The sequence below is a fragment of the Methylolobus aquaticus genome (assembly GCF_054172105.1).
Window position 1 is genome coordinate 1 of the sequence record NZ_JBSYXP010000023.1, and the last position, 57,671, is coordinate 57,671.

Sequence of the window (57,671 nt, forward strand, 5' to 3'; positions counted from 1 at the left end):
GACCTCCGCTTGCCGCTACCTCCCTGGAACGGCCAGACGCTGCCGAATGTCGCTTAAAGGAATTTTGCAGGGCCGACGATGTACCGAGGGTTCCGTCTGGCAGTGTTGGGGACCTGGCAGCCGCCACACCGGCCCGTAACGACACCGCATTTCGAAGCCGGTCGCCCCCGCCCACCAAACTCCCGCTCCAGCTGCCTCCACGCAACCTACTGGTTTTTCGAGAAACCGATGCGTTGACAGTCAAGGCATCGACAGAGAACAGAGAGGCGAAATGGCTAAATTTCACCCAGAAATCGGGGGTTGGGCAGAGCGGCAGTCAAGAGACGAAATGCGGAAACCGCGCCAGCCGTGCGGCTCAGGGCGAGTCGGAAAAAGCAGAGAAGGATTTGGCGGTGGGTTGTTGGTAGACGGCAAGTACCGATACAAGGTGTTTGCCAACACTCCAGAGGGCTTTGCCTCCTTCCTTATGGGGTAGCCGTTCCCCCCTTTTTGGGGAGCGGACAGAGCGGGACAAAAGCCACGCGACCGTCAGAGGAAGGAAACCCGCCGCCGTGCTTACAAGGGCACCCACGGCGTGTCGCGGCCGCCCAGCTTGCTACTGAGACGACTACGGCAGGAACGGGTGCCCGGAAGCAGTTGTCTTATAAAGTTTTGCCGTTATGCTTGACGCCTTCGTCCGGCGCCGCCGCTACAGGTTACAGGTCGAAGAACGCACCCGCCGACAGCGCCGTCACGCCGGTCAGCACCACTGCGAAGTCGCGCAGCCCGTCGCCGTTTACCTCGCCCTCGAGCACGCCGCCCGCGAAGCGCAGTTGCCCCGCGACACCGACGGCGAACGTGGCCGCGCCCACGAATGCGAAATCCTGGTTGCCCGCGATCAGTGCATTGGCATCTATGCCGCCCACATCGATCCGGTCGCCCTGCGCCGCTCTGAAGTCCGCGATCCGCTCGAGCGTCCCCGCGGCCGCCGCCTCTCCCACCAGGCCCCACACGAACCGATCCGCACCCGCGCCACCCGTGAGCACGTCGGCTCCGTCGCCGCCGACCAGCACGTCGTTGCCCGCGCCGCCCCTCACCACGTCGTTGCCGCCGCGTCCCTCGATCCGATCGTTGCCCTCTGCCCCATCGATCCGGTTGACACCCTCGTCGCCGAACAACTGGTCGTTCCCGAACCCGCCGTTCAGGTTCTCGATGTTTCGCAGCGTGTCGAACCCGCTGCCGTCGACCAGGTCGCCGAGCGATGGGCTTGTGTTCTGTGTCACACCCTGGATCGCGAGGTCGACCCGCACCCCGGTCGTATTCTCGAAGTAGCTGGCCACGTCGATCCCCGCCCCGCCGTCGAGGATGTCGTTGCCCTCGTTGCCAAGCAGCAGGTCGTCGCCCAGACCCCCGTCGATCGTGTCGTCACCCGTCCCGCCGTCGAGGGTGTCGTTGCCCGCGCCACCCGAGATCAGGTCGGCTCCGGCCCCGCCGCGCACCAGATCGGCGCCGTCGCCCCCGTTCACCGTGTCGTTGCCGTTGCCGCCGTCGATCGTGTCGTTGCCCGCTTCGCCCACGAGCAGGTCGTTGCCCTCGCCGCCGTCCAGCACGTCGTCGCCCACGCCGCCGAACAGCTGGTCGTTGCCGCCCCGTCCCGCGATCGTGTCGCGCCCCGCCAGTCCTTCGATCCGGTTGGCACCGCCGTCGCCCGACAGCACGTCGTCGTGTGCCGAGCCGGTCAGGTCCTCGATCGAAAACAGCGTGTCGCGCCCCGTGCCGACCACGTCCAGCACGGTCCGGCTGATCAGGTCGGCCCGCACGCCCTGGCCCGCGGCCGCATAGCTCGCCCGGTCGCGCCCCGCCCCGCCGTCCAGCACGTCGTCGCCTGCCCCGCCCACCAGCACGTCGTCGCCGATGCCGCCGAGCAGCACGTCGTTGTCGGCACCGCCGTCGAGGAAGTCGTTGCCCGAGCCGCCGTCCAGGAAGTCGATGCCCGCCCCGCCGTCCAGCACGTCGTCGCCCTCGCCGCCGAACAACTCGTCGCTGCCCCCGCGTCCCGCCAGCGTGTCGTTGCCGGCCAGCCCTTCCAGCGCGTTGTCGCCGTCATTGCCGCGCAGGACGTCGCCATGCGCCGAGCCGGTCAGCGCCTCGATCGAAATGAGCCGGTCGATGCCGGCGCCGAAGGTCAACTGGAAACCCGTCACGGCGAGATCGACCTGAACGCCCGCGGCCGCATTCCGATAGGTCGCGCGGTCACGGCCGGTTCCGCCGTCCAGCTCGTCGACCCCGTCGCCTCCCTCGAGCACGTCGTCGCCAGCCAGACCCTGGATGATGTTCGCCCCGTTGCCGCCCACCAGCACGTCGTTGCCCTGCGTACCCACGATGAGTGCCATTGGTTCCGTCCTTCCTCAAAGGATTAGAAATTCAATGGGCGCGGTCGCCCGTTTGGGGAGAAAGGATTAGCCCATGGTGGGGTCTTGTCAACTAGCGAGAACGATCTGGAGAGCAATCAGGAACAGTGGTTTCGGTGGTCTGACTGGACCAGCGCATCGCCGAAAGGCGCGTCACCGGGTCTCTGGCTCGGTAAGGAGAGCAGACGGCGCGAACGGACCCGCATCGGACGCGAAAAGTGAGTTGGTGTGCAGGGTGGACCGGTTACCAACGGACGGTCAGGTCGAACTGGAACTATGGCGCCGGTACGCCGTTCCCCGGGTCACCGGACGGGTCTGCTCCCAAGCCGAGGTGTTCCTCAGGCGCGTGGAACGCGCCGGTGAGACCGGCGGCACCAACTCATTTTCACCGGTGAAGGCATCCCACTCTCGGCGTCACGGAGCAGTAAACCGCCCCACCCTCGGGCGAAGGCACCAAATTTGGAACCCAAGTCCCGACCGCCCACCACACTCCCCCGCCAACCCGACCCGCTGAAACCCGCATGTTTCCTGGAGCGAGGCTGTTGACAGTCAACAGCCCAACGGAGAACCGAGAGGCGAGCTGGCTAATTTTTGTCCAAAAAACGGGGACTCCAGCGACGAGCCGTCAACAGACCAATCGCGGAACCCGCGCCAGCCGTGCGGCTGAGGGTTGTTATCTGGGCGCGGCGTGGCACGCCCCAGCCATCAATGCCTGAGGCGCGTTGCTTACGCTTTAAGGCGCCACCGTGAACGCGCCGTTGCCGTGTCGACACTGCACGTCTGTGTGGGTAATGATTCATAGGCGCAACCGGAAGCTGACCGAGGTCCCGCTGCCGTTGTGACCGCACTACCCTTCAATGGGGGGGCGGTCGGGCACCGGCGTCGGACGCTGTGCCGGCCACGCTCACCCGGTTGCGTCCCGCGGCCTTGGCCCGGTAAAGAGCTTCGTCGGCGCGCGCCAGCCAAGCGTCGAAGCTCTCCGCCGCGCGCAACTGCGCGACGCCAAAGCTACAGGTCACACTGCCGACCGCGGGGAAGGGCGAGGCGGAAATCTCTGCGCGCAGCCGCTCGGCGAGTCGTCCGGCCTGCGCCGCTACACAGTGCGGCAGCATGATGGCGAATTCTTCGCCGCCCCAGCGGGCCAGCACGTCGACCCGTCGCAGCTGCGACTGCAGACGGCGGCAAACCTCGATCAGGACCTCGTCGCCGGCCAAGTGCCCATAACGATCGTTGATCGCCTTGAAGCGGTCGATGTCGAGCAGCAGCAGCGATACCGGGTTGCCGTAACGGGCCACGCGGGCGAGTTCGTCCCGCACGGCCCGGTCGAAATGCCAGCGATTCCAGACACGGGTCAGCGTATCGGTCGAGGCCAGGCGCGCGAGCTCGGCATTCGCGCTCTGCAACGCGCGATTGGCGGCTTCCGCCGCATCGCGCGCCTGCTGTAGCTCATGCTCGAAGCGCTTGCGTTGGCTGATGTCACGGGTCACGGCGAGCAGGCATCTTTCGTCCTCGAACTCGATCTGCACCGCGGCCATCAATCCCCAGAACAACTCGCCATTCTTGCGCCGGAACTGGGCCTCGAAATCGTGCAGCCGGCCGTGATGCACGACCTGATCGATGACATGCTGCCGCGCCGCCAGATCGACCCACAGGTTGAGCTGAATGCCGTTGCGGCCGAGCGCTTCGTCACGCGAGAATCCGGTGATGTCGATGAACCCCCGGTTCACGTCGAGATATTCGCCGGTACTCAGGCGGGTGATAACGATCGCGTCAATGGAACCCTGGAACGCGGCCTGGTAGCGCGCGTTGCTGGTGAGCAACGTACGTTGCAAAGCCGTCTGTTCGGTCAGATCGAGCAATGAGATGAGCAGATTGTTCTGCGCTGCCGCCGCACTGACGACGATGTCCCGTTCCGTACCGTCCCGACGGGTGAAGCGAAACGGCCGCGACTCGACCCCGCCGTCACCCTCGGCGACCGTCAGCAGCCAGTCCTCGAGTTCGATTGCGTCGCCGGCCTCGTCCAGGTGACGCGTTTCGACCGCTCGGCGAGGGTCGGGATCGCGGTCTGCGCAACGCCAAAGCTGCGGATCCGAGGCTGGCTCAGTGGATTTGCCCATAAGGATGAGAAATTCCATGGTCGAAGGGACCGCTTGGAGGAGACGATGTACCCATGATGGGGTCGTGTCAACGCGCGAGCACGATCGGAAGGGGAGTAGAAGCAGGCGTCGGACGAGAGAAGGGAGCAGTGGTAAGGCTGGCCCGATTATCCATCCGCCGCAGGCCAGTTTCGAATCCGGGCGCGACCGCGGGTTCCGGCTGCCTACCAAATGCCCACTCAAACCCGATCCGCTGAACCCCGCATGTTTCCTGAATCGGACCTGTTGACAGTCAACAGCTCGACAGAGAACCGAGAGGCGGATTGGCTAAAAATCAGCCAAAAATTGGTGCTTCCGGAGACGAGCCGTCAACAGCCCAATCGTGGAAACCGCGCCAGCCGTGCGGCTCAGCGCGCGCCCGAAAAAGGTGAGTAGGATTCTGCGGTGCGTGATTGGTGGGCCATGTAGGGATCGAACCTACGACAAACGGATTAAGAGTTCTTTCCTTGGCAATTAACCACGATTTACGTAGACGAATAACAGTTGTTAATTCCATGCCTTATGATTAACATTTCTTTACCGTAGCTTCTCCAAATTTACCTGAGCGGTGACCCCGGGGTGACCCCGACCCAAGGAATCCTAATGTCGCACGTGATCAACTTCACCAAACGGGCCCTTGAGGCGCTACCGCTACCTGCTGCTGGCAAGCGCGTCAGCTATCAGGACACCAAGACCCCTGGCCTTGAACTGCGCGTTACCAGCACCGGCACCATGACCTTCTGTGCCCGCCGGAAGGTCAACGGCAAGGCCGAGCGGATCACATTAGGCCGTTACCCCGCGATGACGCCAGAGCAGGCGAGAAAGCGAACGTCGGAGATCAACGGCACCATAGCGGCGGGCAAATCACCCGTTACAGAGCGCAAGCGGGAAAAACTGGCAGGCAAGACACTGGGGCAGACCATTGAAGAGTACGTCAGTAAACGCACGCTGAAACCTAAGACCGTGCACGACATTCGGCAGTGCGGTAGGGAGGTCTACCGCGAGTGGCTCGACAAGCCATTGACCGCAATAACGCCGGACATGATCAGCAAGCGACACAAGCAACACGGAAAAACCCGATCCGAGGCGCGCGCTAATCTGGCCATGCGCTACTTGCGGGCCTTCATCAATTTCGCGATGGATAACCACTTGGACGAGCGCGGGAAACCGATTATCACCGACAACGCGGCGACGCGCGCGATGAAAAAGGCATGGTTCCGCGTGGATCGGCGGCAGACCGTCATCAAGCCGCACGAATTGGAACCCTGGACCGCTGCTGTCATGGCCCTGCCGTCAGAGGATCACCGCGACTACTTCATATTCCTGCTGCTGACCGGACTGCGGCGTCAGGAAGCGCTCGATCTGACGTGGCACACGGTAGATCTGACGGGCCGCACGTTCACGGTGCTGGATCCGAAGAACCACCAAGACCACACCTTGCCGTTGAGTGACTATCTGATGGACATTCTGACCCGGCGCAAAGCAGCGGCAACATCGGCCTATGTTTTCGCGGACACTGCAGGGCGGCGGGTGTCGAACTTCCGTTATGCCCAGGCGGCGATCGAGAAGACCGCAGGCATATGGTTCACCCCGCACGATCTGCGGCGGACCTTCGCGACCGTTGCCGAAAGCCTGGACATTCCCGCGTATGCGCTCAAGCGGCTGCTGAACCACGCGAACGGGGCAGACGTGACGGCGGGGTACATCGTGGCTAACGTCGAGCGGCTGCGTGAACCCATGCAACGGATTACCGACTACGTGCTGAAGGCGAGCGGGCTGAAGCCGTCTGCTGACGTCTTACCCCTGACCCTAGGACACCGCCGCGAGCGCGTCACTGTATGACGAGGACTTTTGAACGAGGTCGACAATGGATCAAAAAGATGCGTCTGCCGACGCCCAAGCGTTGATTGCGTCTACCAGAGCCCAGCCGCGCTGGGCAAAATGGTCGAATGTGCCAAGAGCAGCTGTCGAGGAGTTGGTCTTGCTCTCTCTCGGAATTGATCCCGACGTTTGGCGTGACGATATGACTCCGCGTGAACAACACCTGTTGGCCTACGCCGTCGGATTGAACCAGAGGCTGGATCTGGCGGTGCGCTGCCTATCTTCTGAGGGTCCGCTCCGACCAACTCCGGAAGGTGCCCGGGGCACAAAGGCGAGCGTCGATGCCGCATTCTTCGTGACCTGGGCTCAGACTTTGAACCCGCCCTGGCTGTTACCGCCTGAGTTTCCGACGGGCGGCACGGCCTCCATCGTGCGGGGGATCGAGAGCCTGAATACCCCTCACCATCCCTACTACGCGGAGGAACTCGCCATTGCCTGCAGAGCATGGCTCGCCTTGTATTCGGAGGGGCATGAGAAGGCAGCGCGTATCGATGCGGCTGCGCGGACGAAATTCGCGGCTGAAAGTGGCGCGGGGACCCGTGCTGCTAAGCGTATCGCCATCGTCATCAATCCCTCGGGCCGAAAAGCGGGGGGCGTTTCGAAGACTCCAGTGAAGAATACCAACCACACCTGAAACCCCCGCCAGCGCTGGCAATTCTTGAACCGACTACGCCTGAGGTAGCCGAACTCACCACACCCGCTACACTTTTTCCGCATTTTTTTGCTCTCAATATTCGTGTCGCCCATGGCAATTAACCCGGCGATACCGAGCCAATCAACGGTATCGCCACCACCAAGAGGCGATACTGATGAAGATTCACAACAATCCACACACCGCTACCGCACTCGGCGCAGATCAAGATGCCTGCGGCCTCGATGAGGTGACGCACTCGACCCTCGCCGATGAGGGTCAGTCTGTTGACCGTCCGGACCACCAGGCTCCCGCTACGACTCCGTACGGTGAAAGCGCTCTCGGCAGAGTCCAAGACGCGATCAACTACGATGCACTGCCCGATTCGGTGCTTTTGAAGGAAACACAGGCCGCGGCGTTTCTTGACCTCGCGCCCGGAACAATGTCGGTCTGGCGTTGCACGGGGCGAGAGAGCATTCCCTATCTCAAAGTTGGCCGGAACGTAAGGTACAGGCTGGGCGATCTGCGTCGCTGGCTCAACAAACGTATCCATCGACATTGCGGCGCTTCAGGGCCGGCGCCGGAGGTGGGCGTCGAGGACCACGGGCCACCACCTCGGGTAAAGCGCCAAACGAAGCCGGGCATAGCAGGAGACGGAGCAAACGGCTTGCGGCGCAAGGATCGACACGGTACGAAAGGTCAGGCCGGAGCAGCCGTTGAACCAAAGAGTAATGTCACGAAGCCCGCGGAGAAAGACGCCGCGCCTCCACCTTCCCGAAATGGACGAAAAGGGGGTGATGATCATGGCCGCTGAGCTACTTCTCTCCCGTCTTGAACGGGTTCGCAAGACTGGGTCGGGCCGGTGGGTCGCAAGGTGTCCCGCGCACGCGGATCGGGAACCTTCCCTCTGCGTTCGGGAATGTGACGACGGTACCGTGTTGATCAAGTGCTTTGCCGGGTGCGGTGCCTCCGAGGTTGTCGAAGCGGCAGGTCTTCGGCTTAGCGATCTCTTCCCGCCCCGGCAGGCGGCTTCTCGGGCGATGAAGGCAGCGACTCATCGCCCATCGATACCTTGGGAAGATGTTATTCGGGCAATTCGACATCATTTGCTGGCAATCGGTCTGGCTGCCGACGATCTCGCTGGTGGAACTGGACTGTCACGAGAGGACGCCGCATCGCTCGCACGCGCTGCCAGATTCGTACTCCGCATCATCGAGGAGGTGCGTGATGTACGATGATGACGACACCGAAAAGGTCCATGCCTTCACCGACGAAACACTGCGTCGACATCGTGCCGCCGACGGTGAATCCAGTGATACATGGCCTGATCCGCAGCCACTGACCGCAAAAATCGATCCAGTGCCTTTTCCCATCGAGGTGCTGCCCGACCCTATCCGACGGGCAGTCGAAGAAGTCTGCGGTTACGTCAAGACCCCCGTTTCCATGGCGGTGGCATCTGCCATGTCCGTATTGTCGCTGGCCACACAAGCCCATATCGACGTCCGGCGGGACGAGGTGTTGGTCGGTCCGGTAAGCCTCTCCATGCTGACGATTGCCGAGTCCGGGGAGCGAAAAACTCAAGTGGACAAGCTGTTCATGCAACCGATCGAGGCCTATCAGGAGCGGCAGGCAGAGCTGGCAGCACCGTTGGTCGAAGCTTACAACGCGAAACTGGCGGCCTGGGAGGCTCAGCGTCAGGGGGTTCTACAGGCGATCCGTGTGGCCGGGAAGGCTCGCAAGCCGACGGAAGACCTGCGGCAGCACTTGGTCGAACTGGAAGCACAAAAGCCGGAGGCCCCGAAGGTGCCCAAACTCACCCGAATGGACGCCACCCCTGAAGGGCTTGCGAAAAAGCTGGAGCAAGAATGGCCGTCCGCTGGCATCATTTCCAATGAAGCAGGGATCGTATTTGGGTCCCATGGCATGGGAAAGGACTCTGTTGTTCGCAACATGGGCCTCCTGAATATGTTCTGGGATGGTTCTCGCTTCCAGTCCGATCGTGCCGACGAACAGCGCGCTCGCGATGTCCGTGGCGCACGATTGACCATGGGGTTGATGGTTCAGGAATCAACGCTTCGCGCCTTTTTCGAGCAGTCGCAGGGGCTTGCCCGCGGCACGGGGTTCCTGGCTCGATTCCTGATGAGCTGGCCTGACTCAACGATGGGCACCCGCCTCTACGAAGCGCCGCCCCAAGGCATGCCCGCGCTTGCGGTGTTTAATAAGCGCATCGCGGAGATTCTTGAGCGATCGGTTCCGCGTGACGACAACGGCCGTCTACAGCCGAAGCCCTTGGAGCTTTCACCGCCGGCAAAAGCCTTGTGGATCGCTTATCACGATTCCATCGAGAGAAAACTAGGTGCTGGAGGCGATCTCCATGACGTGAAAGACGTCGCTGCGAAGAGCGCCGACAACGCAGCGCGTATAGCAGCGCTATTTCAGTATTTTGCGTCCGACGACATCGATTCCATTGATTCGGACAGTTTCAGAAGGGCCAGCGAGACCGCTGGGTGGTATCTCCAAGAGGGTCTTAGGTTCTTGGGTGAGTTCGCTCTTCCGTCTGAGCTGGCACACGCTGCACGATTGGATGCCTGGTTGATCGCACACTGCTGCCAGACTGAGAAATGCACGGTTCCGAAGAACAGTGTGCGCCAACGCGTGACCCCTATCTGGCTGCGCGATAAAAAGATGCTGGACCCTGCCCTGGATGAGCTCGTTGCACTCCACCGGATCAAGGTCGAATCGGATGGTCGGCGCATGCAGGTCTACGTCAACCCAAAGCTAAACCATGGTGATGGGGCATGATGCAAAAACCGGCGACTCGAAACTGCGCCTTCCTCAGACCTGCGACAGCTATTCCTGCTATTTCCGCTACGGCACGGGCACCGCCGCACAGGTAAGTAGCAGGAATAGCGCGAATAGCAGTAGCTCCGTCAAAAAGATGCGCCCACCGCAGTTCATGCGCGCGGTGGGCGTGCTCGTCAGGCGCGTCTTCTTGAAAAATCCGAGGTTCGAGGAGGGGGGGGGGGTGAAGGCATAGCGTGGGATCGCTCGTTGTCATGGCTCAGCGTTATCCATAATCTATGCCTTTGGCACACGGGGGGACGTTGCCATGCCGGTGGGTAAGAGCTATCAGCTGCGTATCTTGCATATTTCCGATCTGCACGAACGCGGCTTGCGCGAGACCGAGCGTTGGCGTCGGCGTCGCGTATTAGGTGATGCTTGGCTGCATAATCTCGAAACGTTTCGTGCCGACGGTGCGATCGACATCGTGTGCTTCACGGGTGATGCAGCGGACTGGGGTAAGCCTGAAGAGTACGCTGCGGCGACCGAGTTCTTTCAGGCGATGCTGGAAAAGCTCTGCGTGACGTCGGACCGCTTTTTTCTGGTTCCCGGTAACCATGACATCAATCGAAACCTGCATCCGGACATCTGGCGCTCCACCCGTGACACGTTTTCACAGGGTGATGGCCTAACGCTCTCCCGCTGGCTGTGCGGCACTGGCGGTGCGCCGCGCGGCGCGGATCCAGATGGGCTCGACCGGGTTCTGGAACGCCAAAGCGGCTATTGTGCCTGGCTGGTCGAACTGGGGCGTCAGGCTCTCAACCCCGCATCCCATTCGCACGGACGGGTGGGCTACCGGATAGCTTTAGCCTTGCCGGAGTTCCCGTTCCCTGTGCACGTCATCGGGCTCGATACCGCGTGGTTAGCGGGTGATGATTCCGACAGCCAAAAACTCTGGCTCACCGATGACCAGATCATGCGACATGCGTGCGACGAGCACGGTAGGGCCTTGGAAGGTTTCCGCCTGGCTCTGGCGCATCACCCGCTGTGGGACCTCGCCGACCACGCGCGTGCAGCTAATCTCCTGGCCGAACATACGGATCTTCTACTGCGCGGCCATTTGCACGATCCAGTTATGGAACGGCGATCTGATCCGGATCGGGGCTTGATGGATCTCGCGGCCGGCTGCCTCTACGAAGGCCACCGCGCCGATCGATCTCCTAACGGGGCGCAACTGATCACCGTCAAGCTCGACGCCACCGGCCGACCCTCCAGCGTCGAGACATGGTTCCGCACATGGTCCGAACAAGGGCACTGGTACGATGACGACAGTCGCTACCAGCGAAGCCGCAATGGCCGTGTGCGGTGGGACTTCCCCTCGCGAACGCACCCGAAGTTAGCGGGGGGCAACCCTTACGACTTCGCACACCCTGCGGTTCCCCAAGTTTCGTCGGGCGCGCGAATCTGTTGCGGAACTTGGCCGAAGCGATCGAGCAGGGCGCCAGTGTGTCACTGGTCGGAGACCGAAGGATCGGCAAGAGTTCGGTGTTGCAGACCTTCGCTTCAACGGCACGCGACATGGCGCGGACGGTGACTGTGTTGAGTGGAGAAGGGCCGGAAGCCGCATCCCTACCCGCTTTCGTCACCACCATAACCGGTCGTACCTGCAAGTCCGAAGCGGACGCCGCAGCCGAGGGGCTGTCGGCCTGGCTGGCAGATATCGGCCGGCCCGGTTTGCCACCGGTGATCCTGCTGGATGAAGCGGAGATTTTTTTGCGGCAGTTCGACTACCGCTTCTTCGAACGGCTGCGCGGCATGCTCGGCCGACTTTGCCTCGTAATCGCGACCCATCAACCCATCGACCTGCTCTTTGAGCAGATCGGCCGTGGTTCCCCGTTCGACAACAAACTTCGCATCGAGCGATTGGGGCTGCTGGAGGATGATGCGGCCGAGCGACTGGTGCGGCGCGGGGATGGCCGGCTCGACCCCGAAGATCAACACCTGATGCGAGATTGGGCCGGACGACACCCCTATTACCTGCAGCTGCTTGGCTTTCGCTTAGTTGAGGCGCGCTTGCGCGGGGAGGCGCGCGAGTCCGCACTAGACCGGGCGCGAGAAGACGCGTTCGCGAGGCTGCGTCAGCTCTGGCGCACACTGCGGGACCGGGAACGACAGGCTCTGCGAGAAGCTGCTACAGGTCGGCCAACGGACAACCATGGCCTACGAACCCGCGGCGTGCTGGATCACCGGGGCTTTCCGTTCGGTCGTGTCGTCCCAGAGTGGTTGACTGAAGAAGACGAGCTATGACCTCGAGTCACTACGAGACACCCACAGATCTGCCCACCTATTGGGAATTCCTCTGGCAATTCTTCATGCAGCCGATCACGCTGCACCTACGTCTAAAGGCCTGTGGAATCGAGGACCCCAATGCTTCCGCGTGGCGGCTGTGGCGCGCCGGAGGGGAGAACCGCAGATATCTGAACAGAGTGGGTTTTTTGCTGGTAATGATGGTGACTCTCATGGAAGGTAGCGCAGGATTCACGCTACACCTGCTGGGTCATCCTGTCGATTCGTGGCCTTTGGGTTTGGGCGCGGTTTTGGGCGCGGTTTTGGGCGCGGTTTCGGGCGCGGTTTTGGGCGTGGCTGGGGGCGTGGGTGCGGGCGCGGCTTCGGTCGTGACTTCGGTCGTGACTTCGGTCGTGGCTGGGGGCGCGGCTGGGGGCGTGGCTTCGGGCGTGGCTTCGGGCGTGGCTTCGGGCGTGGCTATGGGCGTGGCTATGGGCGTGGTTTCTGGCGCAGTTTGGGTTGGGGCCCTGGACGTGGTTTCTGGCGCAGCTTGGGGCGTGGCTGGGGGCGTGGCTGGGGGCGTGGCTGGGGGCGTGGCTACCGGCGTGGCTACCGGAATTGCGGTTCTGCTTGGGCTCTTTCGATTGCCGACCTTTCTGCTGGAGGCATTGGTCCAGCCGCTGTTGTACTGGTGCCAGCGAAAGTTCGCCCGACCAACCCTACGCTGGTCGCCAGTTCTGCATCATGAACTCATCTACTTCCCGCTTCCTTTCCTGGCCAGCCATATCGCACTGGCAGCCGAGACCGATCCGCATCTTGCATTCCGCGCGCTGCTAGCCTGCATCAGCGCGCCTGGCCAGCGGCGCGTAGGCCGCATCGCGCTGGCTCGTCTGCAAGCGCGCGAGTTGGAGCGACAAATACGGGACGGACGATTCAGCGAGGCCGCGGCTCTCGAGGGTCAGTGGCTGCCCGGCCTGGATGGCGCCGATCCGCTGCTCGCGGGTGTTGCTAAAGCAGCGCGCTATCTGCAGGCAGCACAGCAGTCGAAGTTTCCCCATCATGCGCTCGGGCATATCGCCTCCGCCGACAAAGCGGCGAACGCTTTGCAGAATCGCCTGTCGGCGGATCGCAGTGAACTTGGGCGCGAATTGCGCAGCATTCTTCCCGCCCTGCAGCACGCAGCAGGCGAGCTTCGCGTGCAGGCCCAGCGCGGGTCGGAGCGACAACTACCGAACCCTTTCCGTTCCGGAAATCCACTGGCACCGGAGGCCGGCCAAGAGGTGTTCCGCGGCCGAGAGAACTTGGTGCGGCGAGTCGAAGAACTTCTTGCCGACGCAGCGAACGCCGCGTCCCTGGCCCTGCTCGGCCCCCGGCGCTGCGGGAAGACGTCACTGCTGAAGATGCTACCGGCCATGCTGCCGGATGCGATCGTGGTGCACTTCGACCTGCAGGACAATCCAGTCGATAGCCTGATCGGCTTGTTCTCCGCCATGGACAGGCAAGCTCACCAGCAAGCACAGCGTGACCGGCAAATCGAACTGCCCCGACTCGCCCGGGATCAGCTAAACGAGCGCCCATTTGAGACCGCCAAGGCTTGGCTCGATTCGTTGGAAACGTGCCTGGATGGACGGCGCCTGCTGTTCTGCATTGACGAGTTCGAGCGACTGGAAGATCTATTCCCCGGGGATCGGCGGGCACTGTTGCGGTTCATGGGCCTGCTGCGGGCGACGATTCAGCACAAGCGACGGGTGCGGCTGCTCGTCGCGGGCGCCGCGCCGTTCGAGGATTGGGGAGAATTGTGGAGCGACCATTTCATCAACATTCGGGAGATTTCCATCGGTCACCTGGAGCGGCTCGAGGTTCTGGATCTCCTGATGCATCCGATTCCGGATTTTCCAGTGGGTGCGATTTCAGAGCCCGTGGCAGAGGCTGTTTTCGCCCGTACCAATGGACAGCCTTTCCTCGTGCAGCTTTATGGCAGCCTGCTGGTGAGCCACCTCAACGAGAAGGTACGCCGCGAGGCCACATTGGATGACCTCACAGCCGTGGACCAACGGGTTCTCGACGATGGTCGCCCCTATTTCCGGAGTCTCTATCGGTCTGCTCCCGAACCGGTACGAGCGATCTTGGGTGCCTTAGCCAGGGGCGAGAACCCTGTTTTCGAGCCTCGTGCCCACGCATGGCTGCAGCGATGGCAGGTCATCGACAAGGCTGGCAAGCTGCGGATTCCAATATTCGCGCAGTGGCTCGTGGCGGAAGAGTTCTGAGCTCAATAACCACATCACCCCACCCTATGCCGCTTGAATTAACCATTGCGAGTGGCATGCGAGCAATTCAATGGCCAGCCTGCAATCGCTGCAATCCGGAACCTCCGTACTGGGCGGCTTGCTACATGCGGCGGTCAGCGTCGAGTGGTTCGGCTCCGACGCACTGGAACTGACCTACAAGGAGCCCGAAGGCAAGGTCGGCAACCAGTTGCTCTACCAGGATGATGAGCCGCGGCGATCTGCAACGTTTCCCGATCGTTCGTCCTGGCAATGTGGCCGGGCGCTAGCAGAATGAACGGACAGCCTAGTTTTGGTCGCTGTTCGAGAATCTGACCAACGTCAATTTAGGCTGGCGATGCTCACTATCTTTGTCGACACTTGTGTCTGGTGGCACTGGTTCACCTATCGCGACGCCGCGCAGTTGGAGAATCGAATCCGTGAGCACTGCGATAGCTTTGACGAGATCTACAAACTGGTTTGGCGTCACCCTGAACGTTCGCGATTTCTGCACAACAAGCGAATCGAATTGGAACTTGGTGACCGCTTCAAGGCGGAGTTCGAGCAAAAGGTCATTCCAGTCTCAACTAGGGTTCCAATCCCATTAACCCGATATGATGGTGCCTATTGTCATGACGGATCCGTGCTTCGCGGCGGCCGGATGGGCGGTAGCCTTCGAGATTTGCTAAAGATTGATGGCCATCCTCACGATACCGCGCTAGCGATGGCGGCTGATAACCTTAAGGAAGGTGAAAAGCTGTATTACAAGAAGCCGCGGAAGCGAGAGTTTGACATTGAGCATATGGAGTCGGCCCTAGAGGCTGACGCGAGCCTCTTTCTCACGACCGATGAACGAACCATCTTGAAATCGTTATATCGGGCTGCTCATAAGTATGAAGAAGGCCATCCAATCCGCCTTATCCACGCCATTGCAAAGACACCCACTGCCGCTCTTTTTCGTGTGCGGAATGAGTTGGGCCCCTAACATCGTTAATCCTAGATTCCTCCGTTAGCGGTTGTCAGAATCGCGCGAACGCAGAGCTGATGCGGGTTGTGGGCGCAACGGGAGGGTCACCCGATGGGTGAGGTGAAATTTGAGAAGAGGGCGTTGGTCAAGGCGGTCGAACGGGGGCTGAGCGAACCGGTGGGCGAGTTGTCAGAGTACCGTCTGTCGACGCCGGGTGGTCGGTTTCAGGTGCGCTGGGATGAAGGCGGCAGTGCCACGGCACTGGGGCAGTTGGCGTTCTTTGCCGAGTTCTTGGAGGTCACGGGCGTGTTCGAACGCTGGACCGAGAGTTGCCCGATGGCCTACACCAGTCCGAATGCCCCGGCGGTGGTGGATGTGTTGGGGACGTGGTTACTGTCGATTCTGGATGGGCAACGGCGCTATGCGCATGTGACGGGCCTGCGCGGTGATGAAGTGGCGCCGCGGATACTCGGCATGAACAAGATTATCAGCGACGAAAGTCTGCGGCGGGCCTTGGCGCATCTGGCGCCGAATCAGCCGCGGCGCTGTCCTGAGGCGGAACGGATCCGCCGTGCTGCGCAGCTGAAGAGGAGCACGGTGTGGATGGATACGGCACTGGCGGAAAGCGTCCAGGAGGCACTGCATACACCGTGGATTTTGGACTGCGACACCACCATCAAAGTGCTGTACGGACATCAGGACGGAGCGGAGGTCAGTTACAACCCGAAGAAGCCGGGGCGTCCCAGTCACGTGTTGCACACCTACTGGATCGGCAACGTCCGCCAGGTGCTGGAGGTGGAGGTGAAGAACGGCAAGGCCCATGCACCCCAGCACGGCCTGCCGCGGCTGCGAGCGTTATTGGAGGCGTTGCCACCGGCACAGCGTCCGGCGCTGGTGCGGGGTGACAACGCCTTCGGTAACGAACGGGTGATGGCGGAGATGGAAGACCTGGACCAGGCCTACCTGTTCAAACTGCGCCAGACCGCCGGGGTCAAGCGCCTGATCGAACGGCTCTGGGCACGCCGGCCCTGGCAGGCGGTCGGCCACGGTTTCGACGCCGTGGAAGCACCGCTGCAGCTAGCGGGGTGGAGCCGGGCGCGGCGCGTGGTGGTACTCCGGCGCCGGCTCAAGGGAGAACTGCTGGCGGAGGCCGCGACCGCGGGCCAACAAACCCTGCTGTTCGCTGATACCGTCAAGGGCAAGCTCTGGGAATACGCCGTGCTGGTGACGAACACCGACCATCCGCTCGAAGCCCTCGGCCAACTCTACCGGGACCGGGCGGACTGCGAGAATGGCTTCGACGAGTTGACCCACCAATGGGGCTGGGGCGGCTACACCACCCACGACCTGGAACGCTGCAACCTCTCGGCGCGGGCCGTCGCCCTGATCTACAACTGGTGGAGCTGGTATGTGCGACTGGCCCACCCCAAGGCGCGCCGGGAAGCCATCACCAGTCGCCCCTTACTGCTCGCCGGGGTCGCCCGCCTCACCGAACATGCCGGCCAGGCCCGGCTATTGCTGACCTTGACCCATGCCGCAAGCGACCAGATCAAAGCCATGATCGCCAATGTTCGCAAGGGTCTCAGCCACATTCGGACAACTGCGCCTCAGTTGCCGAAACGGGACCGCTGGCGGGCGCTCATCCGCTACATCGTGGCCGAGATCCTCCGCCTGAAACCCGCCCAAGGTCCGCGGCCGATGGGTCTGCCTCCGCCAGTACCGGTGTAGCATCACGGTCAACTGAGGAATTTAGGTTAATCCACGGCGCTCCCCGTAACCCGATGGGGGTTCTCTCGATCTCCACCGAAGCCCTTTTAAGATCTGATTGTTCTTTGCGCCCATGCCATGAACTGGTACGTTCACTGGGTCGACAAGGCACTTGTTGTGCTATGTTGTCACGGTCGAGATCCCGATCTCGTAAGGACAAGCGCCCATGACCAGCCTGGAATCGCTGACACCCGGAGCCTCCGTACGTGGCGTGCTGCCGAATACGGCCGTCAGCGTGGTCAGCGTCAAGTGGTTCGGCTCCGACGCACTGGAACTGACCTACAAGGACCCGGATGGCAAGGTCGGCAACCAGTTGCTCTACAGGGATGATGAGCCGGGGCTGGAGGTCGTTTCCAGCGGTCGGCCGTGGAGCTTCGATGGCGACGGGCACCTCTTCCGCCTGGTCTCCGAAGCCCACCGCATTCGGCTGGCACATCTGTTCGATCCGCTGCTCGCGGTCCATTCCTCCCAAGTCGTGCCGCTGCCACATCAGATCACTGCGGTCTACGAGGCCATGTTGCCGAGACAGCCGCTCCGGTTTCTGCTGGCGGATGACCCTGGCGCCGGCAAGACGATCATGGCCGGCCTGTTCATCAAGGAACTGATGATCCGCGGCGATCTGCAACGTTGCCTGATCCTCTGTCCTGGCAGTCTGGCCGAGCAATGGCAGGACGAACTCTATTCCCGGTTCCAGTTGCCGTTCGAGATTCTGACCAACGACAAGCTGGAGTCTGCACGAACCGGGAACTGGTTCCTCGAAAACAACCTGGTCATCGCCCGGCTCGACAAGCTCTCGCGCAATCCCGATCTGCAGGACCAGTTGGCTGTACCCGAGTGTGCCTGGGACCTGGTGGTTTGCGACGAAGCGCACAAGCTGTCGGCGACGTTCTTCGGTGGCGAGATCAAATACACCAAGCGCTACCACCTCGGTCAGTTGCTATCCACGCTGACGCGCCATCTCCTCCTGATGACCGCGACGCCGCACAACGGTAAGGACGAGGACTTCCAACTCTTCATGGCGTTGCTCGATGGCGATCGGTTCGAGGGGCGGTTCCGCGATGGGGTGCATACCGCGGATGTCTCCGACTTGATGCGGCGGATGGTCAAGGAAAACCTGCTGAAGTTCGACGGCACGCCGCTGTTCCCCGAGCGCATCGCCAACACCGTGCCGTATCGGTTGTCGGAACCGGAGGCGGCTCTCTACAAGGCGGTCACTGACTACGTCCGCGAAGAGTTCAACCGCGCCGAGGCCCTGCAGAACGACAAGCGGGCCGGTACCGTCGGCTTCGCGCTGACGATCCTCCAGCGTCGTCTCGCCTCCTCCCCCGAAGCGATCTACCAGTCTCTCCGACGACGCCGCGAGCGTCTGGAGAAGCGCCTAAGGGAACTGCAAGTCTTGCAGCGCGGTGCGGCTGCCGCGGCCTTGGCTGCCGGCAACGGGTTGCTCGATCCGGACGATCTTGAAGACCTGGAGGATGCGCCCGACAACGAGGTCGAAGCCACCGAAGAACAGGTTCTCGACCAAGCCACCGCCGCGCGCACGATCGAGGAACTGAAGACCGAAATCGCGACGCTGCAGCGGCTCGAAGGGATCGCGCGGCGGGTGCGACAGAGCGGCGACGATCGCAAATGGCGCGAACTCGCTAGCCTGCTGTCGGAGATCTTCATGCCGGCCGCGGTCGCGAACGGTGTGGCGGACCTTGAGGCAAGCTACGCCGACAGCGGTGTCACCAAGCCGACCACCTCAGTGCACCAGAAGCTTGTCATCTTCACCGAACACCGTGACACACTGACCTACCTCGAACAGCGCATCCGCACGCTACTGGGCCGAACTCAGGCGGTGGTCTGCATTCATGGCGGCCTCGGGCGAGAAGAGCGGCTGCGGGCTCAGGAGTCCTTCAAGCACGATCCGGACGTTCAGGTCTTGTTGGCGACCGACGCGGCGGGCGAGGGTATCAACCTCCAGCGTGCCCACCTGATGGTCAACTACGACCTGCCTTGGAACCCGAACCGGTTGGAACAGCGGTTCGGCCGAATCCACCGTATCGGCCAGACCGAAGTCTGTCACCTATGGAACCTGGTGGCCGAGGAGACGCGCGAAGGCGATGTCTACCGCCGGCTGCTCGAAAAACTTGACGAGGCGCGCAAGGCTCTCGGTGGGCAGGTCTTCGACGTGCTCGGCAAGCTCCAGTTCGAGGGGCGCTCTCTGCGCGACCTGCTCCTGGAGGCCATTCGCTACGGCGAGCGCCCCGACGTGCAAGGGCGCTTGTTCCGCGCGATCGAGCACGCCGTCGATCGGGATCAGATCCGTATCCTCCTCGATGATCATGCCTTGGCGCACGACGCCATGGATGCCAGCCGCGTGCAGCGGATCCGCGCCGACATGGAGCGGGCCGAGGCGCGCCGGCTGCAGCCGCATTACATCGAGTCGTTCTTCATGGAAGCCTTCGCCAAGTTGGGCGGGACGGTCCGCCAGCGGGAGGCGCGGCGGTATGAGGTCACCCACGTACCGGGCCCAGTCCGCCAGCGCGATCGGCTGATCGGTGTCCGTGAGGCGATCCTGCCCCGCTACGAGCGCATCACCTTCGAAAAGGACTTGGTCGCACCGCCAGGGCAGCCGCTGGCCGCTTTTGTGACGCCCGGTCACCCGTTGCTGGATGCCGCGCTAGACCTGACGCTGGAACGCCATCGCGACCTATTGCGGACGGGCACGGTGCTGGTCGACGAAGGGGACGCCTCGGACCGGCCGCGGCTACTGATCTGCCTGGAACACGCGGTTCAGGATGCCACGCCGACCCGCTCGGGTGAACGGCGGACGATCTCGAAGCGCCTTCTGTATGTCGAGTTCGATGCCGGTGGACAGACGCGACACCTGCACTATGCACCGTATCTGGATTTTCGTCCTCTGAAGCCCGATGAGCCCGCCGTCGATGTGATCCTGGATCGGCCTGAAGCGGCATGGCTCAATCATGACCTGGAGCAGACCGCCCTGAGCCATGCGATCGCGCACGTGGTGCCGGACCATCTCAGGGACGTCCGCGACGCCCGGATCGCATTGATCGACAAGACCCGCGCCGCGGTGAAGGAGCGGCTGACCAAGGAGATCGGTTACTGGGACCATCGGGCCGAGACGCTGAAGCTGCAGGAGCAAGCCGGCAAGCCGAACGCCCGGCTTAACTCCCAGGAAGCGCGGCGGCGAGCCGACGAACTCCAGGCCCGTTTGCAAAAACGGTTGCAGCAATTGAACCTGGAAGCGCAGATCTCGGCGTTGCCGCCCGTGGTGCTCGGAGCGTTCCTTGTTGTCCCCATGGGTCTGCTAGCCAAGATTCAGGGATTGGCCGTGCCGCCGTCCACGCAGCCCATCGATACCCAGGCGTCGGCGGCGCGCGCCCGAGCCATCGTCATCGACGCCGAGCGGCGGCTGGGATTCGAACCGACGGACCGCGAAGTCGAAAAGCTCGGCTACGACATCGAGAGCCGCGATCCGAAAACCGGCAAGCTGCGGTTCATCGAGGTGAAGGGCCGCGTCACGGGTGCGGACACGATCACGGTGACCCGCAACGAGATCCTGTACTCGCTGAACAAGCCCGAGGACTTCATCCTGGCAATCGTTGAATTCGTCGGCCAGGATCACCGAGTACACTATGTCCGACAGCCGTTCCAGCGGGAGCCCGACTTCGGGGTAACGAGTGTGAACTACGACTTCGCTGAACTTCTCCTTCGCGCAGCAACGCCAGACTAAAGCCACGCAACAATATGCTTGAACGATTGGAAATCCGAAACTTCAAGCTCTTCGACGACATCGAGTTGGAACTCGGCGACCGTGTGGTGCTGATAGGCCCGAACAATGCGGGAAAAACTTCCGCCTTGCAGGCGCTTGCGCTATGGGACATCGGCGTCAAGCGGTGGGTGGAAAAGCGCGGTGCTGGAAATGTGCCGGAAAAGCGCCCTGGGGTAACGATTAACCGGCGTGATTTGATCGCCGTTCCTGTGCCCGCGGCTAATCTACTCTGGCGCGATCTACATGTCCGCGAATCCGTACGCGAAAAAGGCACGCAGAACATTCGGATCGAAGTTGTGGTGCATGGAGTATCAGGCGGCAAGCGATGGACCTGCGGGATGGAGTTCGATTATGCCAATGATGAGTCGTTCTACTGTCGCTCGTTGCGTGTGCCGGAGGGTGGACGGATGCAGGTTCCATCCGAGGCAGCTAATGTATGTATTGCGTATTTGCCGCCGATGTCGGGCCTCGCGGCCAATGAGACGCGACTTGATGAAGGGGCGATCAACGTTCGACTCGGCGAGGGACGCACCGCGGAAGTCATGCGGAACCTCTGTTATCAGGTGCTGCAAAGCGAACACGGTGAAATCACCTGGCGGCGGCTGGCAGAACAGATGGAATCGTTGTTCGGTATTCGGCTCGACCCTCCGGAGTACATAAAGGAGCGGGGTGAGATTGTTATGTCTTATCGAACCCGAGGGAATACTCGTTTGGACATCTCCTCCAGCGGACGCGGCCAACAGCAGACCCTCTTGCTACTTGCTCACATGACCGGCAACCCTGGCGCGGTGCTTCTTCTCGATGAGCCGGACGCTCACCTCGAAATCCTGAGGCAACGGCAGGTTTATCAGATTCTCGCCGACACAGCTGCGGCAACAGGCAGCCAGGTCATTGCGGCCAGCCACTCCGAGGTCATCCTCAACGAGGCAGCCGATCGCGACGTATTGATCGCCTTCATCGGCAAGCCTCACCGGATGGATGACCGAGGTAGTCAGGTTCTGAAATCGCTCAGGGATATCGGCTTTGAACATTACTACCAAGCCGAAGAGGTCGGTTGGGTGCTCTATCTCGAAGGATCCACCGATCTCGCCATCCTGCGGGCGGTGGCCGATCTGCTAGACCATCCGGCGAAAACAGCCCTTGAGCGACCTTTCGTTCATTACGTCGCAAATCAGCCAACAAAGGCTCAGGAGCATTACTACGGAATTCGTGAGGCCAAGCATGACTTGGTCGGAATTGCGATCTATGACCGGCTGGATCGACCGCCTCCGCCAGATTCCTCTCTTCGCCATGTCATGTGGCATCGCCGGGAACTGGAGAACTACCTTTGCAACTCCGAGACCTTGCTTGCTTTTGCCGAGGCAAGCGGGCGCCGGAGCCAAGGCGAACTCTGGATCACGCCTTGGAGAGACGCGATGCAGGAAACCATCACTGAAATCGAAGTGGCACTTTCGGCACTCGACAAGCCATCGCCGTGGGGACCGGACATCAAGGCAAGCGACGATTTTCTCGATCCCCTGTTCAAAAGGTTCTTCGAAAAGCTAAGCCTGCCGAACCTAATGCGAAAGGCTGACTACCATACACTCGCCCCGTTTGTGCCCAAGGACACAGTCGATCCGGAGATTCGCGAAAAACTGGATCTGATCGCACAGACGGCAGATCAGGCCAAGCCGCGCAGGGATTAGCGTTCGTGCATAACAAGGCTCCCAGAAGTCCAGCTGCCTCTGGAGGCGATCAACAATGCCACCGAGACAGAGAAGTTAATCCTGAACAGTCTATCAGCGGTTTCTATCATCAATGCAGATGAAGGGCTTGGATCGGTCGATGCCGCCAAACCGAATGTTCCCATGCGTTCTGGCGCACCTGATGTCTAGTGCAGAGAACCATTGATGCCCCTTGATGAAGCCGCGTTGCCGAAACCAGACCAAGAGCTCCGAGACATCGCTGATCGTTTTGCCGGAATCTTTCGACAGCGACGAGATGAACGCGCGCGGGCCATCCGGGATACGGCCAATGTCATCGAACAGCATCTCCAAGAGTGGAAGAAGAGCCTGCGAACGCAGTTGGAAGAGCAATTGCGAGCCTGGGATGAACACGGCACGCCGCTGTCTTTCGTGCGTGTCGCGGGCCAGCGCCATCTGGAGAAGCCCCTCAATCGATTGCTGGGATGGCTGGCCGATCCGGAAGGGGATCATGGACTCGGCTCTGAATTTCTGATTGGTCTCGCCGGGCGCATGAATTTGCCTGAAATGGTTGAGGATTTACAGAACGGGGAAAAGCCCGAGGTGAAAGCGGAGGAAGCGCTTGAGGATGATGATTCGGGAAAACAGCCGGATCTCCTCGCGCGGACTTCGCGCGCTGCATTGTTACTGGAAAACAAGGTCTGGGCCCCCCAGAGCGGCGACCAATATGGGCCCTATCTTGCTGTGTTTACCCAGCACTTTGCCGGTGATCGAAAGAAGCGGGCATTTCTTTGCTCCCGCACACCGAGGAATAAACCCGAAGGGTGGGACGGCACCCTATTACATAGTGATCTGGCTCGCATTCTTCACGATATCGCCGGTGGCGAAGGAACATTCTCGACATGGGGAAGGATCGCTGCGGTCGTATGTGCAGTCGCACTTGAGGATTCGGAGATCGGCGAGAAGGCTCGGCAGGCCCGCGAGCTGCTCAAAGAAACCCACACGGCTTCTGTCAACGCCAGGCACATCAGCCAGCTTCGCGCAGCAATACCGCTTGCCCAACCGTATACACCATGGAATAGGAGCTGATGATGGCAAACGTATCGTGGTCACAGAACGAAGTCGCACAAGCTTACGACGAGAAACTTCTCCTTCTCGAAGCGGCGCGGAAGGAATACGAGCAGTCGGTGTTCGAATTGATCGAAGCACTACGCTCGGCTTTGGAGGCGCGCCGGTCGGCAATCTCGCTCGACGAGGGCATGGCCTTTCAGATCCAGGCACGCGACTTTCCGGAGTTTGCGTGCCGCACCCTGGAGTGCGCGTTGAAGACGGACACGGACGAGTCCCGTGTTCAGGTCGTCGCGCGGATGGCGACGCCATGGGGTGGCAGGGGGGGCCAGCTTCAGCTTGGCGTGTTAGCAAGGCTTGATGACAAGCTGGTTCCTTGGAGCGTAGAAGACCTGCGGAGCAAACATAAGGATCTATTTCCAAGGGCGTCACTGGAGCAGCCCGACCCGGCTTGGCTATGGGCTGGCGAAGTAAACCTTTCTGATGCGGATGCGCTGGACAAGGCGCGCGACGAGATGGAAAAGCTCATCGCAAACGCTGAAGAAGTCGGCTGGGAGATCGATGAAGCAGTTCGCTTTTCGAAGCGCATAGCAGATCTGTTTGTACCCATACGAAGCTCGCTTGAGCCAGCTCTGGGCCCATCCGGCTGGAAGTTCAGCAGTGGTTTGAACTGGTGGCAAGGCATGCGTTATCTCCAGATGGATCAATCGGGAAAGCCCACCTTCTGGGTGGGTTTCCATGTCAAAGACGGTACGCTCATGTACGGCCATAGCAAACGCAACGGCCTTGCCCAGGCTTTCGCACAAGCCGCTGGAGTCCTATCCATAACCTACAGCGGGCATCCTGCCGGCGTATGGAAAAAGAAAGAGGAGCTACTGCAAGCTTTCTCGGATGATGACATGAGTGAGGTGACACAGGGTGTGATCGACCTCTTCTCGAAGTTTGTCGCAACCGTCAACCAGAGTCCGTGAACGGCGAGAACACCTTAGCGACGCTCAGATTTTCCTACCAGACGTTCCTGTGAAGAAAAAACTCATCGAAGTTGCGCTGCCGCTGGAGGCGATCAACAAGGCCTCAGTGCGCGAGAGCTACATCTACCGTGGGAACCCATCTGCGCTCCACAAATGGTGGGCACAGCGACCGCTGGCGGCGGCGCGGGCGGTAATCTTTGCGCAGATGGTGGACGATCCGTCGGCGCGGCCGGACCTGTTCCCGACCGAGAAGGCGCAGGAGAAGGAGCGGCAGCGGCTGTTCCGGATCATCGAGGATCTGGTGTTGTGGGAGAACACGACCAACGAGGCCGTGCTGCAACGCGCACGGGATGAGATCTGGGCCAGTTGGCGCCATGCCTGCGCCGAGAACGCGGACCACCCACGGGCGATGGAACTGTTCGACCGTTACAAGCTGCCGGCTTTTCACGATCCGTTTGCGGGCGGCGGCACGCTGCCGCTGGAGGCGCAACGCCTGGGGCTCGAAGCGTACGCCAGTGACCTGAACCCGGTCGCGGTACTGATCAACAAGGCGATGATAGAGATCCCGCCGAAGTTCGCCGGCAAGCCGCCGGTCAACCCGGATGCGAGGGCCTCCGACGGCATGTTTGTCCGCGAATGGAAAGGTGCGCAAGGCTTGGCCGATGACGTCCGGTACTACGGCAAATGGATGCGCGATGAGGCCGAGAAACGGATTGGTCACCTATATCCCAAGATCGAGATCACCGCAGAGATGGCGGCGGAGCGATCCGATCTGAAGCCGCTGGTCGGCCGCGAACTGACGGTGATCGCGTGGCTGTGGGCACGCACGGTCAAGAGCCCGAACCCGGCGTTCGCCGATGTCGACGTGCCGCTGGCTTCGACCTTCATGGTCTCGACCAAGGCCGGCAAGGAAGCCTATGTCGAGCCGGTGATCGCGGGCGGCGGCTACCGCTTCACGGTGAAGCTCGGCAAGCCGGCGAATGCCGAGGCGGCCAAGAGAGGCACTAAGTCAGGAGGAAGCCACCGTAGTTTTTTGTGCCTGATGTCGGGTGCGCCGATGCCATTCGATTACCTCCGTTCGGAGGGTAGGGCAGGTCGGATGGGCGCGCGACTGATGGCGATCGTGGCCGAGGGTGACCGCGGACGCGTGTATCTCTCGCCCTTGGCCTACCATGAGGCCGCGGCGCGGCAAGCTAAGCCAGAGTGGAAGCCCGATGTCGAGTTTTTCCAGAAGGCGCTCGGCTTCCGCGTCGGCGGATATGGGATGACGAGGTGGTGCGACCTCTTCACACCTCGCCAATTGGTGGCGCTGACGACATTTTGGGCTTTGGTCAACGAGAGCCGATCGCGCATCACTCGCGATGCAAACGAGGCTGATCTTGCTGACGAGCGGTTACTGCCCCAAGACGGCGGTCGGGGCGCAACTGCCTACGCTGAGGCCATGATGTTGTATCTAGCCTTTGGTGTCGACAAGTACTCGATGTACGGCAATTCGTTAGTGCCGTGGTATTCGAAAGAGAGTCGCCCTTCGATGCTATTCGGTCAACAGGTTGTCTCGATGGTCTGGGACTTCACAGAAGTCAATCCGCTCTCCGACATCGGCGGGTCTCTGTCGCGTTCGCAGGAAATTGTTGCTGGCGCTCTTGCAGGCGTCATGGCAGGCGGTTTCGCTGGTCACGTCTCGCAGGATGATGCTGCAGGAAGGATTGGTAATCCTCCAACCTGCGTGGTCAGTACCGATCCACCCTATTACGATAACGTCGGTTACGCCGATCTCTCGGATTTCTTCTACGTTTGGCTAAGGCTCGGGCTCCGCCAGTCCTTTCCGGATCTGTTCGCTACGCTGACTGTCCCAAAGGAGCACGAACTTGTCGCCACTCCGGATCGGCACGGCGGCAAGGGCAGAGCCGAGAGGTTCTTCCTCGATGGCATGACTCAGGCAATGAAGCGACTGGCGGCTGGCGCGCATCCTGCCTTTCCGCTCACGATCTACTACGCATTCAAGCAGTCCGAGAATGAAGCCGATTCGGGACCTGCCAGCACAGGCTGGGAGACCTTCTTAGATGCGGTTATTTGCGCCGGATTCTCAATTGGTGGCACGTGGCCCATGCGGACGGAACGAACGGGTCGAGCCCGGGACACGGGTTCGAACGCCCTGGCCTCCAGCATTGTCCTCGTCTGCCGCCCCCGTCCTTACGACGCGCCGACCGTCACGCGCGGCCAGTTCGTCCGGGCGCTCAAGTCGGAACTACCCGACGCATTGCGCCATCTGCAGGCCGGGAATATCGCGCCGGTGGACCTGGCCCAGGCCGCGATCGGTCCCGGCATGGCGGTGTATACCCGTTGTTCGAAGGTGCTCGACGCCGAGGGCAAGCCGCTGCCGGTCCGTGAAGCCTTAGCGCTGATCAACCAGACCCTTGATGAGGTGTTGGCCGAGCAGGAAGGCGACTTCGACGCCGACAGCCGCTGGGCGCTGGCCTGGTTTGAGCAGGCGGGGTTCGCGGAAGGCGATTTCGGGGTCGCCGAGGTATTGTCCAAGGCCAAGGTCACGTCGGTACAAGGGCTGGTCGAGGCGGGAATCCTGGCGTCGAGCCGCGGCAAGGTGCGCCTGCTGCGTCCGGGTGAGCTGGATGCGGACTGGAACCCGGCCACCGATACGCGCCTGACCGCCTGGGAGGCGGTCCATCATCTGATCCGCGTACTGGAAGCCGGCGGCGAGAGCGCCGCGGCCGAACTCGTCGGCCAACTCGGCACCCAGGCCGAGGTGGCGCGTGAGCTGGCCTATCGGCTGTACACCCTGTGCGAACGCAAGAAGCGCGCGGCCGAGGCGCTGGCCTATAACGCGCTGGTCCAGAGCTTCCCCGAGATTCTGCGGCTGGCCCAGGAGAGCCCGCCGACCGCTGCCGAGCCGGCGCAGGGCAATCTCGGTTTCTAATGACAACGCCATGCATCCCAGCCTGACTATCGACCGCACGACTCTGGCTCGCTTCTGCCGCGAGCACCACGTCCGACGTCTGGCACTGTTCGGGTCGCAGTTGAAGGGCACAGCGCGGCCCGACAGTGACGTGGATCTCTTGGTCGAGTTCCTGCCCGAGGCGCATCCGACCTTTCTCGATCTCGCGCGGATGGAGATCGAACTGTCGGGCTACCTCGGTGGCCGCAGGGTCGACCTGCGGACCCCCGAGGACCTGAGCCGCTACTTCCGGGACGAAGTGGTGCGGACCGCCGAGGTGCAGTATGTCGCCGGATGACCGCGGAGCCATCCCACCTGTATTCCGGACAAGTAGGAGATTCGTTTGAACCGCACTTTGGTTGAAGACGCACTGACGTGCCTCATGGACGCGTTACCCGAAGGTTCGCGGGTCATCCTGTTCGGGTCGCAGGCGCGCGGTGATGCAGGCGCGGACAGTGACCTTGACGTGCTGGTGATCGAACCCGAGGTCCCTGACCGTTCATCGGAGATGGTTCGTTTGGCCACGTTGCTCGGCCGTCGCTTGATTCCAGGCGATGTGGTTGTCATGAGCCGTGCCATGTACGAGCGCCAATGTCAGGTGCCGAATACGCTGGCGTATCGCGCCACACGCGAGGGGCAGGTTCATGAGTGCAGCCGCTGAGTATGCGCGGGCATTGCTCGCTCGGGCTGCCGATGACCGCTATGTGGTGGAACTCCTGGCGCGCAGTCCGGATGCACCTTTGTGGGTGCTGGGATTCCATGCACAGCAGGCGGTCGAAAAGGCGATCAAGGGCGTGCTGGCCTCGCACCAAATCGAGTTTCCCCGAACCCATAACTTGGCGATGTTGCTCGAAATGGCTAGGCGCGCGGCCATCGTGTTGCCCCCGGACGGCGATGATCTCGCCCGATTGATTCCCTTCGGTGTGGCCCTTCGGTACGAAGATGCGACGAGCGACGATGGTCCCGACCTGGATTCTGGGTGGGCACTCGATGTCGTCACCCGCACGCTAAAGTGGGCCGACGACGCCATTACGCGACCGGACCATCCGTTCAATCAGGAGGATTGACCCCTTGGCCACCACCAACCACGAACGCGTCGGCAAGGCGCTGGAGCTGTTGAAGGCGGGGCTGGCCCCGTTCGTCGAGCGGGAGATGCGAACCCGGCTCGGCAAGGATTGGGCGTTCGACGTACGCGAGGTGCTGTCCGACACCCGGCTTGGGAACAACAAGGGCGATGCGCTGCAGGATGTGGCGGCGCAACTGGTCGTCATGGACCGCAAGTGGAACGAGGTGTTCAAGCTGACCCTGGGCAAGGCCGAGCGCAGCCTGGTCAACGAACTCATCGATGCGCGCAACCGCTGGGCGCATCAACAGCCTTTCTCCAGCGATGACGCCTATCGCGCCCTCGATTCCGTCACGCGCATGCTGAGCGCCGTCTCGGCGCCGCAGGGCGACGAGGTCGAGCGGATGAAGATGGAACTGCTGCGGGTGCGGTTCGACGAGCAGGTGCGCAGCGAGAAGCGCAAGACGGCCGGAACGGCCATCGAAAGCCAGGCGGCCAGCCATCTGAAACCGTGGCGTGAGATCGTCACGCCGCACCGCGATGTCGCGAGCGGGCGTTACCAGCAGGCCGAGTTCGCGGCCGATCTGTGGCAGGTGCACCTCGGTGAAGGCGGCGAGGAATACCGCAACCCGGTCGAGTTCTTCCGCCGCACCTACCTGACCGAAAGTCTGAAACGGTTGCTGATCGGCGCCGTACAGCGGATGACCGCGGGTGGCGGCGATCCGGTCGTGCAGTTGCAGACCAATTTCGGCGGCGGCAAGACCCACTCGATGCTGGCGCTGTACCACCTGTTCTCCGGGACCTCGCCCAACGATCTGGCCGGGGTCGACGGGGTGCTCCACGAAGCCGGCGCCGCGCAACTGCCGACCGCGCGCCGGGTGGTGCTGGTGGGCAACAAGATCTCGCCCGGCAGCCCGGTCACCAAAGCGGACGGGACGGTGGTCCGCACGCTATGGGGCGAACTGGCCTGGCAGCTCGGCGGACGGGCGGCTTTCGACCGGATCGCGGCGGATGACGCCAATGCGACCAGTCCGGGCGACGTGCTGCGAGAACTGTTCAACACCTATGGCCCGTCGCTGATTCTGATCGATGAATGGGTGGCCTATGCGCGCCAATTGCACGACCAGAGCGATTTGCCGGGTGGTGGCTTCGAAACGCAGTTCAGCTTTGCCCAGGTCCTGACCGAATCCGCCAAGCTCGCCAAGAACTGCCTGCTGGTCATCAGCCTGCCGGCCTCGGATACCGCCGGAACTTCTTCCTCCGCTGACGATGTCGAAGTGGGCGGCCAGCGTGGACGGGAAGCGCTCGATCGGCTGCGCAACGTCGTCGGGCGGGTCGAGTCATCCTGGCGGCCGGCCAGTGCCGAGGAGGGGTTCGAGATCGTCCGGCGGCGACTGTTCGAGCCGATGACCGACCCGCAGCAGTTCAAGGACCGCGACGTCGTCGCGCGCGCTTTCGCCGATCTCTACCGCACGCAGCATCAGGAGTTTCCGCTGGAGTGCCGCGATCCGGATTACGAGAAGCGCCTACAGGCCGCGTATCCGATCCATCCGGAGGTGTTCGACCGGCTCTATACCGATTGGTCGACGTTGGTGAAATTCCAGCGTACCCGCGGCGTCCTGCGACTGATGGCAGCGGTGATTCACAGCCTGTGGGAGAAGGGCGACCGCAATCCCATGATCCTGCCTTCGAATATCCCGATCGACGATCCGCGGGTGCAGTTCGAGCTGACGCGCTACCTGTCTGACAATTGGGTGCCGATCCTCGAAAAGGATGTGGACGGGCCGCATTCGCTGCCGTTGCGGCTCGATGGCGAGATCCCGAACCTCGGCAAGTTCGCCGCCTGCCGCCGGGTGGCCCGGACCATTTACCTGGGCTCGGCACCGACACCGACTGCGGCGAACCGCGGGCTGGAGGATAGGCACGTCAAACTGGGCTGCGTGATGCCCGGCGAAGCGCCGGCCGTGTTCGGCGATGCGCTGAGGCGCTTGGCGGGGGCTGCGACCTATCTGTACCAGGACGGACCGCGTTACTGGTATTCGACGCAGCCGACCGTGACCAAGTTGGCCGAGGACCGCGCCGAGCAACTCCGCCGCGATCCCGACCGCATCGTGCACGAACTCGAAAAGCGGCTGCGCGCGGATCTGGACAAGCATCACGGCGACTTCCGGCGGATCCACCCCTTGCCGAGGTCGACCCAGGACGTGCCCGACGATCTCGACGCCCGGCTGGTCGTGCTGGGCAGCGATCAGCCTTACAGCAAGGAAGCCAACAGCCCGGCCGAATCCGCGGCGCGTGCGATCTTCGAGTCCCGCGGCAACAGCCCGCGCCTGTACCGCAACACACTGGTGTTCCTGGCGCTCGATAAGACGCGCTGGCAGGACTTGGACGACGCGCTGCGGCGTTACCTGGCGTGGGAGTCGATCGTCGCTGAGAAGGACACGCTGGATCTGTCACCGCACCAGGTGAAACAGGCCGAGACGCAAAAGGCCGCTGCCCACAGCACGGTCACCGCCCGCCTTCCGGAAGCCTACCAATGGCTGCTGGTGCCGACCCAGAACGACCCGCAAGCGCCAATCCAGTGGCAGGCGATGCGGCTGACCGGTCAAGACCCGCTGGCGGCGCGGGTCAGCAAGAAACTCCGGACCGACGAATTGTTGGTCACCGGACTCGGGCCGACGCGGCTGCGCATGGAAATGGACCGCGTGCCGCTGTGGCGCGGCGAGCATGTCGCGATCGGACAGTTGGTCGAGGATTTCGGTCGGTACCTGTACCTGCCGCGGCTGGCTTCCTCGGCGGTGTTGCTGCGTGCCATTCAGGAAGGTGTGGATCTACTGACCTGGGACATCGAGTCGTTTGCGATCGCCGACAGCTACGACGACGCTTTGTCGCGTTACCGTGGGCTTCAGCCGGGTGGCCGGTTCGTGACCATCGCCGAAAGCGACACGGGGCGTTTGCTGGTCAAGCCCGAAGTGGCAATCCGCCAGATCGGTGCCGAGGTGCCGGGTCCGGGGGCGGTTACGCCCCCTGATCCTGGCCGCGGGGGTGGCAGCCCTGACGGTTCGACGCCAGTAGGTCCCAAGCCACCGCCAGTGCCTGGCGTCACTCCGTCGAAGAAGCTGGTCCGCTATCACGGGTGCGTGACGCTCGACCCGGCGCGAGCCGGACGCGATGCGAGCCGTATCGCAGAGGAAGTGATCACTCACCTGGCTGGCCTGGACGGCGCGACCGTTACCGTGACGCTGGAGATCTCGGCCGAGATTCCCGCTGGTGCGCCGGATCAGGTCGTGCGCGTGGTCACGGAGAATGGGCGGACACTGAAGTTCGCGACGCAGGGGTTTGAGTCGGATTGATCGCAGGCCGGTCAGGGATGACCTGTTTCCTTCCCGGAATTCGACGGGGAAGCGCGGCGAACCGCAACTTGAAGACGAGCATCGTCGGCTCAGGCGATCAATCCGGCCTACACCAGCACGCCAAAACCGGGGGCAATCATCAGAACGTGGTGGTCCCGAAAGACGCTAGATTTCCGTCGAAGGTGACCCTGGGGTGACCCCAACTTTTCACTCCCTGAGGTCCAGGTCTTAAGCTGATGTTTTGTATGGTGGGCCATGTAGGGATCGAACCTACGACAAACGGATTAAGAGACCTTAGATTTTCAATTTAAATACATAGATTTACGGCATTTTTGCCTAATAAAACGGGCGATTCCGCGCCTTTTCGACCAATGACCTAGCGGTTCCGGCCGGAAAATTTTAGGCAGGGAATCCACCCGGGAGCAGGCACTGACCCGGCCCCGATTTTTTTTATGGACACGAATTCGGGGTAAAACCGTGTCAGAGAAGAGGGGCTGAAGATACCGGAATAGAGAGTAGCTAAAGCCTGGCGATGCCAGGCGTCTTCAAACCGGCGGAGGCGGTGACCAATGCCGGCGCAGATCGCCCGCCGCCTGCGCCCCCCACGGGTTGCCCTGCTCCTCCGACAGCAGTTCCAGCCGGTCGAGTAGATCGGCGATCGTCGCGCTCTGGTCATCGGCGCCGTGCTCGATCAGCGCAGCGGCATACGCGTGGTAGTACTGCGGGCAGTAGCCCGGGAAATGCTCGACCGTCAACTCGTCCAGCTCGTCGAACACCCTTCCGAGACGCGCACCGTTGCCGGCTCGCTCGGCCGCCATCGCCAGATCGAGCGCCACGCGCACGCGGAGCGGCGTAATGCCCAGCACCGCCTCGGGCGCTGTGTCGTCGCCCGCTAGCACATCCAGGCGCGTGTAGAGCGGCTCGCTATCGCGAGCCCGAAGGTCATCGGACAGTATCTCCAGCATGGCAAGCGCATCCGTTACCCGGCCCGACTCCAAGAGCCACAGTCCCCGCGCTGCCAGGGCCTCGCAGCGTGCGAATTGCAGGTCGTAGCGAGCCGAAAGTGCCTCCCCTTCGTCGAGCCACGTCGCGGCCTCTTCGGGCCGCCCCGCATAGGTTAGGAAGCGACCGACCACAATCGCGAGACGTGCACGACGCGGTTCGTCCCCGAGTTCACAGGCGATCGCATGAGCGGCTCGCAGCTGCACCAGCGGGGCCGTCCACGCCTGCAACATGTCGTAGACGCCTGCACACTCGATCGCGACGTCGCAAAGCTCGAGACCGTCACCGCAGGTGCTCGCGTCCTTGGTCACTCTGCGGCACAGGTCGACGGCACGACCCACCTCCCCGCGCAGGGCAAGCAGCCGCGCGAGCGCTGCGCCGAACGCGGGCCGGTGGCTTCCTGAGTAGCCCCGAGCAAGGTACTCGAAACCGTTCTGGTCGGCCCCGGCCTTCCATTCCATGAGGTTGCTCAGATCGTCTGCCCGCGCCACGGGGTTGCGAAGGAAGCCGACGTCGAGTAGCGCCTGGCCATAGTTAAAGTTGTAGCGATCGTACGACGGTCCCCGCGCGTCCTCCGGCGCGCGATACGAGCGCCAAGTCTTGCGCATCAGAAATAGCGCGTCCCGGTCGAGCCCGCAGGACCGCAACATTGCCACGATGATATTCACCACGGACATGGGGCCCAGTGCCGTCGCCCAGGCGCGGACGCCGTCACGCACTGCAGCCGTCGTGTCGCAGGGGGCCGCAGCGCCGGCCGAGGCCGACAATCCGAAGGACTCGATAAGCCAGCCGGGCAGTTCCCCCTCCACGACCTTCGCCTTGCCGGGGCCATAGGCAACGAGGACACGTTCCACCCCCGGCGGCACTGGCGTACCAGGACGCGACACGAACACGAAGCCCTTGGCGTCCGCCGCCGATCCGAGAACGTTGAGGTAATTCGGCACGTGCGTAAAGTCGGCGCCCGAGAACCCGAGATACAACCAGCGCCGGCTCCGAAGCAGTTCATCGAGGACCGACTGCAGCGCGGCCGGCCGACCCGCTATCCGCTGCCGCAGCGTGTCAACCATGGACTCCGGATCCTCGAGCGAGCCGTGAATCTTGATAACGGACAGCGGACTGCCGTCGACAGCCCCGCGTGCCAGCGCAGCGAACGCCGGCGCGTCATGGGCGACGTGAAAGGGCACGTTGCGCGCTGCCAGCGCTGCCTCCAGCAGGCGATCGAAATTGGTCGTGACGATTGCGGCCAGCGCACCCCGCGCGGCAAGCTCAGCGACAGCCTCGTGAACCGGACCCGGCGGCGCCGCCTGGAGGCTTTGCCACACGCGAAAGTAGTCGCGCCCGACCTCCTCCTCCATGAGCTGCGCCTGGAAGTCCGGCGATAGAAAGCGTGTGGCGTCGCGGCGGGCGTGCAGCGTCCTCAGAATGTCGGCGGTCGGCTGCCGCCCGCGGCTGAACTCGGCGAGCCGCTCGCACAGACCTTCGAGGACGAGGGTATTGAAGCCGGTCCAACTGGGGAGATTCGACGGGGGTGCCATGGAGGCACCAGCACCGACGAATACGATCCACGGTTCGTTTTTGACTAATGGGTCCATAGCCCCTCCCGCGCTATCCATACCACAAAAACTCAAGGCAGAAAAAGCTGCAACAGGCGCGATGACCCCTTAGCACCAAAGTACCAAGTGCCTCATGCATGCGCTCCCGCTCCCGCCCTCGCTTCACGGCGAAGGTTGTAACTTCGCCAGCAAAGTCCGGCTGACGAATTGCGAGAAGTCTTCCACGTTCTCGTAACCCTGGCGCTGGGCGAACGCCACCAGCGCCATGATCAACTGTTTCGTCTCGGCGATCTCTTCGTGGGACCTGCCGCAACCTTCGCAGTGTGTACCCTCCTTGGTGCAGCGGTCCGGTACACAAGGTCTGAATTTCATGGCGCTTGCCTCCTGACTAAGAAGATTTAGAAACGGCTGAATTAATCCATCACCTGGAAGAACCTTTTGGGTGCACCGCAGATCGGACATTCCCAGTTCTCAGGAATGTCTTCCCATCGTGTTCCGGGAGGAATACCACTATCGGGATCGCCTTTTGCTTCGTCATAGATATGCTCGCACTCCATGCATTGGTATTTTTTGTAATCCGACACTGTTCAACATCTCCTGTAGATACGTTAATGCGCCCGATTGGCCGCACGACGAAACGGTTGTGGGAGCGAACCAAGCCGCTCGATCAATGCTGCCTTCACCAGATCGGCTTGCTCTTCCGCATGCTGCCGATAGAAACCTGTCGCTGGAGAGGCGGCAGCCGGCCGGCCGGCATAAACTGGCAGCGGGGTACCCCTCCGCAACTCCTCGAGCAGATTGGCCAGACGCGGCAGCGCGAAAGACCAGGCCCCCATATTCGCCGGCTCCTCCTGACACCAGATCACCTCGGCGCGCTCGTAACGCGCGATCTGTTCGAGCAGATTCTGTCGCGGCCACGGATACAACTGTTCCACCCGAATCAGCGCGACATCGTCGATACCCCGCCGCCGGCGTTCTTCCACCAAGTCGTAGTAGACCTTGCCGGAACACAGCACCAGACGCCGGACTTCGGCATCATTCCGCAGCGTATCCACTTCGGGCAGCACCCGTTTGAATGAAGTCCCGGGCCCGAAGTCCGTCAGGTCAGAAACTGCGAGCTTATGCCGCAACAGCGACTTCGGCGTGAACACGATCAACGGCTTGCGAAAGTTGCGGCGTATCTGCCGCCGTAGCACATGGAAATAATTGGCTGGCGTCGTGCAGTTGACGACCTGCAGGTTGTCTTCGGCGCACAACTGCAAATAGCGCTCCGGTCTCGCCGACGAGTGCTCGGGACCCTGTCCGTCGTATCCGTGCGGCAAGAGCAGCACGAGCCCCGATAAGCGCAACCACTTCGACTCCCCGGACGCGATGAACTGATCGATGATCACCTGCGCGCCATTGGCGAAATCACCGAACTGCGCTTCCCATACGACCAGGGCATCAGGATCAGCCAGCGAATAACCGTACTCGAACCCCAGGACCGAGGACTCCGATAAAGGACTATCGATGACCTCGAAATACGCCTGCCCATCGCGCAGACGATTTAGCGGCACGTATCGGGCTTCGGTGTGCTGATCCACCAGCACCGAATGCCGCTGCGAGAATGTGCCCCGGCCGGAATCCTGTCCAGAAAGCCGCACGGGCGTGCCCTCCAACAACAAACTTCCAAATGCGAGGGCTTCCGCGGTCGCCCAATCCATAGCCGTCCCGCGCTGCAGCGTGCCGCGGCGCCGCTCGACAACCGCGGGAATCTGCGGATGAAACCGGCAACCTTCGGGCAGTTCTGTCATTGCCAATCCAATGGCCCGGAGTTCCTCGACAGAGACCGCCGTATCGTATTCCCGCATCTCCTCTTCTCCCACCAGGGTCTGCAATCCTTTCCAAGGACCCTCCAGCCAGTCGGCCGTATCCGCCTTGTATGTGGTTGCCGCCGAGAAATCCGCATCCAGTCGGTTCAGGAACCATTGCTGCATCCCTTCGACTTCACCCTCATGCATGGTTCCGTCAGCGATCAGCTGTTCGGCGTAGCGTTGGCGGACCGTGGAGTGCTGCGCGATCGCTCGGTACATGCGCGGCTGAGTGAATGACGGATCATCCGCTTCGTTGTGCCCGTAACGCCGGTAGCAAAACATATCGATCACGACGTCGCGCCCGAATACCTGCCGAAACTCTGCCGCGATCCGCGCCACATGCACCACGGCTTCCGGATCGTCCCCGTTGACGTGAAAGATCGGCGCCTGAACCATCTTCGCCACATCGGACGGATAGGGCGACGAACGGGAATAGGCCGGGCTGGTCGTGAAACCGATCTGATTGTTGACGATGAAATGGATTGTTCCGCCCGTACGGTAACCTTCCAGTTCGGACAAACCGAAGCATTCCGCAACCAGACCCTGGCCAGCGAAGGCAGCATCGCCATGCAGCAGGACCGCCATGACTTTTCGGCGGTCGACATCGCCACGCTGGGTCTGTTTCGCGCGTACCTTGCCCAACACCACGGGATCGACCGCTTCGAGGTGCGACGGATTCGCGGCCAGCGACAAGTGGACCCGATGGCCGTCGAACACTCGGTCTGCCGAGGTGCCGAGATGGTATTTCACGTCGCCGGAGCCTTGCATGTCATCCGGATGAGCAGAGGCACCCTGAAACTCCGCGAAGATCGCGACGTAGGGCTTGTGCATGAGGTTGGTCAGCACATTCAGCCTCCCCCGATGCGGCATACCCAGATTCACGTCCTCGACACCCAATTGTGCACCCCGCTTGAGTATCTGTTCGATGCCGGGGATCAGACTCTCCGCCCCATCCAGCCCAAACCGCTTGGTACCAGGGAACTTACGATGCAGAAAGCGTTCGAGTTCCTCGGCATGGATCAATCGTTCCAGGATCGTTCTCTTGCCCCGGTCGGTGAACTGGGATTGATTGTGGATGCTCTCGATGCGCTGCTGGATCCAGGCCTTCTCGTCAGGATCCTGGATGTGCATGAATTCGACGCCGATCGACCCACAATAGGTCTCCTCGAGGATCTGCATGATCTGCCGGAGTGTCGCAGTCTCCATGCCCAGAACCTGGTTGATGAAAATCGGTCGATCCAGATCCGCTGCACCGAACCCCCAGGTCTCGGGATCGAGTTCCGGATGGTAGCCTCGGCCGTCCAGACCCAGCGGATCCAAACGGGCGATCAGATGGCCGCGAACCCGGTAGACGCGGATGATCATCAGCGCCCGGATCGAATCCAGCGTCGCCTGGCGGATGGCGGCCTCGTCCAGCGACGTTCCCCTTTCGGATGCGCGGTGACCGACCACTCGACCGGTCAGTTGCGCTGTGTCGCTCCGAGATTCCACAGGATCACCCAACTCACGGAATAGGGCGGCCCATTCGCTGCCCACGCTGCCGGGATCGTTCAGGAATCGGCGGTACAGTTCGGTCAGGTAGGCTGCATTTGCCCCGCTGAACAGGGTCTCGTCGAGGTCCATGCCAAAGGGCTCGTTCATAACCCTGAAATTGACCAAACTCCCCGACACGCTGCGGGCGCCGGACGACATCCGGTTCCGGCCGATGCATCGGCCCAGCTCGCCGCTAGCATTTGCCGTCCACTCGCGGCTGCAGCAGGATCGGCGCGTACTGGGTGATGAATAGCCCATAGGCGGCGACCCAGGATACAGCGGACAGCCATAAGCCTTCGTTCACGAACACCGACGCGACCCGTCCCAGGGTACCCACGGTAATCAGTACGAAGGCCCACCGCATTCGGGCCGAGGCGATCAGCGGCCTTCCGGTATGGCCGAGCGCCACGCGGGCCGCCACCGCGAGAATCATGGTGCCGATCGCGCCGTAGGCGAGGGCATGTAAACCCGCATCACGCAGCCCCCACCCCGTGATGGACGCGAGACCGAGCAGCGCAAAACCGATCGGTATCCAGGCATAGCCCAGATGCAGGATCCACAACAGCGGTTCCGAAGTCGCCAGCCAGCCGCGCCAACGGACCAGCCGCGCCGCCTGTGCGGCCGCCGCAGCCAATCCGAGCCAGCCGGTCCCCACGGCATCGGGCACCGCCACCCACGCCACGGCGAACAGCGCCATCAGCCACACCGCTGCCTGGTCGAGACGGTCGAATGTCGGCAGCGGACCCGCAATCTCCGGCCGGTTCGCACGCAGCCAGTTTTGGGTGAAGGCAGGCAGGATGCGGCCGCCGACCAGCGAAATCATTCCCAGGACCAGGAACAACCCCACCCGCAAGCAGGCAGCCTGAATGTCGCCGTGCTCAGGGCCCGCGGCGAAGAACACCGCCTCGGCGACCAAAAAGGCAAGCAACAGTCCCGGCACCTTGAAGTTTCGCGTATTGCGCGCTGCGAACACCTCCCGCGCGAGCAATAGGCACAAGGTCAGCCAGAACAGACCGCTTCCGATGGCCCAGACCGAGAAACTCATCCGACCCGGGCACAAGGCAGCGATCCGCGCGAGAAGCCAAAGCCCGCTCAGCACCAGCAGCGGGAGTCCGGCGATCGGGGGCCGACCAGTCCAGGTCGCGACAGCCGTTAGCAGAAACCCGGCAATGGCGCCGCCGGCGAACCCGAAAACCATCTCATGGCCATGTCCCATGAACGCCGAAACCGAGCCGGACCAGCCCAGCACACCCGCCAGGATCAAACCCCAGAGCGCGACGATGACGACCGCGTAGACGCCGACCAGCAGAAAAAAAGGCCGGAAACCATAGCTGAACAAGAGTTCGAATCGGTTTGGACGCATCATGCGACTCGCTGGAGGTTGAGACTGTTGAGGTTCGCTTCGTTCAACACCCCGTCGGCCGCTCCTCAGAACGACACGATGGCTTCGACGAAGCCGTAGTTGCCGGGCCGGGCGGTATATTGGGCATTGATGATGCTCTGGCCAAAGGCGTGGCTGTAGAACAGATTGAAGGCCAGATAATCAAGCGGCTTGTAGTTGACCATCAGGTGCGTGAGGTAGGCCAGATCATCGAAGCCGCCCGTCGGATTGCCGTTGAAACCGAAATAGGTGTTACTGGTGGCACCCCCACCGCTGTAGACCAGATCACGGCTCTGGCTGACGCTGAGCCAGTGGAAATCGAGTCTTACCAGCAGCGTCGGGTCGGGTCTCAGCAAAGCCTGCACGAACACGTCCTGGTTGTTCATCATGTTGTAGAAAGGGAACTGGGCGTAAAGCCAAGCTGTCGGCAGCATCTGGAAAAAGGTCTGATGATCGCGATCATCGGGATTGGCATCCCCCGAGGCGCTGTTGATGCCGGCGCGCAGCCAGGGGCTGCTCCAAACCTCGTTGAATTGATAGCCAAGTTCCGCGCCATACGCCCAGGAACCCTGGCTCAGATTCTGCCAGTCGCCGAACTGACCGTAGTTGTAGAGCATGCCGTCCAGAACGCCCGGACCGATCGGCAGCGCATGAGCGCCCCAGACGCCAAGAGTGTGGATTTCGATGGGCTTGCCGCGGTTCGCAACGCGGACGGTCTCCGGCCGATTGTCGGCAGCCACCAGACCGCGATCGTCGCTGTAGTAGTAATACGATAGCTGTCCGATCGTGTTCCTGAACCGCTCCGAATCGCGCAGATTCGCAGTCAAACCGGCCACGTTGATGTCAGTTATGGTGTTCATGCCATTGATCTCGAAGCCACCGGAGGTCGGCATGAAGGCAAAACCCTGGATTTCGACGTCCTCGGCGAGGTAGCCGACGGTGCCGCCGTCGAAGCTACGCCCGGTGTGCGTGTATTCGAATGGACCGATCAGCCGCTGTGCCAGCCGGGTCTCCTGGATCCACTTGAGATTCCACTGTCTGGCGGGTCCCTGCGCCGCGTCGGAATACAGTTGCCGGCCAGCGCTCACGTAAAACCCGTCATGCCGCAGCTTCAACCAGCCTTGCCGCAGGAACGCCGCGTTCTGGGTTGTCGTCGGCGTATTCGCGTAATACACGGCACCGAGGCCGACACCATTCGATGGCAAGGCGGCGACCGTCGAATTCTGGAATTGGGCGAAACCTTCAAACCGCTCTCCACGAACCCGGATACCCAGCTGCAATTTGTTACCGGCGAAGGTGTAGTCACTGTCGCGTTCGGTGACCCGACCCCTAACGATTGGGTCGCCGAACCAATCGACAAACTCACCGCGGATGCGCTCGTTCAGCTCAAAGCGCACATGGTTGCCTTCCGTGACCTCGGTCTCCGCCTTCCACGGTTTGGCATCACCGGCGTCCGCGGCACAGAGCGCGAAAGGGCTCGCGGCAAGCACCACCGCAAAAGGCCAGGCGTCACGATACCGGACGCGGCCGCCGGGGCCAGCGACCCGTGCGGACACGCCTTCGAAGGCGGTCTCCCCACAGTCCATCGGCTTTGGCCCGTGATCCTGTGGGCGCTCCCGGCGTGCCCCACGCGACGGGTCAGGGCGTCCCACCGCTTTGCGCCGACCACGCGCTGATGCCGTTCGGTTCCCTTCCGACCGGTATCCGCGCAACCTCGACATCGCTCCGGGTGTCGATCACCGACACATCGTCACTGAGCAGATTACTGAGGTAGACAAACTTGCCGTCGGCAGAAACCACGACCCCATGCGGAGCATGACCGGCCGGGATCGCCTTGATCACCCGCCGACCGGCGAGGTCGAGCTTATAGCACCGATCACCGGCCGGCTGCCCAAAGTAAACACCCTGATCGGCGACGTAAAGGAAACGGGAATCCGGGGTCGGGTAAAGTTGCACCGGACCTTTCGCGTCACCCGGTAGATCGACGTAGGCCAGAGTCCGGCTTGCCACGTCGTACAGTGCCACCTGCTTGGTATCGTAGACACTGGCCACGGCGGTCCGTCCGTCCGCGGTGATCCCGGCCTGCACCGCCGCGCCGCCGAGCGGAACCACCGTCATACCACCCGTCTGGGCATCCAGAATACCCAGACTCCGCCCGTCCAGCATCGCCAGAAAGCCCTGACGACCATCCGGTGACAACCGCATCCCATGCGGCCCCAGGCCCGCGACACCCGTGAAGCCGAGGATGCGGCCATGGCTGGTGTCGATGCGGTAGATGCGATGCAGATTCTGCGCGTTGACGAAAGCAGTCTTTCCGTCCGGCGCAACGACGACATGCGACAGGTGCGCCATGGGCGCGACATCGATGCGTCGCACCACCACATCGGAAACCGGATCGATGACGATGACCTGATCCGGCGACGGCGGCGCACCCGACTCCTGCGCCTCGCCGGCATGCCCGTGATGGCCCTGCGCATTCGCCGTCACCCAAACCGATTTCCCGTCGGGAGCGACCTGCACATTGTGCGGCGCGCGAGAGATCGACTCAGCGCCTACCGTTTCGGTCAGATCGATGCGGTGCACGACTTGCCGACTCAGCGGATCGACAACCGCAACGGCGCCTTCCCCCTCGAGCGCGACATAGACCTTCTCGGCCGTTTCCGCCGCGACACAAGACACGCAAGTCAGCAGCAAGCCGACGCGCCAGGCTGCCTGAAGTAGTGGATTTCTGTTCATGTCATCGTCTCGCTTCAGCGTGGCTTCAGCGTTGCCGCACGACTTGGTAGGGGCGAACCAGGTAGCCGAGCGGTGCGCTCCAGATGTGCACGAGACGGCTGAACGGAAAGATCAGGAACAGGGTGATGCCAAGGGTCAGGTGCAGCTTGAACACCCAGCTCACCTGGGCGACCTGCTCGGCAGCTCCGGCGCGGAACGTCACGATGCGCTGCGCCCACTCGGCGAGCCGCAACATATTGCTGCCATCGAGATGAAACAGCGAGATCGGCAGGGTCAGCAGCCCTAGCACAAGTTGCGCCATCAGCAGATACAGCAGCACGATGTCCATGCGCGTGCTGGTGGCACGGATGCGGGGATCGGTCAACCGCCGCCGCATCAGAATGAACAGGCCGTAGAGGCACAGGCCGCCAAACACTCCTCCCGCGACCACAGCGAGAAGTTGCTTCGCGGAGGTCGTGAGGCCCAGTGCATGATAGACCGCGGGCGGCGTCAACAGGCCGACGAAATGTCCGACGAACAGCAGCAAAATCCCCGCATGAAAATAGAGGCTGCCTTTACGTAGCTCACCGGCACGCAGCAACTGGCTGGAGCCGCTCTTCCAGGTGAACTGATCGCGTTCAAAGCGCACCAGACTGCCGAGGAGAAAAACTGAACCAGCGATATAGGGGTATATGCCAAACAGCAGGGTATCGAGATAGGACATGGCGGCAGCTCCTTCAGGCTTTGGGAACACAGCGATGGGTGGTGACTGCGTCGAGCTGAATCGGGCGCTCGTCGGTCCGCCGGGATCCGCAGCCAGTTCCTGGATTGAGAAACGAGATCGCTTCCTCTGCCCATATTTCGTCCATATGTAGCAGCGCGTCATCCGGTGGTTCGGTGGCAACGGCACGGTAGATCGCGACCACTTCATCCAGCGAGGACCCCGCCAGATCACCCAGTGCGTCGAATATCGCGCGGTACGAACTGCGCCGCTCATGCAGGCGCGCGCCGATCAAACCGAGAATTGGCGACGCATTCCGCAGTTGGTCCCGTGCCTCCTGGGGCGGAATCAGGGATAGGAACTCCAGCAGCAGTGGCAGGTAATCCGGCAACTCGCGTGCTGCGAGTTCGAACCCGTGGGCCTCATAGAGATCCACCAGGTCTACCATGGCCTGCCCGCGGTCGCGTGATTCGCCGTGGACATGTTCGAACAGGTGGAGCGACAGCGCCCTGCCGCGGTCGAACAGTTCGACATAGCGCTGTTGCGACTCGATGAGCGCGGTTTGGCAAAGGTCTCTTGCCAGGACAGACAGCCCTGACTGGCTTTCCTGGCCGAGATCGCGGTCCCGCTCGATCCATTCCTGAACCTCCGGCAGGGCGTCGATCAGTTCCGCCGTCGGGTAACACAAGAGCGCCGACAGCGCTTTGAGTATCCTCATCGCCCTACTCCTTGCGCTGAGCCGCCACCTTGATGGGAAAGGCCCTGCGCGCGGTCGGCGACTTGCGTCCGAACAGATTCGGACGGCCGTCACAGCCCTCGCCGAAGCTGAAGCCACAGCCCCCCCGTTCGCCGAATGCATCGAAGGTCGCGCTCGCGTATTCCCGATGGCTGGTCGGAATCACGAAGCGATCCTCGTAGTTGGCAAGCGCCAGATAACGGTACATCTCGTCGACCTGCGCTTCCGTGAGACCGACACGGTCGAGCAGCGAGGCATCGAGGACACCCTCCACATACCGGCGTCGCTGATACGCCCGCATTCCGAGCAGACGCTCCAGCGCCTGCTCAATGGGGGCTTCGTCGCCGGCCGTCAGCAGATTGGCCAGGTAGCGCAGTGGGATTCTCAGCGAACGGACATTGGGGATCTCCCCGTTCAGCCCGAGTTCGCCGCTGTCCGCAGCTGCCTGGATGGGTGACAGCGGCGGGACGTACCAGACCATCGGCAGGGTGCGAAACTCCGGATGCAGCGGAAAGGCCAGTTTCCAGTCGATTGCGAGCTTGTACACCGGCGACTGGCGCGCGGCCTCCAGCCAGGAATCCGGAATTCCGGCGCGGCGGGCTTCGCGGCACACGGCTTCGTCATTCGGATCGAGGAACAGTTCGAGCTGCGACTGGTACAGGTCCTTCTCGCCGGGCACGGCCGCCGCCTGTTCGATGCGGTCGGCATCGTAAAGCAACACGCCGATGTAGCGAATCCGTCCCACGCAGGTCTCCGAACAGATCGTGGGCTCGCCCGCCTCGATGCGCGGATAGCAGAAGATGCATTTCTCCGACTTGCCGGTCTGCCAGTTGTAGTAGATCTTCTTGTAGGGACAGCCGGATACACACATGCGCCAGCCCCGGCATTTGTCCTGATCGATCAGCACGATGCCGTCCTCCTCGCGCTTGTAAATCGCGCCCGATGGACACGAAGCGACGCAGCTCGGGTTCAGGCAGTGCTCGCACAGCCGCGGCAGGTACATCATGAACGTGTGTTCGAACTTTCCGTAGATCTCCTTCTGGACCGCTTCGAAGTTGACGTCGCGGGCGCGCGATTCGAACTCCGTGCCGAGGATCTCCTCCCAGTTCGGGCCCCAATCGATCTTCTCCATGCGCAGCCCGGTCAGGGTCGAACGAGGTCGAGCCGTCGGCATGGCCTTAGTGTCCGCCGCCTGTTGCAGATGGGCATAGTCGAAATCGAACGGTTCGTAGTAGTCGTCGATTTCCGGCAGGTCCGGATTGGCGAAGATGTTCGCGAGCAGTTTCGAGCGGCCGCCGGCCCTGGGTTCCAGTCGGCCATTGGGCTTCCGTACCCAGCCGCCGTTCCAGCGTTGCTGGTTTTCCCACTCCTTCGGAAAGCCGATGCCCGGTTTCGTTTCGACGTTGTTGAACCAGGCGTACTCGACCCCATCGCGCGAGGTCCAGACGTTCTTGCACGTGACGCTGCAGGTATGGCAGCCGATGCACTTGTCCAGGTTCAGCACCATGCCCAGTTGTGCTCGCACTTTCATGTTCTTAGCTCTCCAGTGGCGCGACGGGCGCTGGCTCATCATCCAGCCAGTCGATCCGGTTCATCTTGCGCACGATCACGAACTCGTCGCGGTTGCTGCCGACCGTACCGTAGTAGTTGAAGCCATAGCTCTGCTGCGCGTAACCGCCGATCATGTGGGTCGGCTTCAGCGTCGCCCGCGTCACCGAGTTGTGGATACCGCCGCGGGTGCCGGTGATCTCGGAACCGGGCGTGTTCATGATCTTTTCCTGCGCGTGGTACATCATCGTCATGCCGTCGGGCACGCGCTGGCTGACCACGGCGCGCGCCGTCAGCGCACCGTTGACGTTGAAGACCTCGATCCAGTCGTTGTCCCGTATGCCGGCGGCGGCCGCGTCGGTTTCGCTGAGCCACACGATCGGTCCCCCGCGCGACAGGGTGAGCATCAGCAGGTTGTCGGTGTAGGTGCTGTGTATGCCCCATTTTTGGTGCGGCGTGATGAAATTCAGCACGATCTCCGGATGGCCATTCGGCTTACGCCCCCGCACCCCCTCGACCGACCGTGTGTCGACCGGGGGCTTGTACACACACAGCGTCTCGCCGAACGCGCGCATCCAGGCATGATCCTGATAGAACTGCTGCCGTCCGGTCAGCGTCCGCCACGGAATCCGTTCGTGCACATTGGTGTAGCCGGCGGTGTAGGACACGTGCTCCGATTCCAGCCCGCTCCAGGTCGGCGACGACACGATCTTGCGCGGTTGCGCCTGGATGTCGCGAAAGCGGATCTTGTCGTCCTCCCGCGCACGGGCAAGGTGGGTGTGATCACGCCCGGTGACCCGACTCAACGCCTCCCAGGCCCTGACCGCAACCTGCCCATTGGTCTCCGGTGCCAGCATCAGGATGACCTCGGCGGCGTCGATGTCGGATTCGATGCGCGGCAGGCCGTGGGCAACTCCCGGCTCGGTAACGGTGCGATTCAGGGCCGCAAGTTGCGCAACCTCGACTTCGGTCTTCCAGGCGATCCCCTTGCCGCCGTTACCGAGCGTGTTCAGCAGCGGCCCCAGCGCGGTGAACTTCCGATAGGTATTCGGATAGTCGCGCTCGACGACGGTCATGCCTGGCAGGGTCTTGCCCGGAATCGGCTCGCACTCGCCGCGCTTCCAGTCCCGGACGTCCAGCGCCTGGGCCAACTCCGCCGGTGTGTCGTGCAGCAGGGGTGTCAGTACCAGGTCGCGCTCGACACCGAGGTGCCCGGGCACCAGTTCCGAGAAGCGGCGCGCGATCTGCTTATAGATTTCCCAGTCGCTGCGGGACTCCCAGGCCGGGTCCACCGCCCTGGAGAGCGGATGAATGAACGGATGCATGTCCGAGGTATTGAGGTCATTCTTCTCGTACCAGGTCGCCGTGGGCAGCACAATGTCCGAGTACATACAGGTTGTGGACATCCGGAAGTCCAGCGTGACCAGTAGATCGAGCTTGCCCTCCGGGGCCGGATCATGCCACGCGACCTCCTCGGGCTTGGTTCCGCCTTCGGCGCCCAGATCCTTGCCCTGCACGCCGTGGGTGGTTCCAAGCAGATGCTTCAGGAAATACTCATGGCCCTTGCCGGACGACCCGAGCAGGTTCGAGCGCCACACGAACAGATTGCGCGGGAAATTCTTCGGGTTATCGGGGTCCTCGCAGGCAAATCCGAGCGCCCCGCGTCGCAGTTGTTCCAACGCGTACGCGGCCGGATCCTGTCCCGCCGCGGCGGCCTCTCGACAAACCGCCAGCGGATTGGCCGCCAACTGGGGCGCCGAAGGCAGCCAACCCATCCGTTCGGCCCGGACGTTGTAGTCGATGAGGCTGCCGGTCCACTCGCCGGGATCAACCAACGGCGACAGGATCTCGCGGACCGACAGCTGCTCATAGCGCCACTGGTCGGTGTGCGCATAAAAGAAGGAGGTGCTGTTCATCTGACGCGGCGGACGGTGCCAGTCCAGAGCAAACGCCAACGGCAGCCAGCCGGTTTGGGGTCGAAGCTTTTCCTGGCCGACATAGTGCGCCCAGCCCCCGCCGGACTGGCCGACACAACCGCAAAGCATCAGCAGGTTGATGATGCCGCGGTAGTTCATGTCCATGTGGTACCAGTGATTCAGACCGGCACCGACGATCACCATCGACTTGCCTTCCGTTTTCGCCGCGTTCTCGGCGAACTGCCGGGCGACGGCAATCACGTCCCGGCGCGGCACACCGGTGATGCGTTCCTGCCAGGCGGGTGTATAGGGGAGATCGTCGTCGTAGCTCGCAGCAACATCGCCGCCACCGAGTCCGCGATCGATGCCGTAGTTCGCTATCAGCAGATCGAGGACCGTCGCCACATTCACCACCGAGCCGTCCGCCAGCGTGACCCGTCGGACCGGGACGTGTCGGCGCTGCAGCGCAGCGTGTTCGGTATGCGCATAGTGGGGATGCGGTGAGCCAGCGAAGTACGGAAACAGCACCGGCAGCACGTCGTCCCGAACGTCGATCAGGCTCAGGCGCAACCGGCATTCCTGCCCGTCGGCGGTCCGCGGTTCCAGATTCCATCGCCCCCGTTCGCCCTCCGCCGGGTTCCAGCGAAAGCCGACCGAGCCCTGCGGAATGACGAGTGCGCTACTGTCCTGGTCGAGGGCGACGGTCTTCCATTCCGGGTTGGCGCCCTGCCCTGCCGCGCCGGACAACTCGGAGGCCCGCAGGAAGCGCTCCGGTGCGTAGCCGTCACCATGCGGCACCAGCCGGACCAGAAAAGGTAAATCGGTGTTCTGCCGCGCGTATTCGGTGAAATACGGTTGCGGATGGTCGAGGTGGAACTCCTTCAGGATCACGTGGCCGAACGCCATTGCCAGCGCCGCATCGGTCCCCTGTTTCGGATGCAGCCAGACATCTGCGAACTTCGACGCCTCGCTGTAATCGGGACAGATCACGACGCTTTTTGCGCCCTTGTAGCGTACCTCGGTGTAGAAATGGGCGTCCGGCGTGCGTGTCTGCGGCACGTTCGAACCCCACAGGATCAGGAAGGTGGCGTTGTACCAGTCGGCCGATTCCGGCACGTCGGTCTGCTCGCCCCAGGTCTGCGGCGATGCCGGCGGCAGATCGCAGTACCAGTCGTAGAAACTCATGCAGGTACCACCGATCAGCGACAGGTAACGCGAGCCGGCCGCATACGACACCATCGACATCGCCGGAATCGGTGAGAATCCGATGATACGATCCGGGCCGAACATCTTGATGGTGTAGACATTGGCCGCGGCGATGATCTCTTCCACCTCATCCCAGTCCGAACGGATGAAACCGCCGAGACCCCGGCGCGATTTGTACGCCGCCGCCTTCTCGGGGTTCTCGACGAGAGACGCCCAGGCTGCGACGGGTTCGAGCGAGCGACGTGCGTCGCGCCAGAGTTCCGCTAGGCGGCCCCTCAGCATCGGATATTTGAGCCGATTGGCGCTGTACAGGTACCAGGAATAACTGGCCCCGCGCGAACAACCGCGCGGCTCGTGATCCGGCATGTCCGGGCGGGTCCGCGGATAGTCGGTCTGCTGGGTTTCCCAGGTCACCAGCCCATTCTTGACGTAGATCTTCCAACTGCAGGAACCCGTGCAGTTGACGCCGTGCGTCGAGCGAACGACCTTGTCGTGCTGCCAGCGAAGCCGGTAGGCATCCTCCCAGGACCGGTCCTCGTTGGTCACGATCCCGTGCCCGCCGGAGAAGGTATCGACCTTCTTCTTGAAAAACGTCAGACGATCGAGAAAAGCACTCATCGGTTCATCCCCTCGAATGGATCGGTACGGCAGCCGTCGACAGGTGGCCTGTTCCCTGCCCGTGTTGGCCGCAAGTCGCATGCATCAGCACGGCATCTCCGCATGCCTCCGGGCGTAGTACCACCACGTCAGCGCGACGCAGCTCACGTAAAAGAGCAAAAAAGCGTAGAGCGCTGCTTCCGGCCCATCAGTGACTGCAATCGAGGTGCCGAAGCTCTTCGGAATGAAGAACGCACCGTACGCCGCGACGGCCGAACTGAACCCCAGAACGGCAGCGGATTCCCTGGCAGCGTCACGTCGCGATCGGCTCTCTGCCGCTGCGTCGCTTCCTGCGGACAGCCCGAGGTGCATCCTCAGGAAGATCACAGGGATCATCCTGAACGTCGAACCATTACCGATACCGGTCGTCGCGAACAGCAGGACGAAGGCCGTCAGGAACCCCGCAAAATCGCCGGACGCGCCGCCCTCGGGCAGGAAGTGCAGCACTGCTAGCACACCCAGGCCCATCAGGACGAAGTTCCAGAGCGTGACCCGCGCCCCGCCAAGCCGGTCGGCGAGCCAACCGCCGACGGGCCGGAGCAACGCACCAACCAGTGGGCCCATGAAGGCGTACCGCGTGGCGTCGATCGCGGGAAACTGGGTCTTGATCAGCAGCGGCAGTCCGGCCGAATAGCCGATAAACGAGCCAAACGTCCCGGTGTAGAGCCAGCACATCAACCAGTTGTGCTTGCGCTTGAAAATCACCATCTGGTCGGCGAACGTGGCCTTCGCCGACTCGATGTCGTTCATGCCGAACCAGGCGGCCAATGCCGTCACCGCGATGAACGGGACCCAGATGAATCCAGCATTCTGCAGCCAGACCTGCTGTTCCGCACCCTCGCGCAGCAGGGTCTGCGAGGGTCCCCCGAGTTCGCCGAACAGGCCGACCGTGATGGCCAACGGCACAACGAACTGCACCGCGCTGACGCCGAGGTTGCCGAGCCCCGCATTCAAGCCGAGAGCCGTTCCCTTCTGCGCCTGGGGATAGAAGAAACTGATGTTCGCCATGCTGGAGGCGAAATTGCCGCCGCCCAGACCACACAGCAGTGACAGCACCAGCATGACGAGATACGGCGTCTCCGGATTCTGGACGGCGAAGCCGATCCACAGAGCGGGCAGCAGCAGCGAAGCCGTCGCGATCGTGGTCCATCGCCGCCCGCCAAAAATCGGCACCATGAAGGAATAGAAGATGCGCAGCGTCGCGCCGGACAGGCCCGGCAAGGCCGCCAGCCAGAACAGCTGGTTCGTGCTGTAAGGAAAGCCGAGATTCGGCAAGTTGATGACGACGACGCTCCATACCATCCAGACCGCAAACGACAGCAGGAGCGCAGGGATTGATATCCACAGGTTGCGCGTAGCGATGCGTTTGCCCGTTGTGGCCCAGAACGCCGGATCCTCCGGCTCCCACACGGTCAGCAGTCGCGGCGCCGGATGCGGCAGTTCGGGAAAATACTGTGCGATGCCGGCCAAGCGATGCAGGAGATTCAATTCACGCTGCTGGATCGCCAGATGCATCCAGACCAGCGCGATCATCACGACGACGAACAACAGCATGAAGCAGCTGCTCCAGATGCCGATCACGTCATTCAACATGCCAAAGGTCAGGGGCAGCAGGAACCCGCCCAGTCCGCCGATCATGCCGACAACGCCGCCGACCGCTCCCACGCTGTCGGGATAGTAAACCGCGATGTGCTTGTAAACGGCCGCCTTGCCCAGTGACATGAACAACCCCAGCACGAACATCAGCATCACGAAGACCGTAGGGCCGATCGCCAGACTGAAGGTGAGCGGGCCGTGGACGCCATGCACCACGTAGTCGGTCGGCGGATACGACAGCAGGAACGTGATCACAGCCGACACACCAAAGGTCCAGTACATGACCCGACGCGCACCGATTCGATCGGACATCCAACCGCCGAAGGCCCGAAACAGGCTGCCCGGGATCGAGTACAGCGCACCGAGCATCCCGGCTGTCTCGATGTCCATCGCGTAGGCGCCGACGAGATAGCGCGGCAACCACAGGGCCAGCGCGACGAAGCCACCGAACACGAAGAAGTAGTACAGCGAAAAACGCCAGACCTGAACGTCCTTCAGCGGTTGGAGCTGGTCCATGAACGGCTGGGCCGGTAGCCGCTGCTTGCGGCGCTCCCGCAACATCGGGTCGTCCTCGGCCGCAAACCAGAACACGATCCCCATCACCGCGATTGCTGCCGCCCAGACCAGCGCTACGGTGCGCCAGCCGAAGGCGACCAGCACGAACGGAGCAAGGAATTTCGTCACCGCCGCGCCGACGTTGCCCACACCAAAAATGCCGAGTGCAAAACCCTGCCGACCTGCCGGAAACCAGCGCGAAACATAGGTGATGCCCACCGCGAAGGAACCGCCGGCGACTCCCACACCGAGCGCGGCGATCAGGTAGCCGGTGTAACTGTGCGCCAGAGTCAGCAAGAAGGTGGCCGCGGCAGCGGAAAGCATCAGCACGGAATAAATCGTCCGGCCACCGTACTGATCCGTCCACACCCCCAGTACCAGCCGGATCAGGGAACCCGTCAGAATCGGCGTGCCGACCAGCAGGCCAAACTCGGTTTCGCTCAATCCGAGCTCCCGCTGGATCTGCAGGCCGATGATCGAGAAGATCGTCCAGACGGCGAAGCAAACCGTGAAGGCAACCGTGCTCAGAACCAGCGCGCGGCGCGCTGGGGCGCCATTCGAAGCTTGGGGCGGAGGCATCGAGGGTGGACCGTATTGCGTCGTGACTCCCGGTACGGATGTGCTCATAAATCCTTGATCCCTGAGTGCGGTCCGGCGGCCTGGCCACCCGAGTTCGCCATGCTGGACCAGGCAGCGACGAGAAGCGTCGGACTGGCGCCCTCGATCAGAGCCCTATGACATGTATTTTCTGTGCATCTTTATAGTGGCAGGATAGATTCCACATGAATACACGTCAAGGCACGCACCCGAATGAACCTGCATTATGGGTGCAGTTTATTACCATACGGCTTCAGCCCGGTAACACCATCCGCGTGGGTGGGGGGTCGCATCCGGCCGAAATCAGCGAGAACGAGATCAGACGGTTGGAGGCTTTCGGTCAGCGATCAGAAGGGGATAACACAGCGCGAAGCCAGGCGAGCGGTCGGGGGCCCGGAGTGGGCTTCGATCGGGACGGAGGATATCTTCCCCAGTCCGGGGTCTGCAGCCGTTGCAGCGTGACAGCGCTGAACGCCCATCCGGCGGCGCCCGCGCAACCGCGGGCAGAACAACGGGCGATGAGCGGAAATCGGCTCGTCCCACTCGCAAAGCAGCAGAACTATTGCGCCGATGGAGATCGCGGACGATCGCTTCCGTAGGACGGACGTGGACCTCGCCCGCGGGAAAAGCCGTCCAGCGCCGGGCGTGTCGAGGCGGGATCGGAATCCTCGGCCGATGATGCGCCTCCCTCAAGTGGCACCGCCTGCAGGATGATCGCGTGCAGCGGTGTCTCGTGGGAAAGCTCCCGACAGTCCTACAGAATCAACGACGGAGGATCCTGAAGCACCGGACACAAGGTCTCGAAGTAGTGCGTTTCGACAAGAGAAAATTGCTCATTTTCCACCGTTTGGGCCAGCGATTTCCGACGCACTCTCGACAAGCTCCAACAACTCGTTCGGGGCTACCGCATTGACGCTCGCCGCGTCCGCGAGTGTGTACTGGTCCAGCACCTGCATGAACGATCGTCGCGCCTCATGCAGGATCGCCTTCAGGAAGCAACCTCGGACGATCCGGCATTGGTTGAGCTTCGGGTCAAAACACTCGACCAGATTCATATTGGGCTCCGTCACACGCACCACCTCGCCCACGCCGATCATGCGCGCCGGCCTCGCCAGTTGCATCCCTCCGCCTTTGCCCCGGGTCGTCTGGATGAAGCCGTGAGTCGCAAGATTGTGCACGACCTTGACGAGGTGATTGCGCGAGACGCCGTGATGACGGGCGATATCGGAAACGGTCGCGACCCCGGGCGCCGGCAGTCTTGCCAGGTAGATCAACACCCGCAGCGAATAATCCGTGAACTGCGTAAGCTGCATCTCATCTACTTCTTAAAAATTCGCAATCACGTACGATTCAATGATCAAGGTCATTGACAGCACGAAATTAGCTTCTTATTCTTTCACTCCAGATACATGTTTGTCTCGACACATTAAGGAACGCGACACCTTGTCCTTGCGCGATAACTTGTATCATAAATCCAGTTTACTATGCCCGGAGATCAAACGCATGACCAGCAAGATGAGCGACTGGTGGACCCAGACTCACGATTCCCTGTATGCCCAACTCGGCGGAGAACCGGCGGTGGACGCCGCGGTGGACATCTTCTACCGCAAGGTGCTGAGCGATGACCGCATCAGCCACTTCTTCGAAGACGTGGACATGGACCAGCAAGCTGCGAAGCAGAAGGCCTTCCTGACCATGGCATTCGGTGGGCCGCACCACTACACCGGCCAGGACATGCGTCGCGCTCATGCGCACCTGATCCCGCGGGGTCTTAACGACGGCCACGTCAATGCGGTCATCGAGAATCTGGCGTCGACGCTGCGCGAACTGGGAGTTCGCGAGGAACTGATCGCTCAGGTCGGCGGAATCGCTGAAAGTACCCGTAGCGACGTGCTGAACCGCTGATTGCCGGCCCATCAAGCCGGTAAATAGAAGGAACGCGAGAGCGATGCCGATCCTGCGTTACGCCCGCGATGCCTGGCCCATCCGTGAAGGGCAGTCAGTGCTGGACTGCCTGTTGGAACAAGGAATCCCTGTGCCGCACTCCTGCCGCAGCGGCCTGTGTCAGAGCTGCCTGATGCGGGCCGTGGATGGCACGCCGCCCGCAGCTGCCCAGAAGGGGCTGCGGGACACTTTGAAGGCCCGCAACCACTTCCTGGCGTGTCTGTGTCAACCCACCGAAAACCTGGCGGTCGCAACCCTGGAGGATACGGCCCAGGACACGAGCATTCCGGCGACGGTTCGCGGCCTTGAACTCCTTAACACGGACGTCATGAAGGTTGTGCTGGAATGCCATGACCCGCTCGATTACCGTGCCGGCCAGTTCATCAATCTGGTCCGCAATGCGCAACTCAGCCGAAGCTATTCGCTCGCCAGCGTACCGGACGAGGACGAACATCTTCATCTGCATGTACGGCGCGTTCCACGAGGACGTGCCAGCGGATGGGTTCACGAGGAACTCCGTCCCGGGCACCGGGTCGACATTCGGGGCCCGGCCGGCGACTGTTTCTACACGGATGGCGACAAGGATCAGGGCCTGTTGCTGGTCGGCACCGGGTCTGGCCTGGCCCCGCTTTTCGGAATTGCGCGCGATGCACTGCGTCGCGGGCATACCGGACGGATTCGTCTGTTTCACGGCAGCCGCGACCGCCGCGGCCTTTATTTGGCCCACGAATTGCGCGATCTCGCGCGGCGATATTCGAACTTCGACTATACGCCCTGCCTTTCGGGACCCGAGGTACCCTCGGGCCACGCGCGAGGTCGCGCCGACACCATCGCATTGGAGGAACTGGGTTCGCTGAAAAACTGGCGCGTCTACCTGTGCGGCCATCCCGAGATGGTCAAATCGGCCAAGAAACGCGCATTTCTCGCGGGCGCAGCGATGAAGGACATTCATACCGACGCCTTTGTCGTCAGCGCACCCAACCCCAGCAACATCGACTGAAGGAGCACACCGGATGGTCATCACGCCGCAAACACCCTTGAAGGATCTGGCCTCGTCAAATGCCGGCGCCCGAGTGCTCGAGGACTACCGCTTCGACTATTGCTGCGGCGGCCAACAAAGCCTCGCCGAAGCCTGCAGTTACGCTGGCCACGATCTGCAGCAGGTCATGACCGCGCTGGATACGGCTTTGTCCTCGGGCGACGCGGAACTCGCTGCAACCAACCGCACGCTCGGTGAACTCATCGCGTTCATCGTCGACACCCACCACGCGTTTACCCGGGCCGAATTGCCGCGCATTCGGAATCTCCTCGACAAGGTCACCGCACACCATGGCGAGCGGCATCCCGAGCTGAGCTCGATCCGTGATGCGTTCCTGGCGCTGCAGGCCGAGTTGACTCCTCACCTGACCAAGGAAGAGCGGATTCTGTTTCCCTACATCCGGGACTGTGAGCAACACCGGCAGGGTCACTCACCCGCGCCTCCCGCGGCCTGCTTCGGATCGATCGAACAGCCCCTGCGGCAGATGCTGAGCGAGCATGAAACGGCAGGCGGCCTGCTGAAACAGTTACGGCGCCTCACGAACGATTTTGCGACACCGGCGGACGCTTGCGCGACCTACCGCAGCACTTACTGCGCGCTGGAAGCACTGGAGCGCGACCTGATGCGGCACATCCATCTGGAAAACAACGTACTCTTCCCAGCAGCCCGCGCACTGGCCGAAGGAGCTGGATGACCCGCACAGCGACATCGGCCGATCCGAAACTGCATGCTCGAAGCCGGCTGGCACGCTGGTACGCCGATCTGCCGTCGGTCCGTCTCGGCGAGATGCTACGCGTTTCGGTCGCGACGGCATCGGCCATCTTCCTGACCGGCTTCGTCGCGGCCCAGTTCATCGGCGGCACCGGGCTGACCACGCTGCTGGCATCGATGGGCGCGTCGGCCGTCATTCTGTTTGCCGTTCCGAACAGCCCGATGGCCGGCACCTGGCCGTTGCTGGGCGGGCATCTCCTTTCGGGCGCCGTCGGCATCGGGTGCGCCCGCTGGAGTGCCGAGGCCCCCTGGCTGGCCGCTGCCGCCGCGGTCGGCTTGTCCGTCCTGGTGATGCACGCCGCGCGCTGCCTGCACCCTCCTGGCGGTGCCTCGGCGCTGATCCCGATCCTCGGTGGCGAACCCGTTCGTGCGCTGGGGCTCGATTTCCTTGCCCTGCCACTTGGATTGAACTTGGCCATCATGTGGCTGACCGGATTGCTCTACCGGCGGCTGCTGCAGACCGTAACTTCCGCGCCGGCGCTCCCGGCCACCGGCGAAGTGCCACCGCTGGAACGGCTCGGCATCCGCCCGGAAGATTTGCACGCCGCGTTACACGACCTGAACGCCTTCGTCGATGTCAGCGAAAACGAACTGAACGAGATCTACAACCTGGCCGCCGCGCGGGCGATCCGGCGAGAGTTCGGCGCGCTGACCATCGCGCAAGTCATGACCCGCGAACTCGTCACGGTCGAATACGGCGACGATCTGGAAGCCGTGTGGCAGCTCATGCAGACGCGAAACGTGAAAGTTCTTCCTGTCATCGACCGCGGACGCCACGTGGTCGGGATCATTACCCAGACCGATTTCTTCCGCCATGCCCGCGCCGAAAATTTTGGGGGCCTGGGCCAAGGCTTGCGCCGGTTACTGCGGCCGACACGGGAAACGACTTCACAGAAACCGGAGGTCGCCGGGCAAATCATGACCACACCCGTCATCACCGCGCGGGAAGACCGCCACATCACCGAACTGGTACCCATCCTGACCGCTCGCGGGTTACACCGGGTGCCGATCGTCGATGAACGGAACAAACTGGTCGGGTTGATCACCCAAACCGACCTCATCGCCGCCTTGTACCGACATATCACCGCCATCACGCTTGCCGCCGGCAAGGACTCGGAATCATGATCGAACCCGTCGCGCTTCAGGATTTCTTCGTGACGTTCTTTTCGGCCGCGGCGGTGATTCTGTTCGGCGCCGGCTATGCCGGGCTGTTCGCCTGGGCGCGGCTCGGCAAACGTCGGTATCTGATGCCCTGGGCCTATGGTTGCTATGCGACGTTGGCTATCGCCGTCTATGCGCTGGCCGGGGCCGCCCATCTGCACGGTAACTGGACGGTGGTGACGGTCCTGATGCTGCTGGGCTATCTGCTGGCGCCGCACGCGATCTGGCATCTCTGCGCAGCCACGCACCTAACTGAGCATGCCGAAACCCGGGAAATCTCCGCAGACCACGACGGAGACCACTCTCTTTCTTCAACTGCAACAAGGAAAACGCTATGAGCGCAAACCCGCCCCGATGGTCATCGGAGGATTTCTGGAAAAAGGTCGCGATCTGGGTCACCGCCGGATCGTTCGTGATCCTGATCGTGCTGACCTTCGACACACTGTCGAAGACCTCCGTCGGGGGCCAGCGGGTGCGCAGCTACAGCGTGATCAACCAGGAGATCGACTACCGCTTCGACGACAAACAGAATCGCTACGCCCCGGTGATTGGCAAGGATGAACCGCTGTTCGGCCAGTCGCTGAGCGAGCCGGACGCGGAAAAGCTGGTGGACCTGGGCAAGAAGACCGTGCAGGCGAAGAACTGCATGAATTGCCATACCATCCTCGGCAATGGGGCCTACTACGCCCCCGACCTGACGAAAGCCTGGCTGGATCCCGGCTGGATCAGCGCCGCCAGCCGTGAAACCTTGATGCTCGCGTTTCTGAAAGATCCGGAGCGAAACGCACGGACCTTCGGTTCCGGCCGCGTGATGCCCAACCTCGGCCTGACCGACGAAGAAGCGAAGGGCGTGGTCGCTTTCCTGAAATGGATGTCCGCCATCGACACCAACGGCTTTCCGCATAACTTCAAGACCCTGAACGCACAGGTGCAGCCATGATCTACTCCGTCGCCGCTCTACCGCACCGGATCGCAGGTGCTTTCGATGCCTTGGACAGCCCGCATCTGAACGGCGGTCAGCAACTTGCGGTCAAGTATTTCGCCGTTGCAGTCGTACTCTTCCTCGCACAGGTGCTGTTCGGCATGCTATCCGGCATCCAGTTCGTCGCGCCCGGTTTCCTGCATGGCATCCTCGACTTCAACGTCAATCGGATGGTGCACATCAACGCGATGGTCGTCTGGCTGCTGTGCGGCTTCATCGGTTCGATCTACTG

41 protein-coding genes (1 of these 41 running past the window's edge) are annotated in these 57,671 nt (G+C 62.2%); 26 read left to right on the forward strand and 15 right to left on the reverse strand.

Features of this window, described 5'->3' with window-relative positions; translation table 11 throughout:
* Positions 1-695: 695 nt before the first annotated feature.
* Both ACW73L_RS20625 and ACW73L_RS20630 read right to left on the reverse strand, forming a co-directional pair.
* Positions 696-2,372 carry a calcium-binding protein gene (locus ACW73L_RS20625; protein WP_498924449.1) on the reverse strand — a complete coding sequence of 559 codons (1,677 nt, stop codon included), beginning with the start codon at positions 2,370-2,372 and terminating at the stop codon, positions 696-698.
* An 872-nt stretch (positions 2,373-3,244) separates the two neighbouring features.
* Complete coding sequence (locus ACW73L_RS20630; protein WP_498924450.1) at positions 3,245-4,507, reverse strand: GGDEF domain-containing protein; 1,263 nt, start codon at positions 4,505-4,507, stop codon at positions 3,245-3,247.
* Between the two features lie 621 nt (positions 4,508-5,128).
* Between ACW73L_RS20630 and ACW73L_RS20635 the strand changes: the two genes are divergently transcribed.
* From ACW73L_RS20635 to ACW73L_RS20725, 19 genes are all read left to right on the forward strand, one after another.
* Positions 5,129-6,367: a tyrosine-type recombinase/integrase gene (locus ACW73L_RS20635; protein ID WP_498924451.1), complete on the forward strand. Its 1,239-nt coding sequence runs from the start codon at positions 5,129-5,131 to the stop codon at positions 6,365-6,367.
* A 25-nt stretch (positions 6,368-6,392) separates the two neighbouring features.
* Entirely contained in the window at positions 6,393-7,040 is a 648-nt protein-coding gene (locus ACW73L_RS20640) for a hypothetical protein (RefSeq protein WP_498924452.1), read from the forward strand.
* Positions 7,041-7,215: 175 nt separating this feature from the next.
* On the forward strand, positions 7,216-7,851 hold the full coding sequence (locus ACW73L_RS20645; protein ID WP_498924453.1) for a helix-turn-helix domain-containing protein: 636 nt from the start codon (positions 7,216-7,218) through the stop codon (positions 7,849-7,851).
* Between the two features lie 413 nt (positions 7,852-8,264).
* The gene (locus ACW73L_RS20650) at positions 8,265-9,839 is read left to right on the forward strand and encodes a YfjI family protein (protein WP_498924454.1); all 1,575 of its coding nucleotides are present in this window, start codon (positions 8,265-8,267) and stop codon (positions 9,837-9,839) included.
* Between the two features lie 307 nt (positions 9,840-10,146).
* Positions 10,147-11,412: a metallophosphoesterase family protein gene (locus tag ACW73L_RS20655; RefSeq protein WP_498924455.1), complete on the forward strand. Its 1,266-nt coding sequence runs from the start codon at positions 10,147-10,149 to the stop codon at positions 11,410-11,412.
* Positions 11,325-12,125, forward strand: a complete 801-nt coding sequence (locus ACW73L_RS20660; RefSeq protein WP_498924456.1) for an ATP-binding protein — start codon at positions 11,325-11,327, stop codon at positions 12,123-12,125. The genes ACW73L_RS20655 and ACW73L_RS20660 overlap by 88 nt, the downstream gene beginning before the upstream one ends.
* Complete coding sequence (locus tag ACW73L_RS20665; protein WP_498924457.1) at positions 12,122-14,371, forward strand: nSTAND1 domain-containing NTPase; 2,250 nt, start codon at positions 12,122-12,124, stop codon at positions 14,369-14,371. Before ACW73L_RS20660 ends, ACW73L_RS20665 begins: the two co-directional genes overlap by 4 nt.
* Positions 14,372-14,441: 70 nt before the next feature.
* On the forward strand, positions 14,442-14,666 hold the full coding sequence (locus ACW73L_RS20670; protein WP_498924458.1) for a DUF8742 domain-containing protein: 225 nt from the start codon (positions 14,442-14,444) through the stop codon (positions 14,664-14,666).
* Positions 14,667-14,726: 60 nt separating this feature from the next.
* The gene (locus ACW73L_RS20675) at positions 14,727-15,353 is read left to right on the forward strand and encodes a hypothetical protein (RefSeq protein WP_498924459.1); all 627 of its coding nucleotides are present in this window, start codon (positions 14,727-14,729) and stop codon (positions 15,351-15,353) included.
* 93 nt (positions 15,354-15,446) lie between these two features.
* A complete protein-coding gene (locus ACW73L_RS20680) occupies positions 15,447-17,063 on the forward strand; it encodes a transposase (RefSeq protein WP_498924460.1) in 1,617 nt (538 codons plus the stop codon).
* Between the two features lie 205 nt (positions 17,064-17,268).
* On the forward strand, positions 17,269-20,844 hold the full coding sequence (locus tag ACW73L_RS20685; RefSeq protein ID WP_498924461.1) for a DUF8742 domain-containing protein: 3,576 nt from the start codon (positions 17,269-17,271) through the stop codon (positions 20,842-20,844).
* A 14-nt stretch (positions 20,845-20,858) separates the two neighbouring features.
* Positions 20,859-22,568 (forward strand): ATP-dependent nuclease, encoded by a 1,710-nt coding sequence (locus ACW73L_RS20690; protein ID WP_498924462.1) that lies wholly within the window; start codon positions 20,859-20,861, stop codon positions 22,566-22,568.
* A gap of 204 nt (positions 22,569-22,772) precedes the next feature.
* Positions 22,773-23,654 (forward strand): PDDEXK-like family protein, encoded by an 882-nt coding sequence (locus ACW73L_RS20695; protein WP_498924463.1) that lies wholly within the window; start codon positions 22,773-22,775, stop codon positions 23,652-23,654.
* Between the two features lie 2 nt (positions 23,655-23,656).
* Positions 23,657-24,604, forward strand: a complete 948-nt coding sequence (locus ACW73L_RS20700; RefSeq protein WP_498924464.1) for a hypothetical protein — start codon at positions 23,657-23,659, stop codon at positions 24,602-24,604.
* A gap of 49 nt (positions 24,605-24,653) precedes the next feature.
* Positions 24,654-27,539: a DUF1156 domain-containing protein gene (locus ACW73L_RS20705; protein ID WP_498924465.1), complete on the forward strand. Its 2,886-nt coding sequence runs from the start codon at positions 24,654-24,656 to the stop codon at positions 27,537-27,539.
* 10 nt (positions 27,540-27,549) lie between these two features.
* The gene (locus tag ACW73L_RS20710) at positions 27,550-27,855 is read left to right on the forward strand and encodes a nucleotidyltransferase family protein (protein WP_498924466.1); all 306 of its coding nucleotides are present in this window, start codon (positions 27,550-27,552) and stop codon (positions 27,853-27,855) included.
* 45 nt (positions 27,856-27,900) lie between these two features.
* Positions 27,901-28,218 carry a nucleotidyltransferase domain-containing protein gene (locus tag ACW73L_RS20715; protein WP_498924467.1) on the forward strand — a complete coding sequence of 106 codons (318 nt, stop codon included), beginning with the start codon at positions 27,901-27,903 and terminating at the stop codon, positions 28,216-28,218.
* A complete protein-coding gene (locus ACW73L_RS20720; protein ID WP_498924468.1) occupies positions 28,202-28,624 on the forward strand; it encodes a HEPN domain-containing protein in 423 nt (140 codons plus the stop codon). Before ACW73L_RS20715 ends, ACW73L_RS20720 begins: the two co-directional genes overlap by 17 nt.
* Before the next feature lie 4 nt (positions 28,625-28,628).
* Positions 28,629-31,973: a Swt1 family HEPN domain-containing protein gene (locus ACW73L_RS20725; protein WP_498924469.1), complete on the forward strand. Its 3,345-nt coding sequence runs from the start codon at positions 28,629-28,631 to the stop codon at positions 31,971-31,973.
* 545 nt (positions 31,974-32,518) lie between these two features.
* Here the strand turns inward: ACW73L_RS20725 and ACW73L_RS20730 are convergent.
* From ACW73L_RS20730 to ACW73L_RS20790, 13 genes are all read right to left on the reverse strand, one after another.
* Positions 32,519-34,510 (reverse strand): SIR2 family protein, encoded by a 1,992-nt coding sequence (locus tag ACW73L_RS20730; RefSeq protein ID WP_498924470.1) that lies wholly within the window; start codon positions 34,508-34,510, stop codon positions 32,519-32,521.
* 180 nt (positions 34,511-34,690) lie between these two features.
* Positions 34,691-34,900, reverse strand: coding sequence for a DUF1289 domain-containing protein (locus ACW73L_RS20735; RefSeq protein ID WP_498924471.1), 210 nt, complete (start codon positions 34,898-34,900; stop codon positions 34,691-34,693).
* A gap of 41 nt (positions 34,901-34,941) precedes the next feature.
* Positions 34,942-35,112: a rubredoxin gene (locus tag ACW73L_RS20740; protein ID WP_498924472.1), complete on the reverse strand. Its 171-nt coding sequence runs from the start codon at positions 35,110-35,112 to the stop codon at positions 34,942-34,944.
* Between the two features lie 24 nt (positions 35,113-35,136).
* A complete protein-coding gene (locus ACW73L_RS20745; RefSeq protein ID WP_498924473.1) occupies positions 35,137-38,022 on the reverse strand; it encodes a 2-oxoglutarate dehydrogenase E1 component in 2,886 nt (961 codons plus the stop codon).
* An 85-nt stretch (positions 38,023-38,107) separates the two neighbouring features.
* Positions 38,108-39,277 (reverse strand): NnrS family protein, encoded by a 1,170-nt coding sequence (locus ACW73L_RS20750; RefSeq protein ID WP_498924474.1) that lies wholly within the window; start codon positions 39,275-39,277, stop codon positions 38,108-38,110.
* 65 nt (positions 39,278-39,342) lie between these two features.
* Complete coding sequence (locus tag ACW73L_RS20755) at positions 39,343-40,881, reverse strand: alginate export family protein (RefSeq protein ID WP_498924475.1); 1,539 nt, start codon at positions 40,879-40,881, stop codon at positions 39,343-39,345.
* 52 nt (positions 40,882-40,933) lie between these two features.
* A complete protein-coding gene (locus ACW73L_RS20760) occupies positions 40,934-42,031 on the reverse strand; it encodes a Vgb family protein (RefSeq protein WP_498924476.1) in 1,098 nt (365 codons plus the stop codon).
* 25 nt (positions 42,032-42,056) lie between these two features.
* Positions 42,057-42,734, reverse strand: coding sequence for a respiratory nitrate reductase subunit gamma (gene narI, locus ACW73L_RS20765; RefSeq protein ID WP_498924477.1), 678 nt, complete (start codon positions 42,732-42,734; stop codon positions 42,057-42,059).
* 13 nt (positions 42,735-42,747) lie between these two features.
* Entirely contained in the window at positions 42,748-43,449 is a 702-nt protein-coding gene (narJ, locus tag ACW73L_RS20770; protein ID WP_498924478.1) for a nitrate reductase molybdenum cofactor assembly chaperone, read from the reverse strand.
* A 4-nt stretch (positions 43,450-43,453) separates the two neighbouring features.
* The gene (gene narH, locus ACW73L_RS20775; RefSeq protein ID WP_498924479.1) at positions 43,454-44,998 is read right to left on the reverse strand and encodes a nitrate reductase subunit beta; all 1,545 of its coding nucleotides are present in this window, start codon (positions 44,996-44,998) and stop codon (positions 43,454-43,456) included.
* 4 nt (positions 44,999-45,002) lie between these two features.
* On the reverse strand, positions 45,003-48,755 hold the full coding sequence (locus tag ACW73L_RS20780) for a nitrate reductase subunit alpha (RefSeq protein ID WP_498924480.1): 3,753 nt from the start codon (positions 48,753-48,755) through the stop codon (positions 45,003-45,005).
* Between the two features lie 84 nt (positions 48,756-48,839).
* Positions 48,840-51,572 (reverse strand): nitrate/nitrite transporter, encoded by a 2,733-nt coding sequence (locus tag ACW73L_RS20785; protein ID WP_498924481.1) that lies wholly within the window; start codon positions 51,570-51,572, stop codon positions 48,840-48,842.
* A gap of 803 nt (positions 51,573-52,375) precedes the next feature.
* The gene (locus tag ACW73L_RS20790; protein WP_498924482.1) at positions 52,376-52,855 is read right to left on the reverse strand and encodes an Rrf2 family transcriptional regulator; all 480 of its coding nucleotides are present in this window, start codon (positions 52,853-52,855) and stop codon (positions 52,376-52,378) included.
* A 190-nt stretch (positions 52,856-53,045) separates the two neighbouring features.
* Here ACW73L_RS20790 and ACW73L_RS20795 point away from each other — a divergent pair, with 190 nt between their 5' ends.
* The 7 genes in view from ACW73L_RS20795 to ACW73L_RS20825 are tightly spaced (at most 43 nt apart) and all read left to right on the forward strand, a layout consistent with a single transcriptional unit that may run on beyond the window.
* The gene (locus ACW73L_RS20795; protein ID WP_498924483.1) at positions 53,046-53,447 is read left to right on the forward strand and encodes a group I truncated hemoglobin; all 402 of its coding nucleotides are present in this window, start codon (positions 53,046-53,048) and stop codon (positions 53,445-53,447) included.
* Positions 53,448-53,490: 43 nt separating this feature from the next.
* Complete coding sequence (locus ACW73L_RS20800; RefSeq protein ID WP_498924484.1) at positions 53,491-54,486, forward strand: 2Fe-2S iron-sulfur cluster-binding protein; 996 nt, start codon at positions 53,491-53,493, stop codon at positions 54,484-54,486.
* Between the two features lie 13 nt (positions 54,487-54,499).
* On the forward strand, positions 54,500-55,219 hold the full coding sequence (ric, locus tag ACW73L_RS20805; RefSeq protein WP_498924485.1) for an iron-sulfur cluster repair di-iron protein: 720 nt from the start codon (positions 54,500-54,502) through the stop codon (positions 55,217-55,219).
* The gene (locus ACW73L_RS20810; RefSeq protein WP_498924486.1) at positions 55,216-56,421 is read left to right on the forward strand and encodes an HPP family protein; all 1,206 of its coding nucleotides are present in this window, start codon (positions 55,216-55,218) and stop codon (positions 56,419-56,421) included. The genes ric and ACW73L_RS20810 overlap by 4 nt, the downstream gene beginning before the upstream one ends.
* Positions 56,418-56,795: a hypothetical protein gene (locus ACW73L_RS20815; RefSeq protein WP_498924487.1), complete on the forward strand. Its 378-nt coding sequence runs from the start codon at positions 56,418-56,420 to the stop codon at positions 56,793-56,795. Before ACW73L_RS20810 ends, ACW73L_RS20815 begins: the two co-directional genes overlap by 4 nt.
* Positions 56,792-57,397, forward strand: coding sequence for a c-type cytochrome (locus tag ACW73L_RS20820; protein WP_498924488.1), 606 nt, complete (start codon positions 56,792-56,794; stop codon positions 57,395-57,397). Before ACW73L_RS20815 ends, ACW73L_RS20820 begins: the two co-directional genes overlap by 4 nt.
* On the forward strand, positions 57,394-57,671 hold the beginning of the coding sequence (locus tag ACW73L_RS20825) for a cbb3-type cytochrome c oxidase subunit I (RefSeq protein WP_498924489.1). The gene runs 1,204 nt beyond the window's last position; only the first 278 of its 1,482 coding nucleotides appear in the window; the start codon lies at positions 57,394-57,396; the stop codon falls past the right edge of the window. The genes ACW73L_RS20820 and ACW73L_RS20825 overlap by 4 nt, the downstream gene beginning before the upstream one ends.

Excerpts from the sequence above, each read along its gene's own strand:
- ACW73L_RS20690 (WP_498924462.1), top strand. The coding sequence starts at position 20,859 with ATGCTTGAACGATTGGAAATCCGAAACTTCAAGCTCTTCGACGACATC.
- ACW73L_RS20630 (WP_498924450.1), bottom strand. The coding sequence starts at position 4,507 with ATGGGCAAATCCACTGAGCCAGCCTCGGATCCGCAGCTTTGGCGTTGC.
- ACW73L_RS20645 (WP_498924453.1), top strand. The coding sequence starts at position 7,216 with ATGAAGATTCACAACAATCCACACACCGCTACCGCACTCGGCGCAGAT.
- ACW73L_RS20720 (WP_498924468.1), top strand. The coding sequence starts at position 28,202 with ATGAGTGCAGCCGCTGAGTATGCGCGGGCATTGCTCGCTCGGGCTGCC.
- ACW73L_RS20650 (WP_498924454.1), top strand. The coding sequence starts at position 8,265 with ATGTACGATGATGACGACACCGAAAAGGTCCATGCCTTCACCGACGAA.
- ACW73L_RS20670 (WP_498924458.1), top strand. The coding sequence starts at position 14,442 with ATGGCCAGCCTGCAATCGCTGCAATCCGGAACCTCCGTACTGGGCGGC.
- ACW73L_RS20710 (WP_498924466.1), top strand. The coding sequence starts at position 27,550 with ATGCATCCCAGCCTGACTATCGACCGCACGACTCTGGCTCGCTTCTGC.
- ACW73L_RS20750 (WP_498924474.1), bottom strand. The coding sequence starts at position 39,277 with ATGCGTCCAAACCGATTCGAACTCTTGTTCAGCTATGGTTTCCGGCCT.
- ACW73L_RS20745 (WP_498924473.1), bottom strand. The coding sequence starts at position 38,022 with ATGAACGAGCCCTTTGGCATGGACCTCGACGAGACCCTGTTCAGCGGG.
- narH (WP_498924479.1), bottom strand. The coding sequence starts at position 44,998 with ATGAAAGTGCGAGCACAACTGGGCATGGTGCTGAACCTGGACAAGTGC.
- ACW73L_RS20820 (WP_498924488.1), top strand. The coding sequence starts at position 56,792 with ATGAGCGCAAACCCGCCCCGATGGTCATCGGAGGATTTCTGGAAAAAG.
- ACW73L_RS20790 (WP_498924482.1), bottom strand. The coding sequence starts at position 52,855 with ATGCAGCTTACGCAGTTCACGGATTATTCGCTGCGGGTGTTGATCTAC.
- ACW73L_RS20810 (WP_498924486.1), top strand. The coding sequence starts at position 55,216 with ATGACCCGCACAGCGACATCGGCCGATCCGAAACTGCATGCTCGAAGC.
- ric (WP_498924485.1), top strand. The coding sequence starts at position 54,500 with ATGGTCATCACGCCGCAAACACCCTTGAAGGATCTGGCCTCGTCAAAT.
- ACW73L_RS20665 (WP_498924457.1), top strand. The coding sequence starts at position 12,122 with ATGACCTCGAGTCACTACGAGACACCCACAGATCTGCCCACCTATTGG.
- ACW73L_RS20735 (WP_498924471.1), bottom strand. The coding sequence starts at position 34,900 with ATGAAATTCAGACCTTGTGTACCGGACCGCTGCACCAAGGAGGGTACA.
- ACW73L_RS20680 (WP_498924460.1), top strand. The coding sequence starts at position 15,447 with ATGGGTGAGGTGAAATTTGAGAAGAGGGCGTTGGTCAAGGCGGTCGAA.
- ACW73L_RS20640 (WP_498924452.1), top strand. The coding sequence starts at position 6,393 with ATGGATCAAAAAGATGCGTCTGCCGACGCCCAAGCGTTGATTGCGTCT.
- ACW73L_RS20695 (WP_498924463.1), top strand. The coding sequence starts at position 22,773 with ATGCCCCTTGATGAAGCCGCGTTGCCGAAACCAGACCAAGAGCTCCGA.
- ACW73L_RS20795 (WP_498924483.1), top strand. The coding sequence starts at position 53,046 with ATGACCAGCAAGATGAGCGACTGGTGGACCCAGACTCACGATTCCCTG.
- ACW73L_RS20785 (WP_498924481.1), bottom strand. The coding sequence starts at position 51,572 with ATGAGCACATCCGTACCGGGAGTCACGACGCAATACGGTCCACCCTCG.
- ACW73L_RS20780 (WP_498924480.1), bottom strand. The coding sequence starts at position 48,755 with ATGAGTGCTTTTCTCGATCGTCTGACGTTTTTCAAGAAGAAGGTCGAT.
- narI (WP_498924477.1), bottom strand. The coding sequence starts at position 42,734 with ATGTCCTATCTCGATACCCTGCTGTTTGGCATATACCCCTATATCGCT.
- ACW73L_RS20800 (WP_498924484.1), top strand. The coding sequence starts at position 53,491 with ATGCCGATCCTGCGTTACGCCCGCGATGCCTGGCCCATCCGTGAAGGG.
- ACW73L_RS20625 (WP_498924449.1), bottom strand. The coding sequence starts at position 2,372 with ATGGCACTCATCGTGGGTACGCAGGGCAACGACGTGCTGGTGGGCGGC.
- ACW73L_RS20635 (WP_498924451.1), top strand. The coding sequence starts at position 5,129 with ATGTCGCACGTGATCAACTTCACCAAACGGGCCCTTGAGGCGCTACCG.
- ACW73L_RS20675 (WP_498924459.1), top strand. The coding sequence starts at position 14,727 with ATGCTCACTATCTTTGTCGACACTTGTGTCTGGTGGCACTGGTTCACC.
- ACW73L_RS20730 (WP_498924470.1), bottom strand. The coding sequence starts at position 34,510 with ATGGCACCCCCGTCGAATCTCCCCAGTTGGACCGGCTTCAATACCCTC.
- ACW73L_RS20760 (WP_498924476.1), bottom strand. The coding sequence starts at position 42,031 with ATGAACAGAAATCCACTACTTCAGGCAGCCTGGCGCGTCGGCTTGCTG.
- ACW73L_RS20685 (WP_498924461.1), top strand. The coding sequence starts at position 17,269 with ATGACCAGCCTGGAATCGCTGACACCCGGAGCCTCCGTACGTGGCGTG.
- ACW73L_RS20655 (WP_498924455.1), top strand. The coding sequence starts at position 10,147 with ATGCCGGTGGGTAAGAGCTATCAGCTGCGTATCTTGCATATTTCCGAT.
- narJ (WP_498924478.1), bottom strand. The coding sequence starts at position 43,449 with ATGAGGATACTCAAAGCGCTGTCGGCGCTCTTGTGTTACCCGACGGCG.
- ACW73L_RS20755 (WP_498924475.1), bottom strand. The coding sequence starts at position 40,881 with ATGGACTGTGGGGAGACCGCCTTCGAAGGCGTGTCCGCACGGGTCGCT.
- ACW73L_RS20700 (WP_498924464.1), top strand. The coding sequence starts at position 23,657 with ATGGCAAACGTATCGTGGTCACAGAACGAAGTCGCACAAGCTTACGAC.
- ACW73L_RS20815 (WP_498924487.1), top strand. The coding sequence starts at position 56,418 with ATGATCGAACCCGTCGCGCTTCAGGATTTCTTCGTGACGTTCTTTTCG.